This is a genomic window from Pseudomonas sp. URIL14HWK12:I5, assembly GCF_900176445.1.
Lineage (GTDB): Bacteria > Pseudomonadota > Gammaproteobacteria > Pseudomonadales > Pseudomonadaceae > Aquipseudomonas > Aquipseudomonas monteilii.
On the sequence record NZ_FWXQ01000004.1, the window covers coordinates 113,765 to 170,834 of the forward strand.

Below are 57,070 nucleotides of genomic sequence, written 5' to 3' on the forward strand. Positions count from 1 at the left end.
CTGGTAAAGCGGGGCCAGCTGTTCGCGCCACACCGTGGCATCGACAATGCCCACGTGTTTGTAGCGAATGATGCCTTTGGCGTCGATCAGGAAGGTTTCCGGCGCGCCGTACACGCCCAGGTCCACGCCCAGGCTGCCCTGCTCGTCGCGGATATCCAGCTGATAAGGGTTGTGGAACTCAGCCAGCCATTTTTGCGCGGCGGCATTGTCGTCCTTGTAGTTGACCCCGTGAATCACCACGCCCTGCTGTGCCAGCTGGTTAAGGTAGGGGTGCTCGACCTTGCACGACGGGCACCAGGTGGCCCACACGTTGACCAGCGCCGGGCGGCCCTGCAAGTCGGCCTGGGTCAGGGTACGGTCGCCCTGGGTCGAGGCCAGCGAAAACGCCGGGAACGGTTTGCCGATCATTGCCGAGGGCAGCTCGTCGGGCTTGAGGAACAGCCCTTTGTAGAGGAACACCGCCACCAGCAGGAACACTGCCAGGGGGACTACCATGATCCAACGCTTCATGCAGCTGCTCCAGACACGCCCAGGGCATCACGCACCCGGGTCTTGACCTTGACGCGGTAACGCCGGTCGAGGGCCGCCAGCAACCCACCCAGGCCAGTCAGCAGACCGCCCAGCCAGATCCAGCGAACGTAAGGTTTGATATGTACGCGCACGGCCCACGCGCCGTTCTCCAGCGGCTCGCCCAGGGCGACGTACAGGTCGCGGGTAAAGCCTGCATCGATGCCGGCTTCGGTCATCATCGATTGCTGCACGGTGTACAGGCGCTTCTCCGGGTGCAGGGTGGTGATTTCACGGCCATCACGGCTGACCACCACGGTGCCCTTGTCAGAGATGAAGTTCGGCCCTTCGAAGTGCTTGGCGCCCTGGAACAGGAAGTGGTAACCGCCCAGCTCGACGCTTTCGCCCGGGGCCATGCGCAGGTCGCGTTCGGCGCTGTTGTTGCTCGACAGCACCACGCCCAACGCACACACCGCCAGGCCCAGGTGGGCCAGCTGCATGCCCCAGTAGCTGCGGCCCAGGCCGGGCAGGCCCTTGAGCAGGCCTTTGTGGCGGGTCTTGTCGAGAATGTCGCGCAGCCCGCCGAGCACTACCCAGGCGGCCAGGGCAAAGGCGGTCAGGGTCGGCCAGTCGAAGTCGTCGACGATAAAGCCGGCCACCGGGGCCAGGATGGCGCTGCCGATCAGCACCGGGGTCATCATGCTGGCCAGCCATTTGCCGGGGGTGTCCTTCCAGCGCACCACCACGCCCACGCTCAGCACCACCATCAACAGCGCCATCAGCGGCAGGAACAAGGCATCGAAGTACGGCGGGCCGACCGACAGCTTGGCCCCGGTCAGGGCATCGAGCACCAGCGGGTACAAGGTGCCCAGCAGAATCATCGACGCGGCCACCACCAGCACCAGGTTGTTGGCCAGCAGCAGCGTTTCGCGCGACCACAGGGCGAAGCCGACCTGGCTCTTGACCACCGGGGCACGCAGGGCGAACAGGGTGAGCGAACCACCGACCACGAACAGCAGGAAGATCAGGATGAAAATGCCCCGCGACGGGTCGGCGGCAAAGGCGTGCACCGAAGTCAGCACACCGGAACGCACCAGGAAGGTCCCCAACAGGCTCAGCGAGAACGCGGCAATGGCCAGCAGCACGGTCCAGCTCTTGAATACACCGCGTTTTTCGGTCACTGCCAGCGAGTGGATCAGCGCGGTGCCTACCAGCCAGGGCATGAACGAGGCGTTTTCCACCGGGTCCCAGAACCACCAGCCACCCCAGCCCAGCTCATAGTAGGCCCACCACGAGCCCAGGGTGATGCCCACGCCAAGGAAGGCCCAGGCAACGATGGTCCAAGGCCGTGACCAGCGCGCCCAGGCAGCGTCCAGGCGGCCGCCGAGCAAGGCAGCGATGGCGAAGGCGAAAGCCACCGAGAAGCCCACGTAACCCATGTACAGCATCGGCGGGTGAACGATCAGGCCAAAGTCCTGCAGCAGCGGGTTGAGATCACGGCCATCGGTCGGCACCTGCGGCAGCAGGCGCTGGAACGGGTTGGACGTAATGATCAGGAAGCTCAGAAAGCCCACGCTGATCATGCCCATCACCGCCAGCACGCGGGCCAGCATTACCTGCGGCAACTGGCGCGAGAACACCGAAACGGCAAAGGTCCAGCCGCCGAGAATCAGCGCCCACAGCAGCAAGGAACCTTCGTGGGCGCCCCATACAGCGCTGAACTTGTAGTACCAGGGCAAGGCGCTGTTGGAGTTGCTGGCTACGTAGGCAACCGAGAAATTGTCGGTCATGAAGGCATGGGTCAAACACGCGAAGGCAAACGCCAGGAAGGCGAACTGCCCCCACGCCGCCGGCCGCGCCAGGCTCATCCACAGGCTGTCGCCACGCCAGGCGCCGAGCAGCGGCACACTGGCCTGTACGGCGGCAAAGCAGGTGGCCAGGATCATCGCCAGCTGGCCCAGTTCGGGGATTACCAGCGCCGCGTTCATGGCTTGGCCTCCCCGCCCGTGGCGGCTTGGCCGCTTTCCTTCAGGGCCTTGGTGACCTCGGGCGGCATGTACTTCTCATCGTGCTTGGCCAGCACTTCGTCGGCCACCACCACACCGTCGGCGTTGAGCTTGCCCAGGGCGACAATGCCCTGCCCTTCGCGGAACAGGTCGGGCAGGATGCCACGGTAGGTGATCGGTACCGACTTGTTGAAGTCGGTGACCACGAAGCGCACATCCAGCGAGTCGGACGAACGCTGCACCGAGCCTTTCTCGACCATGCCGCCTGCGCGGATGCGGGTGTCCAGCGGTGCTTCGCCATTGGCGATCTGGGTGGGGGTGTAGAACAGGTTGATGTTCTGCTGCAGTGCGCTCAAGGCAAAGCCGACGGCAACCCCGACGCCGACCAGCAGGCCGACGATGAGCAACAGGCGTTTCTTGCGCTGCGGATTCACTGGTTGTTCTCCCGGCGCAAACGGCGCGCCTCTTCTTGCAGGTAGCGACGGCGGGCCAGCAGCGGCGCAGCAACGTTCAGCGCCAGCACGGCCAGGCAGATGCCATAGGCCGACCACACGTACAGGCCATGGTGGCCCATGGCGAGAAAGTCACCAAAGGTGGCAAAGCTCATTGTGCGGCCCTCCGCCCCAGGCTGTTCAACACTTCGTCCTTGACCCAACTGGCGCGCGCCTCGCGCTTTAGCACTTCAAGGCGCATGCGCAACAGCAGCACGGCACCGAAGAAGCAGTAGAAACCCAGCGCCGTGCACAGCAACGGCAGCCACATTTCGGCGGGCATCGCCGGTTTTTCGGTAAGGGTGAAGGTGGCGCCTTGGTGCAGGGTGTTCCACCACTCCACCGAATACTTGATGATCGGGATGTTAACCACGCCGACAATCGCCAGCACCGCGCAGGCCTTGGCCGCACTGTCACGATTACTGATCGCCTGGCCCAACGCAATAATGCCGAAGTACAGGAACAGCAGGATAAGCATGGACGTAAGGCGGGCATCCCACACCCACCAGCTGCCCCAGGTCGGCTTGCCCCAGATGGCGCCAGTGACCAGCGCCACGGCAGTCATCCAGGCGCCGATCGGCGCGGCGCATTGCAAGGCGACATCGGCGATTTTCATTTTCCACACCAGCCCCACCACCCCGGCCACCGCCAGCAGCACGTAGCAGGACTGGGCCAGCATTGCCGCCGGCACATGGATGTAGATGATGCGGAAGCTGTTGCCCTGCTGGTAGTCCTGTGGGGCGAAGGCCAGGCCCCAGGTGATGCCGAGCAGCAGCAGGAGCACGGCAGCACCGGCCAGCCATGGCAGCATGCGGCCGCTGATGGCATAGAACCATTTGGGGGAGCCCAGCTTGTGGAACCACGTCCAGCTTATTTTCATCAGGTACATCCAGGGTATTGGCCGGGCTTGAAAGCCCGGGACTCGTTATTCGCCAACGCTGATCTTCAGGCCGGCCGCTATCGCAAAGGGTGCCAGGGTCACGGCCAGGGCCGTGAGGCTGGCAAGCCAGAGCAGGTGGCCGGTTGCCGGCATATTTTGCAACGCCGCTTGCAACGCACCACTGCCCAGGATCAATACAGGGATATACAACGGCAGAATCAGCAACGCCAGTAACAAACCACCGCGCTTGAGGCCAACCGTCAGCGCCGCGCCCACCGCACCCAGCAGGCTCAGTACCGGCGTACCCAGCAGCAGCGAGCCAAGCAGCACCGGCAGGCAATGGCTCGGCAGCCCCAGCATCAGCGCCAGCAGCGGCGCCAACAATACCAGCGCCAGCCCGGAAAAGATCCAGTGCGCCAGCACCTTGGCCAGCACCAGCAGCGCCAGTGGGTGCGGCGACAACACCCATTGCTCCAGCGAGCCGTCCTCGAAATCACTGCGGAACAGGCCGTCCAGCGACAACAGCACCGCCAGCAATGCCGCCACCCAGACCAGCCCAGGCGACAAGGTTTGCAACAATTGGCTTTCCGGGCCGACCGCCAACGGGAACAACGCCACGACGATGGCGAAGAACACCAGCGGGTTGGCCAGCTCGGCCGGACGGCGGAACAGCAGGCGCGCTTCGCGGCGCAACAACAAGACGAATACGCTCATGCCGCCCATTGCCCCAGGTTCAGCTCACGGTAACCGGAGGGTTTGCGTTCCAGCGTGTGGTGGGTGGTCAGCACCACCGTACCGCCCTGTTCGCAATGGGCCGCCAGGTGTGCTTCCAGCTGTGCCACGCCTTGCTTGTCCAGGGCCGTGAACGGCTCGTCAAGAATCCATAACGGCGGGCAGGCCAGGTGCAACCGGGCCAAGGCCACGCGCCGCTGCTGGCCGGCTGACAGGGTATGGCAGGGTACGTCTTCGAAACCCCGCAGGCCGACGGCCTCCAACGCTGCCCAGATCGCCTCGCGGCTGGCCGGCTGGTGCAAGGCGCACAGCCAGGTGAGGTTCTCTTCAGCGGTGAGCAGGTCCTTGATGCCGGCAGCGTGGCCGATCCACAACAGGATGCTGGCCAAGGCATGGCGCTGCTCGGCCAATGGCTTACCGCCCAGCAGGATCTGCCCGGCCGTCGGCTGCATCAGCCCGGCCAGCAGACGCAGCAAGCTGGTCTTGCCGCTACCGTTGGGGCCGCTGATCTGCAGCATGTCGCCGGCACCCAGCTCGAAATCGAGCTGCTCGAACAGCAGGCGCCAGTCGCGCTCGCAGGCCAGGCCTGCGGCTTGGAGGTGAAGGGTCACGGTTTCGCCTTATCTTTGTAGGGCTTCAGTGCGGCGTCGCCTGAAGCCCTGTGTCTCAAGTCGCCCCCAGCGCTGCCGTTATAATGGCAACCACGGGCGCTCGGCATTATTACATGCGCCGCCGCGCTGCCAAGAGGCCGGGTTCGACAGGTTGTATACAATCATGACTGAAATCAATAGTCTCGCTGCACAAACCGCAGTCAATACCCAAGCCATGAAGGCGGGCATGACCGGCGAACTGCTGCGCCTGACGCAACCGCAGCCTGGCTTGATGGCCCCTGGCGAGACCGCACAGGCAGAAGTGGTTGCGATGCGGCAGGTGGGCAGCGACTTTCAGCTGGTGCTTCGGCTGATGCAGGCCAACGGCCTTCAGACCCAACTGCAAGCCAGCACCAGCCAGCCCCTGCCCCAAGGCAGCCAGGTCACCGTCAGCCAGACCGAAAGCAATCATCTGGCGATCATGCTGCAGCAGGCCAGCGCCAGCCAGCTCGCCACCCTCACCCGCCTGGACACCAGCAAGGTCCCCGTCGGCACCCTGCTGCAAGGCAAGGTCATGACCAACCAGCTACTGCCCCAGGCCGCTGGCCAGCCTGCGGCCTACCGGGCACTGATCAGCCTGCTCAACAGCGCCCAGGCCGGCGCCACGCTGACGGTGGACAGCCCCCGCCCACTGGCTATCGGCAGCCTGCTCAGTGCGCTGGTGCAGGGTGACCAGTCACTGCGTTTCGTGCCACTTAGCGGCAGGCAGGACCAACTCAACATCGCCCAGCAGTTGCTAACCCAGCAGAACCGCCAAGCGTCGTTGCCTGGCCTGCTCAACGCCCTGCAACAGATGACCCGGGACCCTGGCATCGATGGCGACCTGCGCGCCAGCGCCGAACGCCTGTTGGTCAGCCTGCCAGATGCCCGCCAGCTGGGCGATGCGAAAGCGGTTGCCCAGGCCTTGAACAACAGTGGCGCTTTCCTTGAAGCGAAACTGCTGGGTGGCTTTCCTGCCAGCGTCGCCACCGATCTGAAGGCGCATTTGCTGCGGCTGGTCGCCCAGGCCTCGATCTCACCGGCCGGCGCTGCCAACCTTGCGCCGGCCAGCCTGGCCGTGACCATGCCGGCGCTGGCCCGCAGTGCACTGGGCATGCTCGAACGGGTCAGCCCCAGGCCGCAGCCGGGCGCGTTCCCGCTGCCTTCGCGCCTGCTCAAGGCCCTGGAAGACGAAGGCGACGTGCAACAACTGCTGCGCCTTGCCGCTGCGGCAATTTCCCGCCTGCAAAGCCATGCAATGAGCAGCCTGCAACAGACCGGAACGCTGGAAAACGGCAACCTGCAGACCACCTGGCAAACCGAAGTGCCGATCCGCCACGGCCAGGAATTTATCCCGTTGCAGGTCAAACTGCAGCGCGAAGAAACCCCGCAGCAGCAAGCCGATCGCCAGCATGAAGCACAAGACCCGCTGCAAGCCCTGTGGCGCATCGAGCTGGCCTTCGACCTGTCTCCACTCGGCCCACTACAGGTACAGGCGCAACTGAGCCAAGGCCGCCTGAGCGGGCAGCTGTGGGCAGAGCGTGAGCAAACCGCCAGGCTGATCGACACCCAGCTCGGCGCCCTGCGCGAGCGCCTGCTGGCACGTGGCCTGGACGTCGGCGACCTGGAGTGCCACCCTGGCACACCGCCACAAGGCCCGCGCACGCGGGTAGAACAACGTTGGGTGGATGAAAACGCATGAGCCAGAAGCACACACGCCAGGCCATTGCCCTGAGCTACGACGGCCAGCAGGCCCCCACCCTCAGTGCCAAGGGCGACGATGCGCTGGCCGAAGCCATCCTGGCCCTGGCCCGTGAACACGAGGTGCCAATCTACGAGAATGCCGAGCTGGTGCGCCTGCTGGCGCGCCTGGAGCTGGGCGAGCAGATCCCGGAGGCTTTGTACCTGACCATCGCCGAAATCATCGCGTTCGCCTGGCAACTGCGCGGTAAAGTCCCGTACGGCTTCGATGATTCACCGACAGACGAACGTGACGTGACAGAGGTGCTTGCGCGCCTGACTGGCCCGCCAGGCTGAGCCTCAGGGCCAGCACTATTTACCACTCCCCTGCCGAGCAGTCGGTCAATGCTGTGGTTTTCCCACCCCACGGAGACCCACATGCCCACCACGCACATCAATGCTGCTGGCGTGCAATTCGTACGCAACCACCTCGCCACCCTTCCCCGACCCGACCGCGAGGCCAAGCGGGCAATTGCTGCCTGGCTTGCCACCCAAGGGGTACACCAGGACCCAGACCTGATCGATGTCGTCACGCTGCATGTTCACCCTGAAGGCATCGCCAGTTACCAGGCCAAAGTCGTACAGCGCGTCAGCCTCACCCAAGCAGTGCTGATGAACTGGCAAGGCCAATCCAGCAACGACTTCTTCGGCGGGCTGTTCAGGCAACCCTGGGCCGGCACGTTGCCGGGCGATGGCCCGATCACGCTGGTCGACCACTTTCCCCCACAGCCCATTTACGACAACGGCGCCTGGTACGAGGTGTTCAATGGCCTGTTCAGGCGTACCACACCCGCCCGCTACGATCACTCCACGCTGCTCGACATCCGAGCCGAAACCTTGCAACACCATATCGAGGCAATAGACTTCCACACAGAATACAGGGCTTCACTCGACACCTACTGGCACGAACACCTGTCAACCTATCGACAGTGCTGCAAGCTCAACTTCATCGCGGCCTGCAACAAACAGGTCGCGCAAGGCAGGCTGAGCGACGCCGCACGCAAGCTGGCCTGGCGGGCAGCCGAGCTGATCCCGCGCGGCGAAGGTTTACGCCTGAGCACGCTGAGCATCTACGGCTATACCGCCACCGACCTGCTGTACATCAACGACACCAAGACCGACCTGACCCTGCTCTACGCGCCGGGCAACAGTTCGCCACTGCTGGAGTTCGCCAGCGAAAACCTGCTGAAAGACTGGGTTGGCAAAACGTGCAAGGACGCCGCCGGGCGCCAGGCACTCAAGCAACACTTCCGCTTGGCCGACGGCCCACAGGGAATAGACTTCAGTGGCCTGGATACAGCACTGGAAGGCTTGGGCGTTTACCCGCGCAGCCATCGCCTGCCACCGGAGCATGGCTTTTTCAACGACGACGGTACATGGCCGCCACGCAAGTACGTCAACTATCGCCCAGGCAAGTACAACCCACGTATTACCGGCGATCTGTTCCAGGCCATGGCCGAGCGTCAGCGCCAACGCTGTTACGACGATGCCGATTTCCTCATTACCAGCAATGCGCAAATAACAAAATCCAGATGGGCCAGCTACCTGAACAGCACCCTCACCCTTGTGGCGCCGCTAACATTCGTGGTGCCGGGCCTGGCCCCGCTGCTTGCGCTGGGCGGTATAGCGCAGCTTGCGCTTGGCCTTGACCAGGCCATCAACGGGAAAACCCTGAGCGAAAAACAGCAAGGGCTGGGCGATATCGCTTATGGCCTTTTGAATGCAACCCCCTTGGCCGCTGAGGCCATGATCAAAAGCACTGCGCTGTTTCGCTATCAGGAAGACGGCTTCGTTCTCCCGCGCAAAATCAATGATCAATGGGGATACCCCCTGAGTCCCGTAAGTCCGCCCCATTTGCCGGAGGTGGAAGTAGCCCCCTATTTTCACCGCCCGGCGCGCATAGCGCCCCTGGCGGACGCTGATGCCGTCGTGGCCAACTCGGTAAGGCGCTTTCCTCGGTACAACGGCGATGTGGACCAACTGATCGGCTACTACGAAGCAGTGCCCGACTATGCAGAAGTGCTCGACCTGGTCTACGACATGGAAGCCGATCTGTTCATCACCGAGGAAGGTGCCAATGAGGTAGAACCGGTTTACTACGAAGCCGAGCCCGGAACCGGTAACTTGCGCATCGTCAACCCTGAAGGGCGCCACGTAACAGACCAGATGCGCATGTCGTCCCTGCGAGCGCTGGGTATCGATGTGCAGCTTCCCGTACATTTACCAGTGTCCGTCCCGCCAGGTGCTCACCCGATCCCCAAGCTGATTTCATCGCTTTGGGTCGGCAATAAAACGCTCAGCGACGAGCTGCTTGGCACACTGGCTGCCAACGCACTAAAACTACGCGACAGTGCGTATCGATATCGGCTATTCCTGTCAAAAGCAAACCCCGAGGTCTTTGCGCAAAACCTGCGCATGCTAGAGGCAAGAGTGCCCGGTATGCAGGTATTAACACTGGAAGACCAGCCTTTCTTCACCGCTTTCGAACAAAGCCAGTACTTTGCCCAGTACCAAGCAGCAATCGATGGCAATGGCGGTGTAGCCACCAACTTCTCCTCAGCATCGGATGTATTGCGCTACCCGATGCTGCATGCTGAAGGCGGGTTGTATATGGATGTCGATGACCAACTGCTGGGTGCGGCTGCGAGTGCCGCTCATCACACTGCGGCTATCGATACCGTAGAATTGGTCGCCACCGATGACGGGCTGCTGTTACACCCACCCATGCAAAACGAGAAGCTGGGCATGAACACGCAGTTCAACACCAGCATGATCGGCAGCCACGCCGGCAACCCGACACTGCTGGCCATTTCCGAAGAAATGCATGCCCGCTATCTGGCCAATGCGGATTTCTACCAGGTACGTCCCACGCTGGCAGATGACCCTGCTGGCTTCTATCGCTACGCCAACCGGCTCAGCGAGCTGACCGGCCCGGGAATGTTCAATGCCGTGGTAGACCGGGTGCTGCCAGACCTCTACTGCCTGCGGCAGGTTCACAACCTGTACATGATGCCGCGCATCAACAGCTTCCTCTACGTTGACCTGGACGCTTTCAAGACGCTACAGCACCAGCGCCTGCCACTGTCCCGCGTGGCCAGAGTGGGTGGCATGCATTCCTGGGCAACTACCTGAAGCAGCACCTGAAAGAAAGGCGACATCATGGTCGCCTTTGTGCTTTCACCCGCTGCGGTGCAGTTTGCTCATCAGCTCCGCCTCGGCCTGGGTCAGGCCGCAGCTCTCGGTCAACTCCGCCACGCTTGCCCCCATGCCCACCAGCTTGGCGGCCTGAGAGAAGGTGACGTTGTTGGGGTCACGCTGTTCCAGCTGCTGAATCTTGTCGGGCAGTGGCGCCATCGCCACGCTCAGCTCGTGCAACGCCTCGCCCATGCGCACGGTACCGTTCTGGTAGTCGTCCAGGCGTTTGGCCAGGTCCTTGATGCGCTGGTCACGCAGCGCATCGCCTTCGGCCTGCTGCGAAGCCAGCTCGCGCTGGCGCTTGCTGTAGTTAAGGAAGAACCACAGGCTCAGCGCCCACAACAGCGCCAGGAAGATGACAGCACCCTGTAGGATCAACTCAGATATTCTCCAGCTCGGACCACTCTTCCTCGGTCATCATCTTGTCCAGCTCGACCAGAATCAGCAATTCGCCATTCTTGTTGCAGACGCCCTGAATGAACTTGGCCGACTCTTCGTTACCCACGTTTGGCGCGGTCTCGATTTCGGACTGGCGCAGGTACACCACCTCCGCCACGCTGTCGACCAGAATGCCGACCACTTGCTTGTCGGCCTCGATGATGACGATGCGGGTATTGTCAGTGACTTCGGTCGGCATCAGGCCAAAACGCTGGCGGGTGTCGATCACCGTCACCACGTTGCCGCGCAGGTTGATGATGCCCAGCACGTAGCTTGGCGCACCCGGCACCGGGGCGATCTCGGTGTAGCGCAACACTTCCTGTACCTGCATCACGTTGATGCCGTAGGACTCGTTGTCCAGACGGAAGGTAACCCACTGCAGGATCGGATCTTCGGAACCTTGTGCAGACGACTTTTTCATTCCCCTAGCCCTCAAAATCCGCCATTGGCGGTGTGTTCGGTCATTTTTGTTTAGCGTGCATCTGCTTGACCGCGCCGCTGGCGATCAGCTCGGCCAACGCGGCGACATCAAGCAGTGCACACATGTGTTCGATTACGGTGCCGGCCAGCCACGGGCGCTGGCCGCGCTGGCTGCGCCATTTGATTTCGGACGGGTCCAAACGCAACGAGCGGCTAACCTGGTGCACGGCCAACCCCCATTCGTAGCCCTGCACGGAAATCACGTAATTCAGGCCTTGGCGAAAATCATCGCGATAACGGTCGGGCATCACCCAACGCGCAGTGTCCAGCACCTTCAGGTTACCCGCCTGGCAGGTCAGGATGCCGAGAAACCAGTCGGGCTGGCCGAACAGCGGCGTCAACTCCTGGCCGGCCAGGTTGTAGATCGAGCCCAGGCACACCAACGGCACCGCCAGGGTCAGGCCAGCCACGTCGAACAGCAGGCATTCGAACGGCTCGGCGGCCCACACCGGACGGCCGTCGACGCTGGCTGGCGGCACCGGCAGGTCCGGTGCCGGCAAGTGCACATCCACCAGCGGAACCGCCAGCTCCACGGTCTGCTCTTCAACCAGTACCGGAATACTGGCCTCGGCGACTACCGCTTGTTCGACCACCGTCACCACAGGCGCTTCCACCGGCATGACGGCAGGCAGCACCGCCAGCTTTGGCTCGGCAAAAGGCCGCGGCGGGAAGCTTGCGGCAGTTTCGGCCGGCGCCGGCACGGTCGGTTGCCGGGCATCACGCGCCTGTTCCTCACGCACCGCTTCGGCGAAATCGTCCGTTACAACCGGCGGCTCGAACAGGCCTTCGGCCTCGGTAGCCTCCTGAAGCAGGCCATCGAGGTACGACTGCAAGGCCAACTGCGGGCGGGTGCCGGTTTTCTGTATCTGGGTCATCAGGCCACCTGCGCCGCAGTCTTGTAGGTCAACAGGTGTTTGAGCAGCGCCCGGTAGGCAACCAGCCCACGGCTCTTGCTGTCGAACTGCGAGGGCGTGACACCCTTGCGGCTGGCGTCACGCAGGCGCGTATCCACCGGGATGTAGCCTTGCCACACCTGCTGGCCGTAACTGTCACGCAACTGCTTGAGCGTGCCCAGCGAGGCCTGGGTACGGCGGTCGAACAGGGTTGGCACGATCTGATACGGCAGCGCCTGCTTGCGCGAGCGGTTGACCATGGCCAAGGTGCCGACCATGCGTTCCAGGCCCTTGACCGCGAGAAACTCGGTTTGCACCGGGATCACCAGCTGCTGGCTGGCGGCCAGGGCATTGACCATCAGCACGCCGAGCAAGGGTGGGCTGTCGATCAGGGCAAAGTCGAAATCCTGCCATAGCTGCGCCAGACTCTTGGCGATTACCAGACCCAGGCCGTTCTGCCCCGGCGACTGGCGCTCCAGCACGGCCAGCGCGGTGCTCGACGGCAACAGCGAGATGCGCTCGTCACTGGTGGGCAGCAGCAATTGCCCAGGCAAGCCCTCGGGTACCGCACCCTTGTGCAGGAACAGGTCGTAGCAGCTGTGCTCCAGAGCATCGGGGTTGTGCCCGAAATAGCTGGTCATCGAACCGTGCGGGTCGAGGTCGACGACGACCACGCGCTTGCCGGCCTCTGCCAGCAGGCCGGCCAGGGCGATGGTCGTGGTGGTCTTGCCGACGCCACCTTTTTGATTGGCTACTGCCCAGACTCTCATCGTGCGTTGCTTCCTCCCGGTATGGCCGCCTGCCCTGCCGGGAACGGTGTGAAATTCAGTGACGGAGAATTGACGAGTTACTGCCCCGCCACCGTTGCTGGCGTTGCAGGTGCACTTTGTGTGCCAGCGCGCCGTAGTGCAGCATCCGGCGTGGCATTGGCACTGCCCGAGCCAGTCAGGCTACGGCGCACTTCAAGGTTGCGCGATATCACCAGCACCACACGGCGGTTGCGCGCGCGGCCGTCGGCGGTGTCGTTGCTGGCCACCGGCTGGTACTCGCCATAGCCCACCGACGCCATGCGCGCCGGATTCACCCCTTCCATCGCCAGCAGGCGCACGATGCTCGCCGCCCGTGCCGACGACAGCTCCCAGTTGGTCGGGTACTGCGCGGTGCGGATTGGCAGGTTGTCGGTAAAGCCCTCGACGTGCACCGGGTTGGCGAACGGCTTGAGAATGTTGGCCACCTTTTCGATGATGGCAAACGCCTTGTCACTGGGCATGGCATCGCCGCTGCCGAACAGCAGCGACGAGTTCAGCTCGATCTCGATCCACAGCTCGTTGCCGCGCACGGTCATCTGATTGCTGTTGATCAGGTCGCCAAAGGCATCCCGTACATCCTCGCTGATGGTTTTCAGCGGGTCGACGTTGGTTGCCGCCAGGCCCGCCTCGGTCTGCTCGCTGTCCTTCACCAGCGGCTCTGCCGGGCGCACGCTCAACGGCTGCTCATCGCCGATGGGGATCGGCTTCATGCTGCGCTCAGGGTCATTGAAGACCCCGAGCAAAGCCTGGGAAATGACCTTGTACTTGCCCTCGTTGATCGAGGAAATCGAGTACATCACCACGAAAAAGGCGAACAGCAAGGTGATGAAGTCGGCATACGACACCAGCCAGCGTTCGTGGTTTTCGTGTTCCTCGGTATGACGGCGGCGACGCATGAGTTACTCCATGAAGCCTTGCAGCTTCAGCTCGATCGAGCGCGGGTTCTCACCCTCGGCAATCGACAGCAGACCTTCGAGCAGCATTTCGCGGTAGCGCGACTGGCGCATGACAATGGCCTTGAGCTTGTTGGCGACCGGCAGCAAGATCAGGTTGGCACTGGCCACACCGTAGATCGTGGCGACAAAGGCCACGGCAATACCATTGCCCAACTGCGACGGGTCGGCCAGGTTGCCCATGACGTGGATCAGGCCCATTACCGCACCAATGATGCCGATGGTCGGCGCATAGCCGCCCATGCTTTCGAACACCTTGGCGGCCTGGATATCACGGCTTTCCTGGGTCAAAAAGTCGACTTCAAGGATGCTGCGGATGGCTTCCGGCTCGGCGCCGTCCACCAGCAGTTGCAGGCCCTTGCGCGCATACGGGTCGGGCTCGCTGTCGGCCACCCCTTCCAGGCCCAGCAGGCCTTCCTTGCGTGCGGTCAGGCTCCAGTTCACCACGCGGTCAATGCCACCCGCCAGGTCGACCCGTGGCGGGAACAGGATCCAGCGCAAAATCTGCAAGGCACGCTTGAACGATGAAAGCGGCGACTGCAACAAAGCGGCCGCCAGGGTACCACCCAGCACAATCAGCCCCGCCGGGCCATTGATCAGGGCACCGACATGGCCGCCTTCGAGGAAGTTGCCACCGACGATGGCGACAAAGGCGAGGATCAGGCCGATCAGGCTGAGGACGTCCATCAGACGCAGGCCTCCACCAAGTGTTTGCCGATTTCGTCCAGGCTGTACACCGCGTCGGCCAGGTTGGCCTTGACGATGGCCATGGGCATGCCATAGATCACGCAGCTGGCTTCATCCTGGGCCCACACCGTGCTGCCGCCCTGCTTGAGCAGGCGTGCACCTTCACGGCCATCGGCGCCCATGCCGGTGAGCACCACCGACAGCACTTTGTCGCCATACGACTTGGCCGCCGAACCGAAGGTGATGTCCACGCATGGCTTGTAGTTCAAGCGCTCGTCACCAGGCAGGATCTTCACCGTACCACGGCCATCGATCATCATCTGCTTGCCACCAGGGGCCAGCAGGGCCAGGCCCGGACGCAGCATGTCGCCGTCCTCGGCCTCCTTGACGCTGATGCGGCACAGTTTGTCGAGGCGTTCGGCAAAGGCCTTGGTGAACGCCGCCGGCATGTGCTGGATCAGCACGATCGGCGCCGGGAAATTGGCCGGCAACTGGGTCAGCACCCGCTGCAGGGCCACCGGGCCACCCGTGGAGGTGCCGATGGCGACCAGTTTGTATGGCTTGCGCTTGGGGGCAGGCGAATGCGATGCCGCCGGGCCAGGGGCCGGGGCCGCCGCTCGGGCAGGCGCCGCAGCGCGGGCTGGCGTCGGGCTGGCAAAGCTGCTTGTCGGCACAGGGCTGCTGGCCGGCGTAGGCACAGCGACCGGCGCGGTGCGGGCATAGCTGCCCAGGCGACGGTTGCTGCGCGAGATGGTGTGCACCTTCTCGCACAGCATCTGCTTGACCTTTTCGGGGTTACGCGAGATGTCTTCGAAGTTTTTCGGCAGGTAATCCACCGCCCCGGCATCCAGGGCATCGAGGGTGACGCGGGCGCCTTCGTGGGTCAGCGAGGAGAACATCAACACTGGCGTCGGGCAGCGCTGCATGATGTGCCGCACTGCGGTAATGCCATCCATCATGGGCATTTCGTAGTCCATGGTGATGACATCGGGCTTGAGCGCCAGCGCCTGGTCGATTGCTTCCTTGCCGTTGGTCGCGGTACCCACTACCTGGATCGTCGGATCCGCCGAGAGGATTTCCGAGACGCGGCGGCGGAAGAAACCGGAATCATCCACCACCAGGACCTTGACTGCCATAAACACTCCATTAGGCGGCGCAGCCCGCCAGGGTGCGCCACCGAAATCAAATACGCCGCGCGGCGTAACGCTTGAGCATGCTCGGGACGTCGAGAATCAACGCAATGCGCCCGTCACCGGTGATGGTGGCCCCGGACATGCCCGGGGTGCCCTGCAGCATCTTGCCCAGCGGCTTGATGACCACTTCTTCCTGGCCAACCAGTTGATCGACGACAAACCCGATGCGCTGGGTGCCGACCGACAGGATCACCACATGGCCCTCGTGCTGCTCTTCGTGCACCTGGCCCTGGACCAGCCAGCGCTTGAGGTAGAACAGCGGCAGCGCCTTGTCACGCACAATCACCACTTCCTGGCCGTCGACCACATTGGTGCGCGACAGGTCGAGGTGGAAGATCTCGTTGACGTTGACCAGCGGGAAGGCGAACGCCTGGTTGCCCAGCATCACCATCAGGGTGGGCATGATCGCCAGGGTCAGTGGTACCTTGATGACGATCTTCGAGCCCTGGCCCTTGGCCGAGTAGATGTTGATCGAACCGTTGAGCTGGGAGATCTTGGTCTTCACCACGTCCATGCCCACGCCACGCCCGGACACGTCGGAAATCTCGGTCTTGGTCGAGAACCCTGGCGCGAAGATCAGGTTGTAGCAGTCCGACTCGCTCAAGCGCTCGGCGGCATCCTTGTCCATCAGGCCCTTTTCCACGGCCTTGGCACGCAGGATGTTAGGGTCCATGCCCTTGCCGTCGTCAGAAATCGACAGCAGGATGTGGTCGCCTTCCTGCTCGGCAGACAGCACCACGCGGCCCGTACGCGCCTTGCCAGACGCTTCACGCTCATCAGGCATCTCGACACCATGGTCGACAGCGTTGCGCACCAGGTGCACCAACGGGTCGGCCAGGGCCTCAACCAGGTTCTTGTCCAGGTCGGTCTCTTCGCCGACCAGCTCCAGGTTGATCTCTTTTTTCAGCTGGCGGGCCAGGTCGCGCACCAGCCGCGGGAAGCGGCCAAACACTTTCTTGATCGGCTGCATGCGGGTTTTCATCACCGCCGTCTGCAGGTCGGCAGTGACCACATCGAGGTTGGACACGGCCTTTGACATGGCCTCGTCGCCGCTGTTCAGGCCCAGGCGCACCAGGCGGTTACGCACCAGCACCAGTTCGCCGACCATGTTCATGATCTCGTCCAGGCGCGCAGTGTCCACACGCACGGTGGTTTCCGCTTCGCTGACAGCATGCTTGTCGGCGGCCGGGGCCGGCGCACGGGGTGCCGCTGCTGGCTTGCTGGCCGGCGCTGCAGCGGCAGGCTTGGCAACCGGCTGGCTGTCGGCCTTGGCTGCGGCAGGTGCTTGCACCTTGGCTGCAGCAGGCGCTTCGACTGCGGCAACTTCACCGCCGAACTTGCCCTTGCCATGCAGCTGGTCCAGCAACGCCTCGAACTCATGTTCGCTGATTTCGTCGCTGGTCGCTGCGGGGTTGCCCTCCACGGCGGGCGCCTTGGCGGCTGGCAATGCATCAGCCTGGAAGGTGCCCTTGCCATGCAACTGGTCGAGCAGCGATTCAAACTCGGCGTCGGTGATTTCATCACTGAGCGGTTCGGCAGACGCGGCTACCGGCGCGGCTGCCACCTCGGTGCTGAATTGGCCTTTGCCGTGCAACTGATCAAGCAGCGACTCGAACTCGGCATCGGTGATTTCGTCACCCTCGCCGCTGATGGTCTCGCCCTGCATCTGCTCGTCGGCCGCCGCTTGCGCCTTGACCGCATCGAGCGAGTCGAGCAACTGTTCAAACTCGCTGTCGGTGATGTCCTGGTCCTCGACCGGGGCTGCGGCGGGCGCCTCGGCAACCGGCTCGGGCACAGCAGCAGACGGCGCAGCCACTTCGGTGCCACCGGGCTCGGCCAGGCGTGACAACGCCGCCAGCAGCTCGGGGGTGGCCGGGGTCACTTCGGCGCGCTCGCGCACCTGGCCAAACATGCTGTTGACCGTATCCAGTGCCTCGAGCACCACGTCCATCAGTTCCGCATCGACCCGGCGCTCACCCTTGCGCAGGACGTCGAACACGTTCTCGGCAATATGGCAGCACTCCACCAGCTCGTTCAGCTGAAGGAAGCCGGCGCCCCCTTTAACAGTGTGGAAACCGCGAAAGATCGCATTGAGCAGGTCGGCATCGTCGGGCCGGCTTTCCAGCTCGACCAGTTGCTCGGACAGTTGCTCAAGAATTTCGCCGGCTTCTACCAGGAAATCCTGGAGGATTTCTTCATCGGCGCCGAAGCTCATCAAACGTGCTCCTTAAAAACCCAGGCTGGACAGCAGATCATCGACATCGTCCTGACCGGACACGACGTCTTCACGCTTATCGGCATGAATCTGCGGACCTTCACCCCGAGTCGGATGTTTTTCTGCATCTTTTTCTGCGCGCAGTTGATCGTGGTCATGTTTTATGCCGGCAAACCGGTCGACCTGGCTGGCCATCAACACCAGCTTGAGCAAGTTGCTTTCGACTTCGGTCACCAATGTGGTGACGCGTTTGATCACCTGACCGGTCAGGTCCTGATAGTCCTGAGCCAGCAGAATGTCATTGAGGTGGCCGGCGACCTTGCGGTTACCTTCGGCGCTGTGCGTCAGGAAACTGTCGACGCGCTTGACCAGATCACGGAATTCCGGCGCAGCCACTTCGCGGCGCATGAAGCGCTGCCAGTCGGTGCTCAGGGCCTTGGCCTCGCTGGCCAGGTCGTTGAGCACCGGGGTGCTTTCCTCGACCAGGTCCATGGTGCGGTTGGCCGCGCCCTCGGTCAGCTTGACCACGTACGACAGGCGCTCGGTGGCGTCGGTAATCTGCGACACCTCCTCGGCTTGCGGCATGGTCGGGTCGATCTGGAAGCTGACGATGGCGCTGTGCAGCTCGCGGGTCAGCTTGCCGACTTCCTGGTACAGGCCACGATCGCGGGTCTGGTTCAGCTCGTGAATCAGCTGCACCGCCTCGCCGAAGCGGCCGCGCTCCAGGCTTTCGACCAACTCCTGGGCATGTTTCTTCAGGGTCGATTCGAACTCGCCCAAAGAGGTTTGTGATGAATCCATGGCGCGCCCCCTGACGTGACTCAGCCGTTGACGCGTTCGAAGATCTTCTCGATCTTTTCTTTGAGCACCTGGGCGGTGAACGGCTTGACCACGTAACCATTGACGCCGGCCTGAGCCGCTTCGATGATCTGGTCGCGCTTGGCTTCAGCGGTCACCATCAGTACCGGCATGCTTTTCAGCTTGTCGCTGGCGCGCACTTTACGCAGCAGGTCGATGCCGGACATACCCGGCATGTTCCAGTCGGTCACCAGGAAGTCATAGTGGCCGTTTTCCAGCATCGGCAGCGCCGTGGTGCCGTCATCGGCTTCGTCGGTGTTGGTGAAGCCCAGGTCACGCAACAGGTTCTTGATGATCCGCCGCATCGTCGAAAAGTCGTCAACGATGAGGATTTTCATGTCTTTGTTCAAGTAGACCTCCAAGCAGTCTCAAACGCGCTCGGCCCCGAGCGCGCATTCAATCAATTCGGTGCAACATGGAAAACGCATGTGGAAAACGGCTGCAACGACAGCGGGCTCAACGTGCCCGCCATTCCCCCAGGCGGCTGCGCAGACGTGCGGCACACTGGCTGTGCAACTGGCTGACCCGCGATTCGCTGACACCCAGCACCTCACCGATTTCCTTGAGGTTCAGCTCTTCGTCGTAGTACAGCGCCAGCACCAGGCGCTCGCGCTCCGGCAGGTTGGCAATGGCTTCGGTCAGGGCAGCCTGGAAGCGCTCGTCCTCCAGGCCACGCGCAGGTTCGATATGGCCACTGGCACCATCCTCGTGAAGCCCTTCGTGCTCGCCGTCCTGCAACAGGTCGTCAAAGCTGAACAGTCGGCTGCCCAGGGTGTCGTTCAAGATCCCGTAGTAATCATCGAGACTCAACTGGAGTTCGGCAGCAACTTCATGATCTTTAGCGTCCCGGCCCGTTCTGGCCTCTACGGCACGCATCGCGTCACTGACCATACGGGTGTTGCGGTGCACCGAACGCGGTGCCCAGTCGCCTTTGCGAACCTCATCCAGCATGGCCCCGCGAATGCGGATGCCGGCGTAGGTTTCAAAGCTGGCACCCTTGCTGGCGTCATACTTGCTGGCCACTTCCAGCAGGCCGATCATGCCGGCCTGGATCAGATCCTCGACCTGCACATTGGCTGGCAACCGCGCCAGCAAGTGGTAGGCAATGCGCTTGACCAGCGGCGCATAACGCTCGATCAGCTCGCACTGGGCGTCTTTGGCCGCCCGGCTGTACATCTTGAAGCCGCTGGCGTTCATAGCACAGGTCCCGCGCTGGTGGGCTGCACCAGGCGCTCGACGAAAAACTCCAGATGGCCGCGCGGGTTGGCCGGCAGCGGCCAGCTGTCGACCTTCTGGGCAATCGCCTTGAAGGCCAGCGCGCACTTGGAGCGAGGGAAGGCTTCGTAGACGGCACGCTGCTTTTGCACCGCCTTGCGCACGCACTCGTCGTACGGCACGGCGCCTACGTACTGCAGGGCAACGTCAAGGAAGCGGTCGGTGACCTTGGTCAGCTTGGCGAACAGGTTGCGCCCTTCCTGCGGGCTCTGTGCCATGTTGGCCAGCACGCGGAAACGGTTCATGCCGTAATCGCGGTTCAGCAGTTTGATCAGGGCGTAAGCGTCGGTGATCGAGGTGGGTTCGTCGCACACCACCAGCAGCACTTCCTGGGCAGCGCGAACGAAGCTGACCACCGAGTCACCGATACCCGCAGCCGTGTCGATCACCAGCACGTCGAGATTGTCGCCGATTTCGCTGAACGCCTGGATCAGGCCCGCATGCTGGGCCGGGGCCAGGTGCACCATGCTCTGGGTGCCCGAGGCCGCCGGCACGATGCGCACACCGCCAGGGCCTTGCAGCATCACGTCACGCAGCTCGCAGCGCCCTTCGATGACATCGGCCAGGGTACGTTTGGGGGTAAGGCCCAGCAACACGTCGACGTTGGCCAGGCCCAGGTCGGCGTCAAGCAGCATGACCCTGCGGCCAAGCTCGGCCAGCGCCAGGGACAAGTTCACTGAAACGTTAGTCTTGCCGACGCCACCTTTGCCACCGGTCACGGCGATCACCTGTACGGGATGCATGCTACCCATGTCTGTTCTTTACCTTGTCTCGCTGGGACTCAGGCCACACGTGGGGCAATTCTGCGTACCCCTTGGCATAGCTACTTTGCACACGCTTCATGGTCAACCCGCTCGCCGTGGGTTGTGGTAGAGATCAGCGAACATGTCGGCCATGGCCTCTTCGCTGGGCTCGTCCTGCTGCTGCACATTGACTGCGCGGGAGACCAGTTGGTGACCACGCGGCAGGTGCAGGTCGTCAGGAATGCGCGGGCCATCGGTGAGGTAGGCCACGGGCAGTTCATGACTGATGGCAAGGCTCAACACGTCGCCAAGGCTTGCCGTTTCATCGAGCTTGGTCAGGATGCAGCCGGCCAGGCCACAGCGCTTGTAGCTGTGGTAGGCGGCGGTCAGCACCTGCTTCTGGCTGGTGGTGGCCAGCACCAGGTAGTTCTTCGCAGCAATGCCACGCCCGGCCAGGGTTTCCAGCTGCATGCGCAGCGCCGGGTCGCTGGCCTGCAGGCCGGCGGTATCGATCAGCACCACGCGCTTGCGCAGCAGTGGCTCCAGCGCCGCAGCCAGCGACTGGCCCGGGTCGACGTAGGTCACTGGCACGTTGAGGATGCGGCCCAGGGTCTTGAGCTGCTCCTGGGCGCCGATGCGGAAGCTGTCCATGCTCACCAGCGCCAGGTTCTGCGCGCCGTACTTGAGCACGTAGCGGGCGGCAAGCTTGGCCAGGGTGGTGGTCTTGCCCATGCCGGCCGGGCCAACCATGGCGATCACCCCGCCCTCTTCGATCGGCTCGATTTCCGGGATTTCGATCATGCGCGCCAGGTGCGCCAGCAGCATGCGCCAGGCCTGGCGTGGCTCTTCGATCTCGGTGGTGAGGTCCAGCAGTTCGCGGGCAATCGGGCCGGACAGGCCGATGCGCTGCAGGCGCCGCCACAGGTTGGCCTGCTGCGGCTTGCTGCCCTGCAACTGGGTCCAGGCCAGCGACCCGAGCTGCACTTCCAGCAACTCGCGCAGGCCCGACAGCTCGGAGCGCATGGCATCGAACAGGCGCGGGTCTACTGGCGCAGCGGCCGGGGCAGCAGTCGCCGCCTCGGGGGCATCGACGTGCGGCTCGATCAACGGCTCGGCGGCGGTCAGCGACTGCCCGGCGAACAATTGGCGGTTGTTGTCACTGCTGTCCTGGCGGTGGTCCAGCTCGGCCTGAGCCGTGGCGATGCGCGTGTGCGTCTTGCGCAGCTCTTCTTCCAGCTCGGCGTTGGGCACGCGTGGGGCCAGGGCGGACAGCTTGTAGTCCAGCGCGGCCGTCAGTTCGACACCACCGGCAATACGGCGGTTGCCAATGATCGCGGCATCGGCGCCCAGCTCATCACGGACCAGTTTCATGGCCTGACGCATATCGGCGGCGAAAAATCGCTTAACTTGCATTATCCACTACCTCAGCCGTTAGGGCCCACGGTGGCAACGATGGTGACTTGCTTGTTGTCAGGTATTTCCTGATACGCCAGAACATGCAAATTCGGTACAGCCAGGCGACCGAAACGCGACAGCATGGCGCGGATCGGGCCGGCGACCAGAAGAATGGCCGGCTGGCCCTGCATTTCCTGGCGCTGGGCCGCTTCGATCAGCGAACGTTGCAGCTTCTCGGCCATGCTAGGCTCCAGAAGAACACCCTCTTCCTGACCCTGCCCGGCCCTTTGCAGACTATTGAGCAAAATCTGTTCCAACCTTGGCTCCAGGGTAATCACTGGCAGCTCCGACTCAACGCCGACAATGCTTTGCACGATGGCGCGACACAATCCGACGCGCACTGCCGCTACCAGCGCGGCGGTATCTTGACTCTTGCCAGCGTTGTTCGCGATGGCTTCGGCAATACTGCGAATATCGCGCACCGGCACCTGTTCCGACAACAGCGCTTGCAGCACCTTCAGCAGGCCCGACAAGGAAATGACACCCGGCACCAGCTCTTCTGCAAGTTTAGGCGATGCCTTGGACAGCACCTGCAGCAGTTGCTGAACCTCTTCGTGGCCAATCAGCTCGTGGCAGTGCTTCTGCAGGATCTGGTTGAGGTGGGTGGCAACCACGGTACTTGCGTCAACCACGGTGTAGCCCAGCGACTGTGCCTGGGAACGCTGGCCGACGTCGATCCACACCGCCTCCAGACCAAACGCCGGGTCGCGCGCGGCAATGCCGTTCAGGGTGCCGAACACTTGCCCGGGGTTGATCGCCAGCTCCCGGTCCGGATAGATCTCCGCTTCGGCCAGGATCACCCCCATCAGGGTCAGGCGATAGGCGCTGGGCTGCAGGTCGAGGTTGTCACGAATGTGCACGGTGGGCATGAGGAAACCCAGGTCCTGCGACAGCTTCTTGCGTACACCCTTGATCCGTGCCAGCAACTGGCCGCCCTGGTTGCGGTCGACCAGCGGAATCAGCCGGTAGCCGACTTCCAGGCCGATCATGTCGATCGGCGTGACGTCATCCCAGCCCAGCTCCTTGGTCTCCAGCGCACGCTGAGGCGAGGGCAGCAGGTCCTGCTGGCGTTGCGCTTCCTGCTGCGCCTGCAACTTGGTCTTCTGTTGTTTCTTCCACACCAGGTAGGCGCCACCACCGGCCAACAAGCCGAGGCTGAGGAATGCCACGTGGGGCATGCCCGGCACCAGGCCCATGACGATCATCAGCGCGCCAGACACGGCCAGCGCCTTGGGCGAATCGAACATCTGCCGGTTGATCAGCTTGCCCATGTCCTCGGAGCCCGAGGCACGGGTGACCATGATCGCGGCGGCGGTGGACAACAGCAGTGATGGCAATTGCGCCACCAAACCGTCACCGATCGTCAACAGGGCGTACACCTTGCCGGCGTCACCGAAGCTCATGCCGTGCTGCAGCATGCCGATGAGCATGCCGCCGATCAGGTTGATGAACAGGATCAGCAAGCCGGCGATGGCGTCCCCACGGACGAATTTGCTGGCACCGTCCATCGAGCCGTAGAACTCGGCCTCTTGCGCCACCTCGGCACGGCGGTGTTTGGCCTGGGCCTGGTCGATCAGGCCGGCGTTGAGGTCGGCATCGATGGCCATCTGCTTGCCGGGCATGGCGTCGAGGGTGAAACGCGCACTCACTTCCGAGATACGCCCGGCACCCTTGGTCACCACCACGAAGTTGATGATCATGAGGATGGCGAACACCACGGCACCGACCACGTAGTTGCCGCCGATTACCACCTCACCGAAAGCCTGAATCACTTTACCGGCGGCGCCGTGACCCTCCTGGCCGTGCAACATGACCACACGCGTGGAGGCCACGTTCAGGGCCAGGCGCAACAGCGTGGCCACCAGCAGGATGGTCGGGAATGCGGCGAAGTCGAGCGGGCGCAGGGCGTACACGCACACCAGCAGCACGACGATCGACAACGCGATGTTGAAGGTGAAGAACACGTCTAGCAGGAACGGCGGAATCGGCAACATCATCATTGCCAACATCACCAGCAGCAACAGCGGCACACCCAGGTTGCCCCGGCCGAGCCCGGCCAGGTTGTTACGGGCGTTGCTGATTAACTGAGTGCGATCCACCGCGAGTCCTCTTGATGCAAAACTTTGACGCACAGGGGGCGCCTGGGCGTGGCTTTGCAAGAAGCCTTCCAACTTTGTATGCCTTGAGGGATTTAGCGCCTGTCAGACCGAGCGCCGCGCGGGCGGCGCTCGGTCTCATAGGCGCAGAAAGTGTCGAGGCGAACAGATCAACTATCACGCCGCAGGTCTGGCGGGATCGGCAGGTCGTCTTTCAGCGGCTCTGGCCGTTTGCCCTTGCCCGCACGGTACTGGCGGATCTGGAACACATAGGCCAGCACCTGCGCTACCGCCAGGTAAAGGCCTGCGGGGATTTCCTGCTCAATTTCGGTCGAGTAATAGATCGCCCGCGCCAGTGCTGGCGACTCGAGGATCTGTACCTTGTGCTCCACGCCGATCTCGCGGATTTTCAAGGCAATGAAATCGGTACCCTTGGCCAGCAACAGGGGCGCCACTCCGCCCTTCTCCGGGTCGTATTGCAGGGCCACCGCGTAGTGCGTCGGGTTGGTGATGATCACGTCCGCATCCGGCACCGCCGCCATCATGCGCCGTTGCGAAGCCTCGCGCTGCAACTGGCGAATACGCTGTTTGACCTCGGGCTTGCCTTCGGTGTCCTTGTACTCGTCGCGCACCTCCTGCTTGGTCATCTTCAGCTTGTTGTGCGCCTGCCATAACTGGAACGGCACATCCGCCGCCGCAATCAGCAACAACCCGGCCGCCATCCACAGCGCGCTCCAGCCGACCACCTGAACACTGTGAATGATCGCTTGCTCCAAAGGCTCGTTGGCAATGGAGAGCAACGCCTGGCGGTCGTTGACCAACACCACTATCGCCACCACCAGAATCACGAAAAACTTTGCAAGCGCCTTCAACAGTTCGGTCAGGGCATTCACCGAGAACATGCGCTTGATCCCCGACAACGGGTTCATGCGGCTGAACTTCGGTTGTAACAGGCTGCCGGAAAACAGAAAACCACCCAAGGCGATGGGTGCGACAAAGGCGATCACGAACAACAGGATCAGTATCGGCTGTACCGCCCAGATGGCCATCTTGCCCGAGGCCAGAAGAAAGGCGCCCATGGCGCGCTCGTCGACGATGATGTCGCGGGTCAGGCTGAAGTTCATGTGCATCATGGCCAGCAAGGTCTCGGCCAGATGCCCACCAAACGCCAGCAAGCCACCTGCGCCAGCCAAGGTCACCGCCACGGTGTTCAACTCTTTGGAGCGCGCGATCTCGCCCTTCTCGCGGGCTGTGCGCTTGCGCTTTTCAGTGGGTTCTTCTGTCTTGTCCTGACCGCTCTCGCTTTCCGCCATGCTCAGCGCGCCCTCGCCAATTCACGCAGCCATTGCAGCGCTTCGCTGGCCAATGCCTGGTAGTGGGAGAGGATATCGGCCAGGCCGACCCAGAAAATGGCCATGCCCATGACCAAGGTCAACGGAAAGCCGATCGAGAAGATATTCAACTGCGGCGCCGCGCGGGTCATCACGCCAAAGGCGATGTTCACCACCAGCAGCGCAGCGATCACCGGCAGGATCAACAACAGACCGGCACCGAACACCCAGCCCATGCGCCCGGCCAGCTCCCAGAAGTGGTTGACCACCAGCGCACTCCCCACCGGCAAGGTGGTAAAGCTCTCGGTCAGCACCTCGAACACCACCAGGTGCCCGTTCATCAACAGGAACAGCACGCTCACCAGCATGGTCATGAACTGGCTGATTACCGTGACGTTGACGCCGTTGGCAGGGTCGACCATCGAGGCGAAGGCCATACCCATCTGCACCGCAACAATCTGCCCGGCAATCACGAAGGCCTGGAACAGCAGTTGCAAGGCCATGCCAAACAGCGCACCAACGATGATCTGCTCGAAGCACAGCAGCAAACCACGCAGGCTAAGCGGGTCGAATTCGGGCAGCGGCGGCAATGCCGGCACGATCACCACGGTAATCGCCACCGCCACGTACAGGCGCACCCGCGCCGGCAACATGCGGGTGCCGAAAATCGGCATGGTCATCAGCACCGCAGTTACCCTGAATAGCGGCAGGATGAAGGTGGCGACCCAGGTGCCGATCTGCGTATCGGTCAGTTCCAGCATCGCTGCGTCAACCAATCAGCTGCGGGATGCTGGTGTAGAGACTGGTGATGTACTCCATGAACTTCTGCACCAGCCACGGCCCGGCAATGATCAGCGTGATCAGCATTACCAGCAGGCGTGGCAGAAAGCTCAGGGTCTGCTCGTTGATCTGCGTGGCGGCCTGGAACATCGCCACCATCAGGCCCACCAACAGGCTCGGCACAACCAGCACCGCGACCAGTAAAGTGGTCAGCCACAGAGCATCACGGAACAGGTCGACAGCAACTTCAGGTGTCATCGGCGTCTCTCCTTGACGGCGTCAGACGCCGCCGAAACTGCTGGCCAGGGTGCCCATGATCAGCGCCCAGCCATCCACCAGCACGAACAGCATGATCTTGAACGGCAGCGAGATGATCAGCGGCGACAGCATCATCATACCCATGGCCATCAGCACACTGGCCACCACCATGTCGATGATCAGGAACGGGATGAAGATCATGAAGCCGATCTGAAACGCGGTCTTCAACTCGGAGGTGACGAACGCCGGCACCAGAATGGTCAGTGGCACCTGATCGGGGCCGGCGATGTCGGTGCGCTTGGACAGGCGCATGAACAGGTCGAGGTCGCTTTGCCGGGTTTGCGCCAACATGAAGTCCTTGAGCGGCCCCTGGGCTTTTTCGATGGCCTGCTGGGCGGTCATCTGCTCCTTCAGGTACGGCTGCAGGGCATCCGTGTTCACCCGGTCGAACACCGGCGCCATGATGAACAGGGTCAGGAACAGCGCCATGCCGTTGAGCAACTGGTTCGAGGGCGTCTGCTGCAGGCCCAGGGCCTGGCGCAGGATCGAGAACACGATGATGATGCGGGTGAAGCTGGTCATCAGGATGACGAACGCCGGGATGAAGCTCAGCGCAGTCATGATCAGCAGGATTTGCAGGCTGACCGAATACTCCTGCTGCCCGTCCGGGGTATTGGACAGGGTAATGGCCGGGATCGACAGCGGGTCGGCAGCCAGGGCCAGCGGCGCAGCCAGCAGCAGCGCCAGAGTCAACAACGTACGCAGCGCGCCGCTCATCACTTGTTGTCCTTAGGGTTTTTGCCCATCAGCTCCATCAGCCGCTGAGCAAACTCCGGCGTCGCCTGACGAGCGCCATCCGGCACATCCACGGGTTCGGCCATAACATGCAGGGCCTCGATGCTGCCCGGGGTATGGCCGATCAGGATCTGCTCCTTCCCCACCTGCACCAGCAACAGGCGGTCACGCGGGCCAATGGCCCGGCTGCCGACAATCTCGATCACCTGCCCGCCCTTCACTGCCGTGCTCTGCAGGCGCCGCAGCATCCAGGCCAGGAAGAAGATCAGGCCCACCACCAGCAACAGGCCGAAAACCATCTGCGCCAGCTGCCCGCCGAGGCTGCCAGGCGGTGTCGCCGGGGTAGCTGCCGGCGTGGCCGCGGCCAGGCACGCGCTACTGGCCAGCAGCACCGCCAACGCCGCAAGGGCGCGCATTGTGCCCTTCACTCAGCGCAGCTTCTTGATACGTTCGCTGGGGCTGATCACGTCGGTCAGGCGGATGCCGAACTTCTCGTTGACCACCACCACTTCGCCATGGGCGATCAGCGTACCGTTCACCAGCACGTCGAGCGGCTCGCCGGCCAGGCGATCGAGTTCGATCACCGAACCCTGGTTCAACTGCAACAGGTTACGGATATTGATCTCGGTGCTGCCCACTTCCATGGAAATGTTAACCGGGATGTCCAGGATCACGTCCAGGTTCGGGCCTTCGAGGCTGACGTTTTCGTTCGGCTTCGGCGAGCTGGCGAACTCTTCCATCGGCAGGCGGCCCGGGCCGCTGGTGCTGCCAGTGTCACCGCCCAGCAGTGCATCGATATCGGCCTGGCCGGCCGCGCCGGTTTCTTCCAGGGCCGCAGCCCACTCGTCGGCCAGCGCCTGGTCCTCTGGGGAGGTGATCTCGTTTTCGTTAGCCATGGTTTCCTCGACAGGCATTCAATTCGTTATGAGCGACCGGCACGCCGTCAGCGGCGCTCGATCGGGTCGATGATCTGCAGGGCCAGGTTGCCCTTGTGCGAACCCAGCCGCGCCTTGAACGCCGGCACGCCATTGGCGCGCAACACCAGGTGCTCGGGCAGCTCCACCGGGATCACGTCGCCAGGCTGCATGTGCAGAATGTCGCGCAGCTTCAACTGGCGCCGGGCGACCGTGGCGGTCATGGGCACCGCCACGTCCAGCACGTCTTCGCGCAGGGCCTTGACCCAGCGCTCGTCCTGGTCGTCCAGGTCGGACTGGAAACCGGCGTCGAGCATTTCGCGCACCGGCTCGATCATCGAGTACGGCATGGTTACGTGCAGGTCGCCGCCGCCGCCGTCCAGCTCGATGTGGAAAGTGGACACCACCACCGCCTCGCTGGGGCCGACAATGTTGGCCATGGCCGGGTTGACCTCGGAGTTCATGTACTCGAAGGTGACCGGCATGATGGCCTGCCAGGCTTCCTTGAGGTCGACGAAGCACTGGTCCAGCACCATGCGCACCACGCGCAGCTCGGTCGGCGTGAATTCACGGCCTTCGATCTTGGCGTGGCGGCCATCGCCGCCGAAGAAGTTGTCCACCAGCTTGAACACCAGCTTGGCGTCGAGGATGAACAGCGAGGTGCCGCGCAGCGGCTTGATCTTGACCAGGTTGAGGCTGGTGGGTACGTACAGCGAGTGCACGTATTCGCCGAACTTCATCACCTGCACACCGCCCACGGCCACGTCGGCAGAACGGCGCAGCAGGTTGAACATGCTGATACGGGTGTAACGGGCGAAGCGCTCGTTGATCATTTCAAGGGTCGGCATGCGACCCCGTACGATACGGTCCTGACTGGTCAGGTCGTAGCTTTTGATACTGCCAGGCTCGGATGCACTCTCGGTCTGCACCAGCCCGTCGTCGACGCCGTGCAACAGGGCATCGATTTCATCCTGGGACAGCAGGTCCTGTACGGCCATTGCGGACTCCTACTGCAATACGAAATTGGTGAACAGCAACTGGTCAATGACCGGCTTGCCGACTTCCTTCTGGGCCACTTCCTGCACCACCGCAGTGGCCTTCTGACGCAGCATCTCCTGCCCGACCGGGCTGCTGGCCAGGGTGTCGAAGCCTTGTCCGGAGAACATCATCACCAGGTTGTTGCGAATCACCGGCATGTGCACCTTCAGCGCATCCAGGTCGGCCTGGTTGCGCGCCTGCAGGGTGATGCTCAACTGCATGTAGCGCTGGCGGCCGTTCTGGTTGAAATTGACCACGAAGGCCGGGGTCAGCGCCTCGTAGATGGCCGCAGGCTTGACGTTGCTGGCCGCAGGCTCGGCGGCCGGGGCCGACTCGCTCTTGTGCATGATGAACCAGGTAGCGCCCACCGAAAGGCCGATCGCCAGCAACAGGCCGACGACAGCCAGCAGGATCAGCTTGAGTTTGCCTTTAGTGGCGGGGTCTTTGACTGCTTCGCTCTTCGCCATGCCAATAATCCGTCGTCCATCGGGGGTTCAAGGGAGGATGGCTTGGCTTGAGCAAGTGTTATGCCAGATTTTGCAAAGGATGGGTTTCAACAGGATTTGCGGTGTTGGCGTCTTCGCGGGCAAGCCCGCTCCCACAGGTACTGCAGAGGATCCGGAATCTATGGAGATCTTGTGGGAGCGGGCTGACCCGCGAAGAGGCCAGTGCAGCCAATCGAGATCTACGCGTAGTAATCGACCGCACTGTCACCAATAACGACCTGTTGCTCCACAGGACGGGCGCTGTCTACAACCTCACCCCCACCCTGCTCCGCCCGCCGCGCGGCCACGCCGGACAGGTTACTGCCCTGCGCCTGCCCCTGCTGCTGTTGCTGCCCGCGCGACTGGTCGGCGACGTTGACATCCGGCTGGGCCAGCCCCTGCTGGGCAAACAGCTCGCGCAGGCGGTGTACCTGGCTGTCGAGGGCGTCACGCACACCGGCGTGGCCACTGATGAAGGTGACCTGGGTCGACTGGTCCGCCGCAACATTGACGCGAATGTCCAAGCGGCCCAGCTCTGCGGGCTCCAGCTGGATGTCTGCAGATTTCAGGTTCTGGCTGGACAGGTACATGACCCGGTTGACCAAACCTTCCGCCCACGCACCCTGGTTCATCGGCAACGGCTGGTGCAACGGGCTGGCGCTGGCCGGCACGGCGCTGGCGGTCTTGGCCGTGGCAGCCTGGGTCAGGCTGGCCAGGCGGTTGGCGAAGTCATCGACACGGGTGTCGCTGCTGGCGCTCTTGGTGTCCTTCAGGCCATCCTCCAGCAAGGCACCAAAGGCCTTGTCGCCAGACTCTCCCGCCTCACCCTCGGCACTCTCGATCAGATTCGCCAAGGTATTGACGGCTACCCGACCCTCCTCCCCCTGCGCCTGGGAAGGGTCAAGGGCATGCGCCGATGTAGCCCCCTTGGCTTGAGCACTCTGCTCCAGCGCCAGGCGCAAGGTTGGCAGGTTGGCCAGAGGGTCTGCATCCGGGTCGAAAGCCTCTTCGGCGGAAGGCTCCTCGGGCAGCGCGCCAACCTGCGCCGTGGCGGCCTGCAGCACCGGCGCTACCGCCTCGGCCTGGGCCTGGATCAGTTGCGCACCGGGCTGGGCGTCAGTGACCTGGCCGGCCACCAGGTTGGCATCACGCACCCCGGTATCGGCCTGGGACGCATCGTCTGCTGGCAATTTGTTGCCGTCATCGGCAACAGCCGTTTTGTCAGCCGGGTCTTTCTTGCCGTGCGCTGGCGCCTCAGGTTTGTCCTTGGGCTTTGCCTGGGCGACTTTGTCGTCCTGCGAGGCTGCCTTGTCACGCCCCTGCCGTGCCATCACCTGGCCAAAGCCGTCGCCCTTGTCGCCCAGCGCCTGCAGCGGTTTGTCCGCCTGTGCGGTGGCAGAGCGCGAGGCACTGGCAATGGCGTTGGCTTGCAACAAAGGGTTGGGTGCGACAGGCATCGAGCGGTCTCCGCGCCAGAAACAAAAGAATAATCCGCCCAGAAACAGGCAAGACTCGCGCCAAGTTGTGTATCAGCCTGCTGAAATACGTTGCTGCTCACCACGGTAGAAGCGCTGCACCTCGACGAACTCCTGGTCGATACGGCTGATCAAGTCTTCGATACCGTACAGCGGGGGGCGCCGTGCACGCTCTTCCAGCTGCTGACACAGGCCGGCCAGGGCAATAGCCCCCATGTTGCTGCTGCTACCCTTGAAGCTGTGGGCGGCCGCACCCAGCTCTTCGGCGCTTTTGGCCGCGTGTAACTGGCCCAGCCGCCGCTCGGAATCGTCGAGAAACGTCTGCACCAACTGCAGGTAGCCATCCTCCATGACCTCACGCAGGTCACTGAGTACCTTGTGGTCAATATGCATGTCAGTCACTTGCTCACTCCTTGATCAAGCCAGATTATGCCCGAGCCAGCCAGTGGCTCACCATACGAACGCCACATGCGCGCAACGCCCGCCTTCACTCCAGCGCGCATCGCTGGCCAACCGCCGCACCAGGTTCAGGCCACGCCCGCTCAGCCCCTGGTCCAGCGAAGGCCGCGACAGTACCCGCTGCACATCGAAACCCGCACCGCTGTCGCGGACCTCGATACTCAGACGCCCGCCATCGGCAAGCGGTTCAACCTTGAAATCGATGCGCACAAAGCCGTCTGTCAGCACGCCCAGGCGCCGGGCGCGCTCCTGATAATAGTCGGCAAAACCCTGCACATCGCGCTTGAGCTGCGAGTCCAGCCCTAGCACACCATGCTCCAGAGCATTGGAATACAACTCGCTGAGGACGCTGTGCAAGCTGCCGGTACGCGCACGAAGCCCATGAATCTCCTGCAACAACTGCACCAGGTAAGGAATCGGGTTAAAGCACTTCAGGCTCTCGCCCCGCACTTCGAAGCCCAGCGACCAGTCCTGCGGGCTGAAGCGACCGCTATCAGCGTAGATCATCGGTGCCGGCACCCGCTCTTCGGCGCCGAACATGCGGATGTCACACAAACTGATGTCGTCGCGCGGGTGCCCGCCAAAGCGCGCCAGGGCCTGCATCACTTCGTCGAACAACCGCACCGGGTCGCGGTTGTCGGCCAGCACCGCCAGCAGGCGCTGCACACCGAACAGGCGCTCCTGATCGTCCGCCGTGTCGAGCACGCCGTCCGACAGCAGCAACAGGCGCTCACCCGGCGCCAAGGGAAGCACCTCGGTGCTGTCATCAAAACGCTCGGCAGCCAGAATACCCAGCGGCAGATGCCGCGAGCTCAGCGCTGACAGCACCTGGCCATCCACCGACAGCCGATAGCCATCGGGCATACCGCCATTCCACACCTCCACCGAGCCGCGCTGCACATTGAGGTTGAGCAGCATCGCGCAACAGAACATGTCCACCGGCAGGATGCGTTTGAGCTTGGCGTTCATCTCGCGCAGGATCGGCGCCATGCCGTAACCCTTGGCGGTCATGCCGTAGAACACCTCGGCCAGCGGCATGGCGCCAACCGCCGCTGGCAGGCCATGGCCGGTAAAGTCGCCCAGCAGCACGCGCATGTCACCGCCCGGGGTGAACGCAGCCAGCATCAGGTCACCGTTGAACAGCGCATACGGCGACTGCAGGTAGCGGATGTTGGGCGCAGAAAGGCAACCGGAGTGGGCCACCTTGTCGAAAACAGCCTTGGCCACCCGCTGCTCGTTGAGCAGATGATGATGGTGCCGGGTGATCTGGTCACGCTGCTCAAGCACAGTGGCTTGCAACCGGCGCAACCGGTCCATGGCGCGGATCTTGGCAGCGAGGATCACCGCGCTGTAGGGCTTGGCCATGAAGTCATCGCCACCCGCCTCCAGGCAGCGCACCAAGCCTTCCTCTTCGTTCAGCGACGTCAGGAAAATGATCGGCACCAGCGCCTCGCCGGCCAGGGCCTTGATCTGCCGCGCCGCCTCGAAGCCGTCCATTACCGGCATCAGGGCGTCCAGCAACACCAGCTGTGGGCTGCGCTCCTGAAACAGCGCCACTGCCTGCTCGCCGTTTTCCGCGGTGAATACCTGGTGGCCCTGGCGACGGACAATCTGCGCCAGCAGCAGGCGGTCGGCGGCACCGTCCTCGGCGACCAGCACGGTCAACGGCTGTTCGGCCGGCATGTCGGCGCTCAACTGATATCGAAGAGTTTTTCGAAATTGGAGATGGCGAGTATCTTGCGCACGTCGGAGCTGGCATGCACCACCCGCACATCCGACTCATCGCCACCCGCATGGTCGCGCAGCAACAGCAGCATGCCGAGCGCGGAGCTGTCGAGGTAGGTGGTGTCTTTCAGGTCGACGATCACCGAATCGGGGCGATCGGGCTGGCGTTCGTAGGCGTCTCGAAATTCCTGATGCTTGCCGAAATCGAAGCGCCCCTTGATCTTGATCGTCAGCTTTTTCCCATCCTGCGAAAAATCAGTCTCGACTGCCATGCTAGCGATTCCTTCGATGATGGCGGATGCAACTCCATTAAGGTTTAGCAGGCGATGCCAGGGGTGGCAAGAATGCTGTTTCCACAAGGCCGCTCCTACAGGGGGCAGCGCAAGGCTTTGGCTAAAGGTTTTGTCGGGGCAAACGCTGCGACAGCTCATCCAGCAACCGCTGCTCACGCTTGTCTTCGGCTCGCCGGGCCTCATCCCTGTAGCGCTGCACCAGCTTGCGCAATCCCTCCACCCGGGCATAGGCCTGCTGCCAGGTACCACGGGCGTTGTTGAGGTTGTTCTGGTGCCACACCAGGCTCTGACGCTGCTGGGTCATGGCCGTTTCCAGCTGCCCCAGAAAACGCTGGTAGTTGACCAGCCAGCTGCCATTCACGCCTTGCCCGCCACGGTTGATCCACTGCAGCTGGTAGTCCTCGCGAAAACGCTCCAGCTCGGCCAACTTGGCCTGAGCCGTGGCCACCTGCTGCTGAAAGTGCCCAACGCGCTGAGCGGCCTTGCGCTCGGCCTCCTCGGCCATGTCCACCACTGGCGCCAAGCGCGCTGCGCGTCCGGGCAGCGCCATGGCCTATCAGCCTGCCGGGGGCGTGAAAATCGCCCCCAGCTGTTCGCGGCTCTGTGCCATGCCCACGTTTTCACTCAGCCCTTGGCGCAAGAATTCCACCAGCTTTGATTGCAAGGCAATGGCCAGGTCGGTTTCCGGATCGCCGCCGGCCACATAGGCACCCACGCTAATCAGGTCGCGGCTTTGCGACAGGCGCGACCACAGCTGCTTGAACTTCTGCGCCTGGCGCAAGTGGTCGGCATCGACAACCTGGGGCATCACCCGGCTGATGGACGCTTCGATGTCGATGGCCGGGTAATGGCCTTCCTCGGCCAACCGGCGCGACAGCACAAAGTGACCGTCGAGCACGCCACGGGCCGAGTCGGCGATCGGGTCCTGCTGGTCGTCGCCCTCTGACAGCACGGTATAGAACGCCGTGATCGATCCACCGCCCGGCTCGCCATTGCCCGCCCGCTCCACCAGCTTGGGCAGCTTGGCGAACACCGATGGCGGGTAACCGCGAGTGGCCGGCGGTTCGCCGATGGCCAGGGCGATTTCCCGCTGGGCCTGGGCGAAACGGGTCAAGGAGTCCATCAACAACAGCACATTCTTGCCCTTGTCGCGGAAGTACTCGGCGATGCGCGTGCAGTACATGGCCGCGCGCAGACGCATCAGCGGCGCATCGTCTGCCGGCGACGCCACCACCACCGAGCGCTTGAGGCCCTCTTCACCGAGGATATGCTCGATGAACTCCTTCACTTCGCGGCCCCGCTCACCGATCAGCCCGACCACGATGATTTCGGCTTCGGTGAAGCGGGTCATCATGCCCAGCAACACCGATTTACCCACGCCGGTACCGGCAAACAGGCCCAGCCGCTGGCCACGGCCAACGGTAAGCAGACCATTGATACTGCGAATACCCACGTCCAGCGGCTTGCTGATCGGGTCGCGGTTGAGCGGGTTGATCACCGGGCCGTCCATCGGCACCCAGTCCTCGGCCTTCATCCCGCCCTTGCCATCCAGCGCGCGACCGGCACCGTCGAGCACGCGGCCGAGCATGCTCATGCCCATGGGCAGACGTCCGCCGTCGTCCAGCGGCACCACCCGCGCCCCCGGCGCAATACCGACGATGCTGCCCACCGGCATAAGGAACACCTTGGGCCCGGCAAAGCCCATGACTTCGGCCTCGACCTGCACCGGGTGGTAACTGTCGTCGTTGATCACCAGGCAGCGGCTGCCCACCGCGGCACGCAGGCCTTCGGCCTCCAGGGTGAGCCCGACCATGCGCAGCAGGCGGCCTTCGACGACGGGCTGGGCCGGCAGCGCGATGGCCTCGGCATAACTGCCCAGGCGCTTGCCGAAGCTGGTGCGTTCAAGGCGCATCAGGGGTATCCACCGGGCTGGCCAGATCTACCGCCATATCTGGCGCTGCCGGGTGCAGTGCATGGTCGTGCAACTGGTCGAACAGTTGTGCCACGGCTTTTTCGATGCGTGTTTCCATGGTTGCATCGATACGGCTGTGAAGCGTCTCGATACGGCAACCACCTGGCAGCAGTGCACTGTCTTCCAGCAGCCGCCAGCTTTCCTCATGGCGTTCGCGCAAGGCCTTGGCCAGCTCGAAATCCTGCGGGTTGAGGTGGATGCGGATATTGTCCGCCCCCATGGGCAGCAGCTTGAGCGCTTCGCGCAACACTTGGGTGATCTGACTGGAATCGCTGCGCAGCTCGCGGCCGATCACCTGGCGAGTCATGTGGGCCACCAGATGCACCAGTGTTTTCTCGATCTGCGTGTCCTGCTCGGCGATCGGCTCCATCAGGTTGGCCATCAGCCGCTCAAGGCTGTCCAGCTTGGTCTTCAAGGCCTCTTCGGCCTCCTGGCGGACTTTGAGCTGGGTGCTGTGAAAACCTTCACGCTCACCGGTGGCAAAACCCTCGTTGTAGGCCTCTTGCCGGATCGCTTCGAGTTCTTCCAGGGTCAGCGGCTGGACTTCTTCCAGCGGCACTTCCTCGACTTCCTCAATGACCTCGGGTTCAGGCTCAGGCTCCGGTTCGGGCTCCGGTTCCGGGTCGAAGCTGGGCAGCGCCCACACGTCCACGCCCTCAAGGTCGCGGGCGCGGATCAGGTCGCTGGGGTGATGTTCTTTGGTGGACATGTTTTCAGGTACTCAAAACCCTATTCAATAGGGAGACGGGTTTGACCCCTGTGGGAGCGGGCTTGTCCCGCGAAGCAGGCGCCGCGGTGTATGGCACCGGCGTTGCCGGTGTTCGCGGGGCAAGCCCGCTCCCACAAGGCCCCTCAAGGCCCGCAAGCGACTTAGATCATTTCCTCGGCGCCTTTGCCGCCGAGCACGATCTCGCCAGCCTCGGCCATACGCCGGGCAATGGTAAGGATTTCCTTCTGTGCCGTTTCCACGTCGCTAACCCGTACCGGCCCCTTGGCCTCCAGGTCGTCGCGCAGCAGCTCCGAAGCACGTTTGGACATGTTCTTGAAGATCTTGTCCTTGACCCGCTCGTCGGCGCCCTTGAGCGACACCACCAGCACGTCGGACGACACTTCACGCAACAGCGCCTGGATACCGCGATCGTCGACGTCGGCCAGGTTGTTGAAGACGAACATCAAGTCCTCGATCTGCTCCGACAGGTCGCTGTCGATTTCGCGGATCGCGTCCATCAGTGCACCTTCCACGGAGCTATCGAGGAAGTTCATGATGTCGGCAGCACGCTTGATGCCGCCCAGGGTGGTGCGTGCTGCGTTGGAGTTGCCCGAGAACTGCTTCTCGAGGATTTGGTTCAGCTCCTTCAACGCCGCAGGCTGCACGGTGTTCAGCGACGACACGCGCAGGACGATGTCCAGGCGCACCTTGTGGTCGAAGTTGCTCAGCACTTCACCGGCCTGGTCCGGATCGAGGTAGGCCACCACGATGGCCTGGATCTGCGGGTGCTCGTAGCGGATCACGTCGGCGACAGCACGCGGCTCCATCCACTTCAGGCTGTCCAGGCCGCTGGTGTTGCCACCGAGCAGGATGCGGTCGACCAGGCCATTGGCCTTGTCCTCGCCCAATGCCTGGTTGAGCATCTTGCGGATGTAGGCATCGGACCCCACGCCCAGACTGGTCTGGTCGCCGACGATGTCGACGAACTCGCTCATCACCTGCTCCACCTGGTCACGGTGCACATTGCCCATCTGCGCCATGGCCACACCCACCCGCTGCACCTCCTTGGGCCCCATGTGCCGCAGCACCTGGGCCGCATCGGTCTCGCCCAGCGAGAGCAGAAGGATCGCCGCCTTGTCGACGCGGCTCAGCTTGGCGGTAACGGCTCGGTTATCACTCATCGGCGTTGATCCACTCTTTCACGACCTGGGCAACGCGGCCCGGGTCTTCGGCCACCAGGCCTTTGATTGCGTTGAGCTGTGCCTCGTAACCCTCGCTCGGGCTAGGCAGCAGAATGCTTGTCGGGCCACCCAGACTGACGCGGTCGTTGGCCAGTTCGCCATCCAGACCCATCATGCCGCCCAGCTCCATGTCGCTGTCCGGGGCAGCCTGCTTGCCGCCCCCTGTAATGTTGTTCAACACAGGCCGCAGCACACCGAACACCAGCACCAGGATGAACACTACGCCCAACACCTGCTTGACGATGTCCCAGAACCACGGCTGCTGATAGAAGGCGATATCGGCAATTTCTTCGCCACGGTCGGCGGCGAACGGTACGTTGATCACCGTCACGCTGTCGCCACGGCTGGCATCGAAGCCGACCGCATCCTGCACCAGGCGGGTAAAGCGCGCCAGGTCCTCGGCACCCCACGGCGCGCGCGTGCTGTCGCCAGTGGCCGGGTCGATCTTGACCTGATCGTCTACCACCACGGCCACCGACAGGCGGGTCATGCGCCCTTGTTGCTGGCGGGTGTGGCTGATGGAACGGTCCAGTTCGAAGTTTTTGGTGCTTTGCTGACGTTTGTCCGACGGGTACGGCGCGAGCATCGGCTGACCGGTGGCCGGGTCCATGATCTGCTGGCCGTTGGCATCCACCAGCGGCTGGCCAGGCTGGATGGCCGCAGCCGGGGTGGCAGCGCCACCGGTGGTTTGCGGGGCCGAGGCCGCGCCAGGTGGCTGGTTGCTCAGTGCGCCGGGCACACCTTGCGGACCTTGGCTGCTGGCGCGCTGCTCGTCGACGGATTGCTCGCTGCGCAGCGCTGGCTGGTCTGGGTTGAACTGCTCGGAGGTGGACTCCACCGCACTGAAGTCCAGGTCCGCCGACACTTCGGCCTTGTAGCGGTCGTTGCCCAGCACTGGCTGCAGGATGTTGTGCACACGCTGGGTGAGCATGCTTTCCACCCGGCGGCTGTAGTCGAACTGCTTGCCGGCCTGGGTGAGCGCGGAGTCCTGGATCTGTTCGGACAGCAGGTTGCCCTTCTGGTCGACCACGGTGACCTGCGACTTGTCCAGCTCTGGCACGCTGGTGGCGACCAGGTTGACGATGGCCATCACCTGCCCGGCTTCCAGGGCACGGCCCGGGTACAGCTCGACCAGTACCGAGGCACTGGGCTTGCGTTCGTCACGCACGAACACCGAACTTTTCGGGATAGCCAGGTGCACGCGCGCACCCTTGACATTGTTCAGGCTGGAAACGGTACGCGCCAGCTCACCTTCCAGGCTGCGGCGGTAGCGGGTGGCCTCCATGAACTGGCTGGTACCCAGGCCCTGCTCCTTGTCGAGCAGCTCGAAACCCACGTTGCCGTCGCTCGGCGCCACCCCGGCGGCGGCCAGCTTCAGGCGCGCACGGGAGAGATCGTCGGCTTTGACCAGCAGAGCACCCGAGTTGGGCTCCACGTTGTAAGGGATGTCAGCAGCGGCCAGGGTGTCCATGACCTGCTTGGTGTCCATGCCCGACAGGCTGCCGTACAACGGACGATAATCGGGTTGTTGCGACCACAGCACCACGGCAAAGCCGATCGCCACGCTGGCCGCCAGGCCGACCATGAGGCCGATCTGCCGCAGCATGGGCATCTGTGCGATGTTTTCCAGGAACGACATACCGGGCAGCGGACGCTTGGCCGCTGGTGCGCCAGTCTTGGCAGGGGGGTTGTCGACGACTGCTTCAGCCATGGTTTACATCCGTCCTCAAACCGGCATCTGCATGATGTCCTGGTACGCCTGGACCAACTTGTTGCGCACCTGGGTCAGGGCCTGCATCGAAACGCTGGCCTTTTGCGACGCGATCATCACGTCCGTCAGGTCGACGCCGCTCTTGCCGATTTCGAAGGCATTGGCCAGCTGGGTCGAGGCCTGCTGCGTCTCATGCACCTTGCCGATGGCCTGGCCGAGCATGTCGGCAAAGGTACTTTGCCCCGGCGCCAGCTCCGGGGCAGCAGTGACCTTCGGCAACGACATGGCATCGGCCTGCATGGCCCGCATGTCCAGCATCAGACGATTGAATTCAACACCTTGGCTCATGACCCTTCTCTCTCCTGCGGCCGCATTTTTTTGACGCTCATGCGGCGAATAGCCTACGTAAAGCAACAAAGGTGCCAGCCTTGGCAACCCAGCCCTTCTGGTTTTTGACAGGGTCGCCGTGGAGGCGGCCCGTCACCCGAACAGGCTGGCCTCTACATCGAACCCGGCATCACGCATCTGTGCCAGCTTGTAGCGCAGGGTGCGCGGGCTGATCCCAAGGCGTTCGGCCGCCTCTTTGCGCCGGCCGCGCTCCGCGCGCAAGGTGTCGATGATCATCTGGTACTCGTGGCGGCGCATGTCATCACCCAGCCCGCCGGCCTCAACAACCACTTCAGGCGAGGGCACGGTGCCGGCCGACAATGGAATGGCGCCTTCCAGACAAAAATCCGCCGCCTCGATCACACCACCCTGCTGCAGGATCAGCGCCCGCTGCAGGGCGTTGTCCAATTCGCGCACGTTACCTGGCCAGGCGTGCGCCTGCAGGCAGGCCCGGGCCGCAGGCGAGAGGCGTACCGGAGCATGCTTCATCTTGGCCACATGCCGCGCCAACAGGCGCTCGGCCAGCTGCAGGATGTCGCCCGGGCGTTCACGCAGCGGGCGCCAGGCCAGCGGGAACACCGACAAGCGGTAATACAGGTCTTCGCGGAAGCGCCCGGCCGCCACCTCGCCTGCCAGGTCACGGTTGGTGGTGGCCAGCACACGAATGTCGAGGCTGATCGGCTTGCGCCCGCCTACCCGCTCCACCTCGCGCTCCTGCAGCACACGCAGCAGCTTGGCCTGTAAAGCCATGGGCATTTCCGAGATTTCGTCAAGCAACAAGGTGCCGCCTTCGGCCTGTTCGAACTTGCCTGCCTGGGCAGCGATAGCGCCGGTGAAGGCGCCCTTCTCGTGACCAAACAGAGTAGCCTCGAGCATATTGTCGGGAATCGCCGCGCAGTTGATCGCGACGAAGGGCTGCGCGGCACGGGGCGACTGCTGGTGAATGTAGCGCGCCAGCACTTCCTTGCCAGTACCGGACTCGCCGGAAATCAGCACGGTCGAGTCACTGCGCGCCACCCGGGCGGCCAACTCCAGCAACTGGCGGCTGGCCGGCTCGCAGGCGACCGGGCCTTCTTCGCCGCTCACGCGCCCGGCGGCATGCCGCTCGACCAGGCTGAGCAACGCCTTGGGCTCGAAGGGTTTGACCAGGTAGTCGGCAGCGCCCTGGCGCATCGCCTCGACCGCACGCTCGACGGCGGCGTGTGCAGTCATCAGCAACACCGGCAACTGCGGTTGCTGGCGGCGCAGCTGGCTGAGCAACTGATGCCCGTCCATGCCGGGCATGTTCACGTCACTGACCACCAGGCTGAAAGCGTCTTCCAGCACAGCCTCCAGCGCTTCTTCGGCACTGCCCACCGCCTGGTAAGCGAAACCGCCGATTTCCAGGGTATCGCCCAGCGCCTGGCGCAATACGCGATCGTCCTCGACCAGCAGCACCTTGATTGCCATCACACCCCCTCCGCCAACTGCCCGTCGATCAAGGGCAGCTCTACCCGCACGCAAGTACCACGGCCCACTTTCGAGCGCAGGCTGATCCTGCCCTGGTGTGCGCGCACCACGGCCTTGACCACGGCCAGGCCCAAACCGGTACCGGTGGCCTTGGTGGTCAGGAACGGCTCACCCAGGCGGCCGAGCAAATCGGCCTCGATACCGCTGCCAGCATCGCTGACGCACAGGTGCAAGGTACGTTCACGGCGGTACAGGTGCACCTTCAGCCTTGCCTGCCCGTCGCCGGCCTGCAGGGCATTCTCGACCAGGTTGAGCATGGCCCCCACCAGGGTGTCGCGGTTGCACAGCAGCTCACCCAGGTGGCTGTCACACTGCCAGCGCACGGCATGCCCCTGCACATGCACCTGGGCCGCCTGCTGCAGTGCCTGGAACAAGGCTTTCGGGGTTACCCGATCAAGCAGCGGCAGCTCGCCACGGGCAAACACCAGCATGTCGCGCACCTGGTGCTCCAGTTCGTGCAAGCGTTCCTTCAGGGTGCCGGCAAAGCGCTGGCGGGTTTCTGCGCTCAGCTGTTGCTCGCTATCGGCCAGATGACTGGCGTACAGCATGGCTGCCGACAGCGGCGTACGGATTTGATGCGCCAGCGAAGCAACCATGCGCCCCAACGACGACAACCGCTCATGGCGCGCCAACTGGTCTTGCAGGCGACGGGTTTCAGTCAGGTCATTGAGCAGCACCAGTTGGCCGGGCTCGGCGTCCAGCGAACGGGTCGCGATCGACAGGCGACGGCCGTCGCGCAACGAGACTTCGTGGCCATCGTCCTTGCGCGGTGCAAAGCTGCGGGCAATCACCTGGCGCCACAGCTGGCCGATCAACGGCTCACCAAGCAACTCGCAGGCAGCCGGGTTGGCTTCACGCACCAGGCCCTGGCCGTCGATCACGATCACCCCGCCGGGCAGCAGGTCCAGCAGGTTTTGCAGGCGGTTGGCCAGACGTTCCTTTTCGCTGAGTTCTTCGATGCGCTGGGCACTGACCACCGCCAGCTCGCCCTTGAGCTCGCTGACCCGGGCTTCGAGCAGGCTATAGGACTGGCTCAACTGGCTGGACACCTGATTGAACAAGGCGAAGGCTTGCTCGACACCCTGGCGGCTTTCCTGCTCCACCGGGGTTTGCCCCTTCTGGTCGGGGGCTAGGGATACGTGGGCGGCCTGGGGCATCGTGCTCTCTCGCGTGGCTGACCGTCATAAAAACGGTATGGTGCCAGCGTTGTAGCAATAGCCGTGCCGGGGATGGGGAATTAGGTTGACTGTGGAGGCCTCTTCGCTGGTTTACCCGCGAAGAGGCCGGACCAGGCGACGTCAGTCCTCTGCCTGATCCTCGCCACCCTGGCGGCTCATACCGTACTTGCGCATTTTCTCGACCAAGGTGGTCCGGCGAATGCGCAAACGTTCAGCCGCGCGCGCAACGATACCGTTGGCATCGTCCAGCGCCTGCTGGATCAGGCCCTGCTCCAGGCTACCGAGGTAGTCTTTCAGGTCGAGCCCTTCGGGCGGCAGCATGGCATGGTTGCTGAAGTTCGGCGTATGGCCATTGATCGCCACGCGCTCTTCCAGGTCGCTGCGCAGGCTGTCGACCATCTGCTCGTCTTCATCGTCGACGTAGCGGAACTTCTTCGGCAACTCGGACACGCCAATCACCCCGTACGGGTGCATGATCGCCATGCGCTCGACCAGGTTGGCCAGCTCACGCACGTTACCCGGCCAGCCGTGACGGCACAGCGACATGATCGAGGCAGAGTTGAAGCGGATGGAACCGCGCTTCTCGTGCTCCATGCGCGAGATCAGCTCGTTCATCAGCAGCGGGATATCTTCCACCCGCTCACGCAGCGGCGCCATTTCGATGGGGAACACGTTCAGGCGGTAATACAGGTCTTCACGGAAGGTGCCGTCCTCGATCATGGTCTCGAGGTTCTTGTGCGTCGCGGCGATGATGCGCACATCGATGCTCTGGGTCTTGTTGCTACCTACACGCTCGAACGTACGCTCCTGCAGCACACGTAGCAGCTTGACCTGCATCGGCAGCGGCATGTCGCCGATTTCGTCAAGGAACAGGGTACCGCCGTTGGCCAGCTCGAAGCGCCCGGCGCGGCTGGTGATCGCCCCGGTAAAGGCGCCCTTCTCGTGGCCGAACAGTTCGCTTTCCAGCAACTCGGCCGGGATCGCGCCACAGTTGACCGGCACGAACGGCGCTTCGCGGCGCTTGGAGTGGTAGTGCAGGTTGCGCGCCACCACCTCCTTGCCCGTGCCCGACTCACCCAGGATCAACACGCTGGCATCGGTGTCGGCCACTTGCTGCATCATCTGCCGCACATGCTGGATGGCACGACTGGTGCCGACCAAGCTGCGGAATAGATTGGGTTCGCGCTGGCGGCCACGCTCGCGCGCCTGGTCGTACATTTCACGGTAGACCTGGGCACGGTGCAGCGAATCCAGCAGCTGGCTGTAGCTTGGCGGCATTTCCAGGTTGGAAAGCACGCGGCGGCGAAGGTCTTCTGGCAGCTCGGCAGAAGAAATTTCACCTAAAAGCAGAACCGGAAGGAACTCATCCCAGACAGCCACTGTCTTAAGTAGCCCAAGGAGATTGCCCGAGGCGTTCACGGTGCCGACAAGCACACACAACACTTCGCGACTTGAAGACAACGGCTCGACGACTTGCTGCCAGTCCAGGCTTGAGCAAGCGAGGTTTTCTTCGCCGAGAAAATTGAGCACCACCGCCAGGTCACGGCGGCGTGCGCTGTCGTCGTCGATCAGCAGAATCTTGGTTTCACGCCACATGCAATAGCAACTTCCCTAGTCATATCGGCGCCCTGCGGGGGCATGCTCGACATCATTCCGACTGAATGGTCAGTGTTCGGACGTCTGAAATTCGAAAACAGCCACTAGTAAAGTCAAAAAACACCGATCAGTCAAATTAATGGCGCTCGGCTTTTTGCAACATCGGTGGTCAGGTGAACAAATGGTATACCTTTGCCGCGTTCTTCGCCTGACGGATTTTCGTCATTTCATCGACCAAGGATTGACGTTCGCCACTTGCAACCTCGATTAGTTGGCGGTATACGGCCAGCAATTGCTCGAGGCTGGCACTGACATCCGCCTCGTTGCCTTTGGCTTCGGACACCATGTCACCAACGCGCAAGCGGCATTCCAGGTCCAGCTCCCCCACCGCTTCCCAGTTGCGTTCGGCCAGCGCCGCCAGCAGCATGTCCCGGGTTTGTTCGATGCGGGCGATTACTTCGCTCATGTCATGCTCCTTTATCAGGAAGCCGACGACTGATCGCCGATTGCGTCCCAACCTTCCTTCACAGTGATCAGCAGGCGCGCGACCTCGTCGATGATGGCCGGGTCGCCCTTGAGATTGGCTTCGGTCAGGCGGCGGCTCATGTAGACATACAGGCTATCCAGCTCAGCCAGGTTGTCAGCATGGTTTTCCAGGTCCAGCCCTTCACGCAGCCCACCGATGATGTCGATGGCCTTGCCGAGCAGAATACCGCGCTGCGCGATGTCATTACGCGCGATGGCACCTTTGGCCTGGGCCATACGATCAAGACCGCCCTGCATGAGCATCTGTACCAGCCGGTGCGGACTGGCTTCGGACGTCTGCGCCACGCCGTTGACTTTCTGGTATTGACGAAGGGCCAACATCGGGTTCATGGATCTACCTCGTTGCAGCGAAAAGGTTGCTTGTACCTCTGTATCGCCTGAGCGTCAAAAAACTTTAGTGTCAACGCAAAAAGCCCGGAGCGACACGAGGCGCTGCCGGGCTTGTGCGTGGCAAAACGCGAGAACGATCAGGAGTTCTTGGCCTGCGCGTTGATAGCGTCGAAAACCGATTTGATCTGGTCGGCCTGGGCATTGAGCTTGGCCACAGCGGTGTCCATTGCCACCCACTTCTTGGTCAGCGACTCGGTCAAAGCCTCGGTCCGGCGATCCAGCGCGGTCTGCTGGTCTGCCAGGTTCTTCGCCACCTTATCCAGGTTGCTTTTGCGCGTGGCCAGGCTGCCGTCCGTGGAGTTGTACGGATCGATGGCCTTGTTCATGCGCTCGATCAACCCATTGGAGCCAGTGAACAACTCCTGAACTTCGGAGCCCAGCTTCTTGTCGTTCATCGCCGCGGTGAACTTGGTCGAGTTGAATTCGAGGGTACCATCTTTCGTGGTGTTGATACCCAGCTGGCTCAGGGTCGTCAACTGGTCGCCCGCCCCCACCTCGGACAGCACCTTGCGAATATCGTTGACCAGCGAACGGGTGGTCGGGTCGTTGCTCAACGGGCCGAGCGACAGGTTGTCATCTTCGTCACGCGTGGAGGTTGTCAGCGCAGTAATGGTTTTCTGCAACGTGTTGTAGGCATCGACGAACGACTGAATCGACTTCTTCAGGCCATCATTGTCCTGCGACACCGAGACGTTGGTTGGCACGCCGTCGGTGCCCGACCTGGCGCTGACGCCCGTCAGCTCCAGCGTGATGCCACTGATGGCATCGGTGATGGTGTTCTTCTTGCTGGTGACCACCAGGCCGTCGATGGTCAGCTCGGCATCCTGCGCCTTGGCGGTAATGAACCCGGCGCCGGTATCCGACATCTGCTGAGTACCGTCGATCTCAAGCTCAGGGACACCACTGACCATCAGGTCGGTATTGGCACCGGTGGTGGTGGAGCTGAACACCAGCCGCGCACCGTCCTTGCCGTTCACGATGTTGGCAGAGATACCCTGGACACCCAGCTCTTTGTTGATCTGGTCGCGCACGGACTGCAACGACGCGCCATCTTCAACTTCAAGCTCATAGATGTTGCCATTCTGCTCAATGGTCAGCGTACCGCCCGTCACCGTTGCAGCCGCACCGCCGGCAATCGGGGCACTGGCCACTTTCGAGCCGGTCGCCAGCTTGTTGACCACAATGTCGTAGCTGCCTGCCACCGCCGTGTTGCCAGCGGTCACCTTGACCACTGACTCATTGGCCGACTTGGCGGCGTATGCATTGAACGCAGGGCTGGTGGAGCTGTTCAACTTCGCCATGGCGTCCTGAAACGCCGTCAGGGCACTGCGAAGCGAGCCCACACCGGAAATCATCGCGGTATTGTTGCTGGTCTGCCGAGTGATCTGCGCCTTCTTGGCTGCAGTGTCGGCATTGACCAACGCCGCGACCATTTCGGTGATATTCAGCCCCGTACCTTGACCGATACTGGAAACCAGGGTGCCCGCCATACAGTTATCCCTCTTTGTTGACCGTCAGCACCTGCTCCTGCAAGCCCGACGTGATTCCTGCCTTAGCACATTCTCCGCCGATCAGACCTTGGCGTCGAACAAAATACTGTTTACATCGCTCAGGTTATGCGCAATCCGCAAAGCCTCTTCAGAAGGCAATTGGCGGATCAGCTCGCCGGTTTCACTGGCGATGACCTTGACGACGATCTTTCCGGATTCTTCGTCCGTGGAGAATTCCAGGTTGCGTCGGGTGGAGCTGAGAAACTTTTCGATTTCCGAAACAGCGTTTTTCACTTTTTCGGCATCATTGCTGTGCTCGGCAGCACTGATGGCATTGGGTACCAGCGTGTCACTGCCGCTACGCGACGCTTGCTCGGTGCGCTCAACCGGTTTTTCGCCAGCCTGTTCAGCGGGGCGGGATGCCGGATAGGACAGATTCAGCTTGACGCTCATGTCCATGTCTACCACCTCATAACGAAAAGGCGGGGAAGCGCCTTAAACTGCGCTCCCCCGCCGATCACCATCAGCGATTACTGAAGCAGCTTCAGTACGGCGGATGGCAGTTGGTTGGCCTGGGCCAGAATCGAAGTGGAAGCTTGCTGCAGGGTCTGCTGCTTGGTCAGCTGGGCAGTTTCAGCGGCGAAGTCGGTGTCCTGTACACGGCCACGGGCGGCTTCGGCGTTTTCGTTGATGTTCTGCAGGTTGTTGATGGTGCTGGTCAGACGGTTCTGAACGGCACCCAGGTCGGCACGGGTGCTGTTGATCGCGTTCAGTGCGTCGTCGATGGCGCTCAGGGCGGCGGTGAAGGTGGCTTCGGCAGCGGCGCTGTCGGCACCGGTGATGCTCATGCCACTCAGGCCGCTCAGCGCGCCAGTGGTGTTCATGGCATCGCTCAGGCTGATGGTGATCTGGTTGTCGCTACCGGTGTTGGAGCCAACCTGGAAGGTCATGTCGCTGGCGGTACCGTCCAGCAGGTTCTTGCCGTTCAGCTGGGTCGAACCGGCGATACGGTCGATCTCTTTGAGCATCGACTGGAATTCTTTATCCAGTGCGTCGCGGTCTGCTTCGCTGTTGTTGTCGTTTCGCGACTGAACAGCCAGTTCACGCATACGCTGCAGGATGTTGGTCTGCTCTTGCATCGCGCCTTCAGCAGTCTGGGCGATGGAGATGGCGTCGTTGGCGTTCTTGATCGCCATGGTCTGGCCACGGATCTGCGAAGTCATGCGGGTAGCGATCTGCAGGCCGGCAGCGTCGTCTTTGGCGCTGTTGATTTTCAGGCCGGAGGACAGACGGGTCATCGAGGTGCCCAGTGCATCGGAAGCCCGGTTCAGGTTCTTCTGAACGCCCAGGGAGGTGGTGTTGGTGTTTACAGTCAAAGCCATGACGAATTCCTCGTTGGATTGGGTACTACGGCTTCCGGCCTTGGCAATTCGCCGGAGGTGGCACAGAGAACCTTCGTAATAGTTATCGTCGTCAGGGCGGCTTGCTTTAGCGGAATTTCAAAAAAAATTGCTGGCATCGTGCCAGTCCAATGAAATCAAGGAGTTGACGCCAATTTACAGGCGTCACAGTAATGCAGGATAGAAAGTAAAACGCCGTCAGATGATGACGGCGTTATTGGAGGCGACGAACGGTCAGTCACAGCGTTCGATTATGGCCGAGCCCCACGACAAGCCCACCCCGAAGCCACTCAGCGCCACGCGCTTGCAGCTGGAGCCAAGTACGTGCTTTTCCAGCAGCAGCGGTATGCTGGACGACACGGTATTGCCCGTCTCGACCATATCCTTGACGAACTTCTGCTTGTGCTCGCCTTCATCGAAGCGCGACGATACGGCATCGACGATCGCCGCGCTGCCCTGGTGCAGGCAATACAGGTCGATATCCTCGGCCTGGAGTGCGCTGGCTTCAAGCAGCTGCTGCAAGTGCGCCGGCACCTTGACCAAGGCAAAGTTGTAGACCTGGCGACCATTCATGAAGAACTTGCCATCGGTGGTACGCAGATGCTCGGCCCCCGCGCCATCGCTGCCGAACAACGATTTGCCCAATTGCCAGGCAGCGTCCTCGCCCATCCAGGTGGCGGTAGCGGCGTCACCGAACAGCATGGTGGTATTGCGATCTTCCGGGTCGACAATCTTCGAGTAAGGGTCTGCAGTGATCAGCAGGCCATTCTTAAGGCCTGCGGCCTCCATGAAACCTTTCATGGCATACAAGCCATACACATAGCCCGAGCAGCCCAGGGAAATGTCAAAGGCCGCGACGGCTGTGGACAGCCCGAGCTTGTGCTGAACGATCGCCGCAGTGTGCGGCAGCCCTTCGGCATCGCCGTTCTGGGTGACCACGATCACGGCATCGATGGCAGCAGGATCCAGCGACGGGTTGGCGGCAAACAATGCTTGGGCTGCCTCGACACAAAGATCGGATGTTTCCTGGTTGGCATCCTTGCGCGGCAAGAAGGTGGAACCGATCTTGCCGAAAATGAACTCTTGATCCTTGCCGAATTTCGCACCTTGGGCGTAGTTGTCTACACCATTCACAGGTACGTAACTGGCGATGCTTTTAATGCCAATCATTGTGGCTTCCCGGTTGACATGGCGGATAGTGCGGGATCGGGCCTGAAATTGGCCTCGTCAGGCCATCGACGTGGCTGCCCGCTGACTTGATAGATTAAAGATGCACGTTTCGACTGCCAAGTCACGGTTATACGACCAAAGCTGCGAATGCCGCAATGCCGGGGCTGCTTTCGCGTGGCGCTCACGCAGCCGGACGACCTCATACCCACACAACCCTACGGTCACGCGCCCTCGAAAGGTGCCTTTTTCACAATCGCCTGCAGCAAGTGTACTGCCGAACCCAGCTTGGCATTGCTGGTAAACGCGGTTGACTGAATATCCACGACGGTGAAACCGCCAAGCGCGAACAGATTGGTAAGCGCCGCCACCGAGAAGAAGTTGATATGCTCATGCCAGTGCCGCTTTTGCTCAGCGCAAACCTGATCGTTGCCAACCATCACCGCCTCGTGGGGTAACTCCACGTACAGCAGCGTATCGTCGTGCATGCAGTCGCGTATCTGCGCAAGTGTGTCCGTTGGATAAGGAACATGCTCCAGCACATGCCGGCACACGATCAGGTCGTAAGTGCGTCCTCGCACTTCGTCCCTGGTCACGCTGCGGGTACCGGGCACGGTGGTTTTTTTGTCGATATCGTAGATATCGGTCGAGTAGCCCTGCCCTTTGAACGGTGTATTGGAGCCATCACCTCCGCCCCAGTCCAGGACCTGCGTGGGCGCAATATGCCGAAGAATGTAAGAACGGGTCAGGCCAAGCAGCTCGCTGGGCGCGCTCAGCGCTTTGTTGCGCTCCCTGAAGCCCGGCTCATAGTGTTCTCGCAAATCTTCATAAGCCTTGCCGTAGTAACCATCATAGAGGCGCTGCATTTCCCGGTCCGAAAACCGGATATCCAGAAACAGGAATTCACACTCCGCGCAATGCAGGGTATTGCACACGCAGTAGGCCGTGCCCTGAGGGATACTGTTCAACCCCCAGCTGGCATCGATGACTGCAGGCGCCCAGCCCAGTGCCCGATGCGACACAAACGGCATCAGCACTGCCGGGGACTGAGACAACTGCGCTGATCCACAGCAAACGCATCGGGTGGCAACGCGTTCGCGTGCACAGGCGGGAAACACATCGTTGATCATGAAGTCAGACCTAGCACGTCCAGGTAAAAATGGGATTATTGCGCCTCGGCCAGCTCAACCGGGCAGCCCTCTAAATTGCCGCATCCCTGATCGACTGCTGCAAACCATGGCGCAGTTGCAACCCGAGTTCCGAGCGCGCCTTGTCGATGCAGGGTACATACCGGTTCCGGAAACTTCCCGGGGTAGCCTGAGCAGCTGCAATGTGCACCGTTTTTTGGGGGGACAGCACGTCACGCACCTGGTGAGCGAGCTCAGCGATTGTCACCGCCTCGTCCGAGCCGACGTTGTAAGCAGTGCCCGCGCGCCCTTGGCGCAGCATCACATCCAGCCAGTGAGCCAGATCACGCTGATCCATGTAGGACCGCACAGGCGTTCCATCCCCGCTGACGCAAATGGCGGGCGACTCAAGGGCATCGCGGATGAAGTTGCCTATCGCGAAGTGCACATCGCGCGGCAGGTCCCTGCCGACAAACGCGAAACAGCGGGCGATGATCACCTCCAGACCAAACTGGTGCTGGTACAGGATGCACAGATGCTCGGCGCAGCGTTTGGCAACGCTGTAGGCATGGGCAGGCTCCAGCGGGTCGGGCAACCCATGGTAATCCTCGGGGATCTGCTCCAGCCCCTGCGGCTGGGGGCCGTACACACCGCCGGAACTGGTCATCAACAAGCGCGGGATACGCTGCCTGACAGAATAATCCAGCACATGACGGGTCCCCTCGACGATCTGGGTATACCGCTGCAATGGGCTGAGCTGAGCCCCGGCTGTCGAGTCGGCTGCCGCATGCAACACATGCGTGAAGCCGCCCGTTTCAGGAAACGACGCAGGCTGCAGAATGTCGCCCTGCTGCAGCCGCAGCCACGCCAGGCCGGAAAACTCAGGATGCCTGGCCAGAAAGGCCTCTGGCGCTCGGCTCAATACCGTGACCAACGGCACCTGCAAACCTGCATTGGCGATGCCCAGCCAGTGGCGTAGCAGCGCCTTGCCAAAAAAGCCGGTACCGCCGGTCAATAGCAGGTTCATCAGTTCGGCACTGCGTACAAGACCGACTCGAACGTGTTCGGGCAGTGTTGCCGGATATGGAACCGGTAATCGGAGCAAAACTCGAACAGCAACTCCGGCAGCTCCCACAAATCCTGAGGGTTGTGGTACAGGGACACAATCAGTACCGGGCGGCAACGCCGAATGATCTGTTCAGCACCACGCAACACCTGGGCCTCAGCGCCCTCGACATCCAGCTTGATCAGGTCGACCGGCGCACTTGGCAGCATCTGGTCCAGCGCAACGGCTGCAATCGATACGCCCCCACCTTGCTGGCTGATAGAGCAAGCCTCACCTTGGCCAGCATTGAACGTAAGAATGCTGTAATGCTCAGCGGCCGCCAATGGCAAACAAATTGCGCGGGTATCTTCAGCCCCAATGCGTTGCACCAAGCGGGTGAAATTTTCAGGGTCAGGCTCAAGCAGAAACGCTCGGCTGCAGGAGATTTCGGGCCAGGCAATCAATTCTTCATAGCTGTCACCGTCATAGGCACCACAGTCCACGTAGGTGATATCGCGCCCCTGCAAGGCCGGCAACGTCAGCGCGTTGATGTAACGCTCCTCCTCCGACAGAAAGCTGGCGTACTCAAGGTCAACCCCGAGCCGGAATGCGCACATCCGATAAAGAACCTGCTTGCTTTCGTTATCAGCCAGCTTGTCTGCCACGCGCCCGATACGTTCCATGGCGTCCAGCAGGTAATTACGGCTACTCAGCCAGAACCGCCACCCCAAGGCCGCAGCGAACTGTTCGTACAACTCCCAAGGCATCAATGGCTTGGCGAAGCCTGCCTCGGCAACGATCGACAACAACTCATCGTAAGGCGCATCGCGGTTGAAAATACCGAGTGCAAGTTGCGCTTCGGGCGCCTGGCGGGCCAGCGCCTGCCAGTTCAATACGGGCAACCCCTGGGCCGTATCGATGCGTGGCGATGTCTCTACAAAGCCGGCAACCGCAATACCTTGCTGCTGTGCGGCGGTGGCCAGGCTACGACCGAAGTTCCCGGCGCCGAAGATCCACAACGGCCGCTGTGGATCAATGCGCGCCGGTACCACGTCAGCTGCCCGGTCACGCAGTGCAATGAAGTCTTGGAAGCGATCTATCTTCTCAGCCATTACATACCCCTTTTATCGGTGTTGGGGACGGCACGCAGCGCTGCAGCTTCTGCACGAATCTGCGCCATGGTTTCCGGCTCCAGGAACGGGTGCATGTCATCGAGCTCCGGGGTGACGAAAGCACCGTTGGCATCGACCCGCGACTTGATACGCGGCACGAACTCCTGCCGAGGGTCGACGTGCAGGTCGATCAGCATCGGGCCATCACTTTCCAGAAGTGCATCGAGACGCGCCAGGTCGCCCTGCGTAGCGATGCTCTCGGCGCGCAGGCCATAAGCGCTGGCCACGGCAGTGAAGTCGGGGAAATCCACGCCCGATTCGGGCGTGGCGCCGATCACCCGGCCAAAGAAGTTTTCGTGTGTTTGCCAGATCGAGAGGTAACCGCGATTGTTGAGCACGATTACGATCACATTGACGCCGATGGTCTTGAGCGTTTGCAGTTCCTGAATGTTCATCTGCAGGCTGCCGTCGCCCGCAAAGCAGATCACGCGGCGTGCACCTTCCGCTTTGGCTGCCGTCGCCGCACCAATGGCCGCAGGCAGGTCATAGCCCATCGACGCGGAGCCCGAGTTGCTGAACAGGCGCTGGCCCTTTTGCAAGGCGCCGATCTGGAATGGCAGGATGCAGGCTGACGCATTGCCACATACCACGATGTCATCCGCACGCATCTGCGCAAAAATGCGCTGCACCATCAGGTACGGGTTCAAAGGCCCATCGGCTTTTTGCGTGTGCTCCGCCGATGCCGGATAGGTACGCCCTATGTGCTGGCACCATTGCACCCACGGCGCAAAACTCTGCAGGGTGGCCTTTGCCAGCTCTTGCTCGAAAACATCGAGGAAGTCTGCCAGGTCGGCGGTAACGCCGAAGTCCGGGCGCACGGTGGGCTTGTTCAGTTCGGCGGCGTCGATATCGACCTGAGCCACCCAAGCGTGCTTGGCGAATGCCTGCCAGTTATAACTGGTTTGTCGCACATTCAGGCGCGACCCCAGCACCAGCACAAAATCAGCCGCCTGCAAGCAGAAATTGCCGGCACGGGTCCCGATAGTGCCAGGGCGACCGGCGAACAGCGGGTGGTCGGACGCGATCAGATCATGGGTCCAGGCGGTCGCCAGGGGGATGCCGTAGCGCTCCACCAGCGCCAGTAGCCGTTGCTCGGTACGTGAAAGGCGTACGCCGGTGCCGCCCAGCACAACTGGGCGGTGCGATTGCAACAGCTTGCCGACGATATCACGGCAGGCGGCGCGCAAATCCTCGGCACGCGGCGGCTGGATCAACGATGGCGCCGGGATATCGAGTGGCACTTGGGATTGCTGGATATCCAGTGGAATATCGAGCCAGACAGGCCCGGGGCGACCGCCCACGGCTTCGGCGAATGCCTTGGGCAGCATGACCTCCACATCCTGCTCCGAACGCACGATCTGCGCGTACTTGCACACCGGGCTGGCCATGGCGATGGTCGGCCCCTCCTGGTCACCCAGTTGGCGCAGGCCAGGCACATCCTGGAAAGACACACAGGTCTCGCGCTTGATCTGGCCGGACAGCACGATCATGGGAATGGAGTCGGTGAACGCCCCATGCACCCCGTTGAGCGCGTTGATAGAGCCCGGGCCGGTCGTCAACATCACCACGGCCGGCTTGCCGGTGATGCGCGCATAACCCTCGGCGGCCATGGCACAAGCCTGCTCATGGTGCATGAACGTGCAGCGCAGTTGCTCATGGCCACCCAAGGCCTGGTTGAGGAACATGGCACCGCCGCCGGTGACGGTGAAAACCTGTTCAACCCCTTGCTGAACCAGCCATTGCGCAATTTGCTGAGATACAGTCGCCATCATCACAGCCCTCGGCCCAGGATCAGTTCTTTCAGTGCCGGAGTTTCACTGTAAGGCCCGTCAATGTGGTCGATGGTCAGGCGTTCGTTTGCCTTGATCGGCTGCAGCAGCGTTTCACCGTTCATCACTTCCCGGCAGGACAGCTGCCCTTTGTGCAGCGGGATGGCAAGGTAGAAGTCCTTTTCAAACTCGTCCCGGTTCAGCACGTAGCCTGGCGACAGGTCCCGACGTGCATAGGCACCGCGCACGAGTGCGTTGAGGTACTCGGTTTCCTTGCGCGAAATGATGCGTCGAGTGCCGCTGACACCCCCGCACATTTCCTTGGCCTTGTGGAACGCCTTGTACCAGGTATCGCACTGTTCAGGGAGCGAGCAGTAGTTGGAAACCGGCACCCCTTGGTACTGGATATCAATGTGCCGTTCCCAGGTACGTACACCTTTGCCGTAGGAAATGAGCATGGAAGAGTGCCAGTCGTGGTACTCATGGGTCGACAAGCCAATGACATGCCCAGGGTAACGGTTGCGCAGGTAGTCGATCTGGTCGAGCTGCAGTTCGTCGTCCTCGCTGGGGTACAGCGAAACGCAATGGTTAATGGCCAGCGGGATATCACGCTTTTCGAAGTAGCGGACGATATCGTCCAGGTCTTTTTCCGATGCACCACCTGTGGAAATGATGGTTGGCCGGCGGGTAGACGCGATTTTCTCGATAAGCGGCCAGTCGTTCATGTCGGAACTGGCGATCTTGATGATCGGCATGTCGAATTCGACGCACAGGTCAACCGAGGCTTCGTCGAACGGCGTCGCCATGGGAATGCAGCTCAGGTTGCGGACTTCTTCCACCATGCGGGCAAACTCCGCCTTGGTCAGGCGGGTGTCCTCGGTCTTCTTCACATAGCGAAGGTCTGCAGTCCCTTTGAAGTCAGGATGGATGAACTCGTCGACATCGCGGAACTGCAGCTTGATGGCAGCCTTGACGTTGTTGTAACGCGCAATCGTGCCGTGGTCGCGGACAATTTTCAGGCCGCGCTCCAGCTTGCCCCAATGATTGTTGGCGAGCTCCAGTACGAACAGGTTTTCAAACAGATCTTTGTCACGCTGACTAATGGTTTTCACCGGATACTCCCCTGGTTGCCGTGGGCCAGGTCGATGTGGCGCCAAGGCATGCTGTGTTCTGTGTATGGCTGATGCCGGCATTGCACGCCGCCTTGGGACGTACCTGGCGGCTATTGGAATAGTTGACTCTCTATCGGTGTCTGGTCTGCCCTCAACCTGGCAGCCAGGCGTCAAGCCATTGGCGTGCATAGCCTTCATCCAGCATGTGCCGTGCCAGCACCTGCTCGCGCAACGCTTGCGCGCCCTTCACACTGGCTGCAGGCTCGGCAAGGTGCGCCTGGATAGCACTGACCCAGTCCCCGGCCGTGTTCCTGACCCTGGTCACGGGCAACCCTTGATAGGGCAATACGTCACTGCACACCACCGGATAACCGCAGGCGGCATATTCCAGAAGCCGCACATTGCTGCGACACGCGTCGAGCCAGCCATCGCCAAGCGGGGCCAACGCCAGATCGAGCCCCAGCGACATGAGTTTCTGCGGGTAGTCATCGTAAGGCACCGGGCCATGTATCTCGCGCAAGTAGGGCCGTAGCGGGGGCGGGCATTCACCCAGGCAGACCCAATCCACATCCGCGTGCAAGGCCTGAACAATCTCCAGCATCAGGCGTTGAACGCTGGTGCCGAACTGATCACCCACCCACCCGATACGTGGGCGGCTACCCGGCTGCCGTTGAGTGGCCAACGCCCCCCAACGCGCCGGGTGCAGACGATCCGGCATGACACGAATATCGGCACAGAAGCCTTGCAGTGCTTCGGCCAAGGCAGGGGTTGGCACCACCAGCCGGTCTACAACGCCGGCAGACCACCGCAGCGCACCTGCAAGATCGTCGTCAGCCAGGCCAGGCGAGTCGGCATTCACTTCGCCCACCTTGAACGCGCGGCTGAACCGGGCATTGCTACGCAACGCGTCAATCTGGGCCTCGCTGGCCGGCCGCCGCATCACCCAGCTGTCGGGCTGCAACCGCTCCAGCTCAGCAGGCAGATACGGCCGCAAAGCCAGCCGGACATCCGCCAGGCCGGCGATACTCATGGACAACGCCGGGTCGACAACCCGACTGCGCGCAGTGCCGGCAAGTTCGCCCGGCATACTCAGCAGCACAGGCAACGGGCGCCAGCTCAAGGGGTTCCACGACAGGCCCGGGTCAGTCTCAAGCTCAAAACCAGCACCCTGCAAAGACAGGTTGCGGTTGTAGGCCGGATCGCGGGCGATGACAGGCAGCCATTTGCCATACAACGCGTCCTGTTCGGCTTCGACCGCTTCGGCAGGCACGAGCTCGCCCTGCCCTTCGCACACCAGCACAGCATGCGGCGTCCACACCGTGAGATAACCGGCCTGGCGCGCCTTGAGGCAAAGATCGAGACTGGCACCGGTGCGCTGCGCCAGGCCTTCGTCCATTCCACCCACCTCCAGGTAAAGCGCCCGGCGAATCAGCAGACAAGCGCCAGACACGGCACTCACGTTCTGGTCCAGCTCAAGCCGGCGCATGTACCCCTCATCGTGCGGCAGCCCGGAAAACGCCGAGTTGCCAGGGCCATTCAAGCCCAGCACCTGCACAGCCTGTTCGACCATGCCATTGGGGTGCATCAACCGCGCGCCGACGATGCCTACTTCCGGGCGTTGCCCGTGATTGAGCAACGCGTCCAGCCAGTCATCGTGCACGATCACGGTATCCTCGTGCAGCAGCACCAGGTACTCGCCCTGCGCATGCCTGGCCGCCAGA

The 57,070-nt window shown here is 62.3% G+C and carries 57 protein-coding genes (2 of these 57 cut by a window edge); 3 read left to right on the forward strand and 54 right to left on the reverse strand.

Going from position 1 to position 57,070, the window contains the following annotated elements:
- The 7 genes in view from B9A31_RS10950 to ccmA are tightly spaced (at most 45 nt apart) and all read right to left on the reverse strand, a layout consistent with a single transcriptional unit that may run on beyond the window.
- On the reverse strand, positions 1 to 510 hold the 5' portion of the coding sequence (locus B9A31_RS10950; RefSeq protein WP_025753823.1) for a DsbE family thiol:disulfide interchange protein. Its footprint begins 27 nt before the window's first position; the window shows 510 of its 537 coding nt (coding positions 1-510); the start codon lies at positions 508 to 510; its stop codon lies beyond the left edge, outside the window.
- A complete protein-coding gene (locus B9A31_RS10955; protein ID WP_084296994.1) occupies positions 507 to 2,495 on the reverse strand; it encodes a heme lyase CcmF/NrfE family subunit in 1,989 nt (662 codons plus the stop codon). Before B9A31_RS10955 ends, B9A31_RS10950 begins: the two co-directional genes overlap by 4 nt.
- A complete protein-coding gene (gene ccmE / locus B9A31_RS10960; protein ID WP_019096399.1) occupies positions 2,492 to 2,947 on the reverse strand; it encodes a cytochrome c maturation protein CcmE in 456 nt (151 codons plus the stop codon). Before ccmE ends, B9A31_RS10955 begins: the two co-directional genes overlap by 4 nt.
- Entirely contained in the window at positions 2,944 to 3,120 is a 177-nt protein-coding gene (ccmD, locus tag B9A31_RS10965; protein WP_012273475.1) for a heme exporter protein CcmD, read from the reverse strand. The genes ccmE and ccmD overlap by 4 nt, the downstream gene beginning before the upstream one ends.
- On the reverse strand, positions 3,117 to 3,884 hold the full coding sequence (locus B9A31_RS10970) for a heme ABC transporter permease (protein ID WP_025753824.1): 768 nt from the start codon (positions 3,882 to 3,884) through the stop codon (positions 3,117 to 3,119). Before B9A31_RS10970 ends, ccmD begins: the two co-directional genes overlap by 4 nt.
- A 45-nt stretch (positions 3,885 to 3,929) precedes the next feature.
- Positions 3,930 to 4,607 (reverse strand): heme exporter protein CcmB, encoded by a 678-nt coding sequence (gene ccmB / locus B9A31_RS10975; protein ID WP_016711760.1) that lies wholly within the window; start codon positions 4,605 to 4,607, stop codon positions 3,930 to 3,932.
- The gene (ccmA, locus tag B9A31_RS10980; protein ID WP_012273478.1) at positions 4,595 to 5,227 is read right to left on the reverse strand and encodes a cytochrome c biogenesis heme-transporting ATPase CcmA; all 633 of its coding nucleotides are present in this window, start codon (positions 5,225 to 5,227) and stop codon (positions 4,595 to 4,597) included. The genes ccmB and ccmA overlap by 13 nt, the downstream gene beginning before the upstream one ends.
- Before the next feature lie 163 nt (positions 5,228 to 5,390).
- Between ccmA and B9A31_RS10985 the strand changes: the two genes are divergently transcribed.
- The 3 genes from B9A31_RS10985 (at position 5,391) to B9A31_RS10995 (ending at position 10,117) form a co-directional block, all read left to right on the forward strand.
- Entirely contained in the window at positions 5,391 to 6,947 is a 1,557-nt protein-coding gene (locus B9A31_RS10985) for a flagellar hook-length control protein FliK (protein ID WP_019096401.1), read from the forward strand.
- Complete coding sequence (locus tag B9A31_RS10990; protein ID WP_019096402.1) at positions 6,944 to 7,282, forward strand: EscU/YscU/HrcU family type III secretion system export apparatus switch protein; 339 nt, start codon at positions 6,944 to 6,946, stop codon at positions 7,280 to 7,282. Before B9A31_RS10985 ends, B9A31_RS10990 begins: the two co-directional genes overlap by 4 nt.
- An 81-nt stretch (positions 7,283 to 7,363) precedes the next feature.
- Entirely contained in the window at positions 7,364 to 10,117 is a 2,754-nt protein-coding gene (locus B9A31_RS10995) for a dermonecrotic toxin domain-containing protein (RefSeq protein WP_019096403.1), read from the forward strand.
- 45 nt (positions 10,118 to 10,162) lie between these two features.
- On the opposite strand, the gene B9A31_RS11000 is transcribed toward B9A31_RS10995, so the two are convergent.
- The 47 genes from B9A31_RS11000 to B9A31_RS11230 form a co-directional block, all read right to left on the reverse strand.
- The gene (locus B9A31_RS11000; protein ID WP_019096404.1) at positions 10,163 to 10,558 is read right to left on the reverse strand and encodes a DUF2802 domain-containing protein; all 396 of its coding nucleotides are present in this window, start codon (positions 10,556 to 10,558) and stop codon (positions 10,163 to 10,165) included.
- A 1-nt stretch (position 10,559) separates the two neighbouring features.
- A complete protein-coding gene (locus tag B9A31_RS11005) occupies positions 10,560 to 11,039 on the reverse strand; it encodes a chemotaxis protein CheW (RefSeq protein WP_003254393.1) in 480 nt (159 codons plus the stop codon).
- Between the two features lie 40 nt (positions 11,040 to 11,079).
- Complete coding sequence (locus tag B9A31_RS11010) at positions 11,080 to 11,973, reverse strand: CheW domain-containing protein (protein WP_016711767.1); 894 nt, start codon at positions 11,971 to 11,973, stop codon at positions 11,080 to 11,082.
- Positions 11,973 to 12,761 (reverse strand): ParA family protein, encoded by a 789-nt coding sequence (locus tag B9A31_RS11015; RefSeq protein WP_016711768.1) that lies wholly within the window; start codon positions 12,759 to 12,761, stop codon positions 11,973 to 11,975. The genes B9A31_RS11010 and B9A31_RS11015 overlap by 1 nt, the downstream gene beginning before the upstream one ends.
- A gap of 77 nt (positions 12,762 to 12,838) precedes the next feature.
- Entirely contained in the window at positions 12,839 to 13,696 is an 858-nt protein-coding gene (gene motD / locus B9A31_RS11020; protein WP_019096405.1) for a flagellar motor protein MotD, read from the reverse strand.
- Positions 13,697 to 13,699: 3 nt separating this feature from the next.
- Positions 13,700 to 14,440: a flagellar motor protein gene (locus tag B9A31_RS11025; protein ID WP_016711770.1), complete on the reverse strand. Its 741-nt coding sequence runs from the start codon at positions 14,438 to 14,440 to the stop codon at positions 13,700 to 13,702.
- Positions 14,440 to 15,576 carry a protein-glutamate methylesterase/protein-glutamine glutaminase gene (locus B9A31_RS11030; RefSeq protein WP_025753827.1) on the reverse strand — a complete coding sequence of 379 codons (1,137 nt, stop codon included), beginning with the start codon at positions 15,574 to 15,576 and terminating at the stop codon, positions 14,440 to 14,442. The genes B9A31_RS11025 and B9A31_RS11030 overlap by 1 nt, the downstream gene beginning before the upstream one ends.
- 46 nt (positions 15,577 to 15,622) lie before the next feature.
- A complete protein-coding gene (locus B9A31_RS11035) occupies positions 15,623 to 17,848 on the reverse strand; it encodes a chemotaxis protein CheA (protein WP_027609442.1) in 2,226 nt (741 codons plus the stop codon).
- Positions 17,849 to 17,860: 12 nt separating this feature from the next.
- The gene (locus tag B9A31_RS11040) at positions 17,861 to 18,649 is read right to left on the reverse strand and encodes a protein phosphatase CheZ (RefSeq protein WP_016711773.1); all 789 of its coding nucleotides are present in this window, start codon (positions 18,647 to 18,649) and stop codon (positions 17,861 to 17,863) included.
- 20 nt (positions 18,650 to 18,669) lie between these two features.
- Entirely contained in the window at positions 18,670 to 19,044 is a 375-nt protein-coding gene (locus tag B9A31_RS11045) for a chemotaxis response regulator CheY (RefSeq protein ID WP_010955070.1), read from the reverse strand.
- Positions 19,045 to 19,162: 118 nt separating this feature from the next.
- Entirely contained in the window at positions 19,163 to 19,903 is a 741-nt protein-coding gene (gene fliA, locus B9A31_RS11050) for an RNA polymerase sigma factor FliA (protein WP_019096544.1), read from the reverse strand.
- Complete coding sequence (gene fleN / locus B9A31_RS11055; protein ID WP_003254408.1) at positions 19,900 to 20,733, reverse strand: flagellar synthesis regulator FleN; 834 nt, start codon at positions 20,731 to 20,733, stop codon at positions 19,900 to 19,902. Before fleN ends, fliA begins: the two co-directional genes overlap by 4 nt.
- A 93-nt stretch (positions 20,734 to 20,826) precedes the next feature.
- Positions 20,827 to 22,137 carry a flagellar biosynthesis protein FlhF gene (gene flhF / locus B9A31_RS11060; protein WP_016711775.1) on the reverse strand — a complete coding sequence of 437 codons (1,311 nt, stop codon included), beginning with the start codon at positions 22,135 to 22,137 and terminating at the stop codon, positions 20,827 to 20,829.
- A gap of 11 nt (positions 22,138 to 22,148) precedes the next feature.
- Positions 22,149 to 24,278 (reverse strand): flagellar biosynthesis protein FlhA, encoded by a 2,130-nt coding sequence (gene flhA / locus B9A31_RS11065; RefSeq protein ID WP_019096543.1) that lies wholly within the window; start codon positions 24,276 to 24,278, stop codon positions 22,149 to 22,151.
- A 167-nt stretch (positions 24,279 to 24,445) separates the two neighbouring features.
- Positions 24,446 to 25,588, reverse strand: coding sequence for a flagellar biosynthesis protein FlhB (gene flhB / locus B9A31_RS11070; protein ID WP_027609441.1), 1,143 nt, complete (start codon positions 25,586 to 25,588; stop codon positions 24,446 to 24,448).
- Positions 25,589 to 25,590: 2 nt separating this feature from the next.
- Positions 25,591 to 26,367 (reverse strand): flagellar biosynthetic protein FliR, encoded by a 777-nt coding sequence (gene fliR / locus B9A31_RS11075; protein ID WP_027609440.1) that lies wholly within the window; start codon positions 26,365 to 26,367, stop codon positions 25,591 to 25,593.
- A 7-nt stretch (positions 26,368 to 26,374) separates the two neighbouring features.
- Entirely contained in the window at positions 26,375 to 26,644 is a 270-nt protein-coding gene (gene fliQ / locus B9A31_RS11080; protein ID WP_016711779.1) for a flagellar biosynthesis protein FliQ, read from the reverse strand.
- Between the two features lie 21 nt (positions 26,645 to 26,665).
- A complete protein-coding gene (gene fliP / locus B9A31_RS11085; RefSeq protein ID WP_019096540.1) occupies positions 26,666 to 27,421 on the reverse strand; it encodes a flagellar type III secretion system pore protein FliP in 756 nt (251 codons plus the stop codon).
- Positions 27,421 to 27,855 (reverse strand): flagellar biosynthetic protein FliO, encoded by a 435-nt coding sequence (gene fliO, locus B9A31_RS11090; protein ID WP_016711781.1) that lies wholly within the window; start codon positions 27,853 to 27,855, stop codon positions 27,421 to 27,423. The genes fliP and fliO overlap by 1 nt, the downstream gene beginning before the upstream one ends.
- Positions 27,856 to 27,867: 12 nt before the next feature.
- The gene (gene fliN, locus B9A31_RS11095; protein WP_025753835.1) at positions 27,868 to 28,335 is read right to left on the reverse strand and encodes a flagellar motor switch protein FliN; all 468 of its coding nucleotides are present in this window, start codon (positions 28,333 to 28,335) and stop codon (positions 27,868 to 27,870) included.
- Positions 28,336 to 28,382: 47 nt separating this feature from the next.
- Positions 28,383 to 29,351 (reverse strand): flagellar motor switch protein FliM, encoded by a 969-nt coding sequence (gene fliM / locus B9A31_RS11100; protein ID WP_012273501.1) that lies wholly within the window; start codon positions 29,349 to 29,351, stop codon positions 28,383 to 28,385.
- Positions 29,352 to 29,360: 9 nt separating this feature from the next.
- Complete coding sequence (gene fliL, locus B9A31_RS11105) at positions 29,361 to 29,858, reverse strand: flagellar basal body-associated protein FliL (protein WP_025753836.1); 498 nt, start codon at positions 29,856 to 29,858, stop codon at positions 29,361 to 29,363.
- Between the two features lie 218 nt (positions 29,859 to 30,076).
- Positions 30,077 to 31,333, reverse strand: a complete 1,257-nt coding sequence (locus B9A31_RS11110; RefSeq protein ID WP_025753837.1) for a flagellar hook-length control protein FliK — start codon at positions 31,331 to 31,333, stop codon at positions 30,077 to 30,079.
- A 72-nt stretch (positions 31,334 to 31,405) separates the two neighbouring features.
- Entirely contained in the window at positions 31,406 to 31,753 is a 348-nt protein-coding gene (locus tag B9A31_RS11115; protein WP_019099663.1) for an Hpt domain-containing protein, read from the reverse strand.
- Between the two features lie 48 nt (positions 31,754 to 31,801).
- The gene (locus B9A31_RS11120) at positions 31,802 to 33,493 is read right to left on the reverse strand and encodes a fused response regulator/phosphatase (protein WP_019099662.1); all 1,692 of its coding nucleotides are present in this window, start codon (positions 33,491 to 33,493) and stop codon (positions 31,802 to 31,804) included.
- A gap of 8 nt (positions 33,494 to 33,501) precedes the next feature.
- On the reverse strand, positions 33,502 to 33,807 hold the full coding sequence (locus B9A31_RS11125; protein WP_016711787.1) for an STAS domain-containing protein: 306 nt from the start codon (positions 33,805 to 33,807) through the stop codon (positions 33,502 to 33,504).
- Positions 33,808 to 33,928: 121 nt separating this feature from the next.
- Positions 33,929 to 34,378 (reverse strand): flagellar export protein FliJ, encoded by a 450-nt coding sequence (gene fliJ / locus B9A31_RS11130; protein WP_019099661.1) that lies wholly within the window; start codon positions 34,376 to 34,378, stop codon positions 33,929 to 33,931.
- A gap of 6 nt (positions 34,379 to 34,384) precedes the next feature.
- On the reverse strand, positions 34,385 to 35,740 hold the full coding sequence (fliI, locus tag B9A31_RS11135; protein ID WP_016711789.1) for a flagellar protein export ATPase FliI: 1,356 nt from the start codon (positions 35,738 to 35,740) through the stop codon (positions 34,385 to 34,387).
- The gene (gene fliH, locus B9A31_RS11140) at positions 35,730 to 36,509 is read right to left on the reverse strand and encodes a flagellar assembly protein FliH (RefSeq protein WP_019099659.1); all 780 of its coding nucleotides are present in this window, start codon (positions 36,507 to 36,509) and stop codon (positions 35,730 to 35,732) included. The genes fliI and fliH overlap by 11 nt, the downstream gene beginning before the upstream one ends.
- 161 nt (positions 36,510 to 36,670) lie before the next feature.
- Positions 36,671 to 37,690, reverse strand: a complete 1,020-nt coding sequence (gene fliG / locus B9A31_RS11145; protein ID WP_003254434.1) for a flagellar motor switch protein FliG — start codon at positions 37,688 to 37,690, stop codon at positions 36,671 to 36,673.
- Entirely contained in the window at positions 37,683 to 39,461 is a 1,779-nt protein-coding gene (gene fliF / locus B9A31_RS11150; RefSeq protein ID WP_019099658.1) for a flagellar basal-body MS-ring/collar protein FliF, read from the reverse strand. Before fliF ends, fliG begins: the two co-directional genes overlap by 8 nt.
- A 15-nt stretch (positions 39,462 to 39,476) precedes the next feature.
- A complete protein-coding gene (gene fliE, locus B9A31_RS11155) occupies positions 39,477 to 39,809 on the reverse strand; it encodes a flagellar hook-basal body complex protein FliE (RefSeq protein WP_019099657.1) in 333 nt (110 codons plus the stop codon).
- 132 nt (positions 39,810 to 39,941) lie between these two features.
- On the reverse strand, positions 39,942 to 41,297 hold the full coding sequence (locus tag B9A31_RS11160) for a sigma-54-dependent transcriptional regulator (RefSeq protein ID WP_025753840.1): 1,356 nt from the start codon (positions 41,295 to 41,297) through the stop codon (positions 39,942 to 39,944).
- Positions 41,297 to 42,514, reverse strand: coding sequence for a sensor histidine kinase (locus tag B9A31_RS11165; RefSeq protein ID WP_027615296.1), 1,218 nt, complete (start codon positions 42,512 to 42,514; stop codon positions 41,297 to 41,299). Before B9A31_RS11165 ends, B9A31_RS11160 begins: the two co-directional genes overlap by 1 nt.
- Positions 42,515 to 42,655: 141 nt before the next feature.
- Positions 42,656 to 44,131 (reverse strand): transcriptional regulator FleQ, encoded by a 1,476-nt coding sequence (gene fleQ, locus B9A31_RS11170; RefSeq protein ID WP_084296995.1) that lies wholly within the window; start codon positions 44,129 to 44,131, stop codon positions 42,656 to 42,658.
- A 169-nt stretch (positions 44,132 to 44,300) separates the two neighbouring features.
- Positions 44,301 to 44,597 (reverse strand): hypothetical protein, encoded by a 297-nt coding sequence (locus tag B9A31_RS11175; protein WP_027609436.1) that lies wholly within the window; start codon positions 44,595 to 44,597, stop codon positions 44,301 to 44,303.
- Positions 44,598 to 44,611: 14 nt separating this feature from the next.
- The gene (gene fliS / locus B9A31_RS11180) at positions 44,612 to 45,007 is read right to left on the reverse strand and encodes a flagellar export chaperone FliS (RefSeq protein WP_016711797.1); all 396 of its coding nucleotides are present in this window, start codon (positions 45,005 to 45,007) and stop codon (positions 44,612 to 44,614) included.
- Positions 45,008 to 45,144: 137 nt separating this feature from the next.
- Positions 45,145 to 46,557 (reverse strand): flagellar filament capping protein FliD, encoded by a 1,413-nt coding sequence (gene fliD / locus B9A31_RS11185; protein WP_027615297.1) that lies wholly within the window; start codon positions 46,555 to 46,557, stop codon positions 45,145 to 45,147.
- Positions 46,558 to 46,638: 81 nt separating this feature from the next.
- A complete protein-coding gene (locus B9A31_RS11190) occupies positions 46,639 to 47,016 on the reverse strand; it encodes a flagellar protein FlaG (RefSeq protein ID WP_027615298.1) in 378 nt (125 codons plus the stop codon).
- Positions 47,017 to 47,087: 71 nt separating this feature from the next.
- Positions 47,088 to 47,939, reverse strand: coding sequence for a flagellin domain-containing protein (locus tag B9A31_RS11195; RefSeq protein WP_027615299.1), 852 nt, complete (start codon positions 47,937 to 47,939; stop codon positions 47,088 to 47,090).
- A gap of 252 nt (positions 47,940 to 48,191) precedes the next feature.
- Entirely contained in the window at positions 48,192 to 49,127 is a 936-nt protein-coding gene (locus tag B9A31_RS11200) for a ketoacyl-ACP synthase III (protein ID WP_016711800.1), read from the reverse strand.
- Positions 49,128 to 49,348: 221 nt separating this feature from the next.
- Positions 49,349 to 50,254: a class I SAM-dependent methyltransferase gene (locus tag B9A31_RS11205; protein ID WP_027615300.1), complete on the reverse strand. Its 906-nt coding sequence runs from the start codon at positions 50,252 to 50,254 to the stop codon at positions 49,349 to 49,351.
- 70 nt (positions 50,255 to 50,324) lie between these two features.
- Positions 50,325 to 51,278 (reverse strand): NAD-dependent epimerase/dehydratase family protein, encoded by a 954-nt coding sequence (locus B9A31_RS11210; protein ID WP_027615301.1) that lies wholly within the window; start codon positions 51,276 to 51,278, stop codon positions 50,325 to 50,327.
- Complete coding sequence (locus tag B9A31_RS11215; RefSeq protein ID WP_016711803.1) at positions 51,278 to 52,408, reverse strand: FkbM family methyltransferase; 1,131 nt, start codon at positions 52,406 to 52,408, stop codon at positions 51,278 to 51,280. Before B9A31_RS11215 ends, B9A31_RS11210 begins: the two co-directional genes overlap by 1 nt.
- Complete coding sequence (locus tag B9A31_RS11220; RefSeq protein ID WP_232238337.1) at positions 52,408 to 54,237, reverse strand: thiamine pyrophosphate-binding protein; 1,830 nt, start codon at positions 54,235 to 54,237, stop codon at positions 52,408 to 52,410. The genes B9A31_RS11215 and B9A31_RS11220 overlap by 1 nt, the downstream gene beginning before the upstream one ends.
- A gap of 2 nt (positions 54,238 to 54,239) precedes the next feature.
- Entirely contained in the window at positions 54,240 to 55,349 is a 1,110-nt protein-coding gene (locus B9A31_RS11225) for an N-acetylneuraminate synthase family protein (RefSeq protein WP_012051613.1), read from the reverse strand.
- A 151-nt stretch (positions 55,350 to 55,500) separates the two neighbouring features.
- Positions 55,501 to 57,070, reverse strand: partial view of a glycosyltransferase gene (locus B9A31_RS11230; RefSeq protein ID WP_027615303.1) — the 3' end only. Its footprint extends 1,919 nt past the window's final position; 1,570 of the gene's 3,489 nt are visible here — the last part of the coding sequence; its start codon lies off the right edge, out of view; its stop codon occupies positions 55,501 to 55,503.

Coding starts and splice junctions, on each gene's coding strand:
- B9A31_RS11125 (WP_016711787.1), bottom strand. CDS start 33,807: ATGGCAGTCGAGACTGATTTTTCGCAGGATGGGAAAAAGCTGACGATC.
- B9A31_RS11195 (WP_027615299.1), bottom strand. CDS start 47,939: ATGGCTTTGACTGTAAACACCAACACCACCTCCCTGGGCGTTCAGAAG.
- fliR (WP_027609440.1), bottom strand. CDS start 26,367: ATGCTGGAACTGACCGATACGCAGATCGGCACCTGGGTCGCCACCTTC.
- B9A31_RS10995 (WP_019096403.1), top strand. CDS start 7,364: ATGCCCACCACGCACATCAATGCTGCTGGCGTGCAATTCGTACGCAAC.
- B9A31_RS11025 (WP_016711770.1), bottom strand. CDS start 14,440: ATGGACGTCCTCAGCCTGATCGGCCTGATCCTCGCCTTTGTCGCCATC.
- ccmB (WP_016711760.1), bottom strand. CDS start 4,607: ATGGGCGGCATGAGCGTATTCGTCTTGTTGTTGCGCCGCGAAGCGCGC.
- fliN (WP_025753835.1), bottom strand. CDS start 28,335: ATGGCTAACGAAAACGAGATCACCTCCCCAGAGGACCAGGCGCTGGCC.
- B9A31_RS11045 (WP_010955070.1), bottom strand. CDS start 19,044: ATGAAAATCCTCATCGTTGACGACTTTTCGACGATGCGGCGGATCATC.
- flhF (WP_016711775.1), bottom strand. CDS start 22,137: ATGCAAGTTAAGCGATTTTTCGCCGCCGATATGCGTCAGGCCATGAAA.
- B9A31_RS11005 (WP_003254393.1), bottom strand. CDS start 11,039: ATGAAAAAGTCGTCTGCACAAGGTTCCGAAGATCCGATCCTGCAGTGG.
- B9A31_RS10990 (WP_019096402.1), top strand. CDS start 6,944: ATGAGCCAGAAGCACACACGCCAGGCCATTGCCCTGAGCTACGACGGC.
- flhB (WP_027609441.1), bottom strand. CDS start 25,588: ATGGCGGAAAGCGAGAGCGGTCAGGACAAGACAGAAGAACCCACTGAA.
- fliJ (WP_019099661.1), bottom strand. CDS start 34,378: ATGGCGCTGCCCGGACGCGCAGCGCGCTTGGCGCCAGTGGTGGACATG.
- fleN (WP_003254408.1), bottom strand. CDS start 20,733: ATGGGTAGCATGCATCCCGTACAGGTGATCGCCGTGACCGGTGGCAAA.
- fliF (WP_019099658.1), bottom strand. CDS start 39,461: ATGGCTGAAGCAGTCGTCGACAACCCCCCTGCCAAGACTGGCGCACCA.
- B9A31_RS11215 (WP_016711803.1), bottom strand. CDS start 52,408: ATGGCTGAGAAGATAGATCGCTTCCAAGACTTCATTGCACTGCGTGAC.
- B9A31_RS11010 (WP_016711767.1), bottom strand. CDS start 11,973: ATGACCCAGATACAGAAAACCGGCACCCGCCCGCAGTTGGCCTTGCAG.
- B9A31_RS11165 (WP_027615296.1), bottom strand. CDS start 42,514: ATGCCCCAGGCCGCCCACGTATCCCTAGCCCCCGACCAGAAGGGGCAA.
- fleQ (WP_084296995.1), bottom strand. CDS start 44,131: ATGTGGCGTGAAACCAAGATTCTGCTGATCGACGACGACAGCGCACGC.
- fliG (WP_003254434.1), bottom strand. CDS start 37,690: ATGAGTGATAACCGAGCCGTTACCGCCAAGCTGAGCCGCGTCGACAAG.
- fliI (WP_016711789.1), bottom strand. CDS start 35,740: ATGCGCCTTGAACGCACCAGCTTCGGCAAGCGCCTGGGCAGTTATGCC.
- B9A31_RS11190 (WP_027615298.1), bottom strand. CDS start 47,016: ATGGACATGAGCGTCAAGCTGAATCTGTCCTATCCGGCATCCCGCCCC.
- fliA (WP_019096544.1), bottom strand. CDS start 19,903: ATGAACGCCAGCGGCTTCAAGATGTACAGCCGGGCGGCCAAAGACGCC.
- ccmD (WP_012273475.1), bottom strand. CDS start 3,120: ATGAGCTTTGCCACCTTTGGTGACTTTCTCGCCATGGGCCACCATGGC.
- B9A31_RS11040 (WP_016711773.1), bottom strand. CDS start 18,649: ATGGATTCATCACAAACCTCTTTGGGCGAGTTCGAATCGACCCTGAAG.
- B9A31_RS11110 (WP_025753837.1), bottom strand. CDS start 31,333: ATGCCTGTCGCACCCAACCCTTTGTTGCAAGCCAACGCCATTGCCAGT.
- fliM (WP_012273501.1), bottom strand. CDS start 29,351: ATGGCCGTACAGGACCTGCTGTCCCAGGATGAAATCGATGCCCTGTTG.
- B9A31_RS11205 (WP_027615300.1), bottom strand. CDS start 50,254: ATGATCAACGATGTGTTTCCCGCCTGTGCACGCGAACGCGTTGCCACC.
- B9A31_RS11015 (WP_016711768.1), bottom strand. CDS start 12,761: ATGAGAGTCTGGGCAGTAGCCAATCAAAAAGGTGGCGTCGGCAAGACC.
- fliP (WP_019096540.1), bottom strand. CDS start 27,421: ATGAGCGGCGCGCTGCGTACGTTGTTGACTCTGGCGCTGCTGCTGGCT.
- fliH (WP_019099659.1), bottom strand. CDS start 36,509: ATGTCCACCAAAGAACATCACCCCAGCGACCTGATCCGCGCCCGCGAC.
- B9A31_RS11120 (WP_019099662.1), bottom strand. CDS start 33,493: ATGCCGGCCGAACAGCCGTTGACCGTGCTGGTCGCCGAGGACGGTGCC.
- B9A31_RS11035 (WP_027609442.1), bottom strand. CDS start 17,848: ATGAGCTTCGGCGCCGATGAAGAAATCCTCCAGGATTTCCTGGTAGAA.
- B9A31_RS11030 (WP_025753827.1), bottom strand. CDS start 15,576: ATGGCAGTCAAGGTCCTGGTGGTGGATGATTCCGGTTTCTTCCGCCGC.
- B9A31_RS11175 (WP_027609436.1), bottom strand. CDS start 44,597: ATGAGCGAAGTAATCGCCCGCATCGAACAAACCCGGGACATGCTGCTG.
- B9A31_RS11200 (WP_016711800.1), bottom strand. CDS start 49,127: ATGATTGGCATTAAAAGCATCGCCAGTTACGTACCTGTGAATGGTGTA.
- B9A31_RS10985 (WP_019096401.1), top strand. CDS start 5,391: ATGACTGAAATCAATAGTCTCGCTGCACAAACCGCAGTCAATACCCAA.
- B9A31_RS10970 (WP_025753824.1), bottom strand. CDS start 3,884: ATGAAAATAAGCTGGACGTGGTTCCACAAGCTGGGCTCCCCCAAATGG.
- fliQ (WP_016711779.1), bottom strand. CDS start 26,644: ATGACACCTGAAGTTGCTGTCGACCTGTTCCGTGATGCTCTGTGGCTG.
- fliS (WP_016711797.1), bottom strand. CDS start 45,007: ATGAACCCGATGTTGGCCCTTCGTCAATACCAGAAAGTCAACGGCGTG.
- B9A31_RS11220 (WP_232238337.1), bottom strand. CDS start 54,237: ATGGCGACTGTATCTCAGCAAATTGCGCAATGGCTGGTTCAGCAAGGG.
- motD (WP_019096405.1), bottom strand. CDS start 13,696: ATGCGTCGCCGCCGTCATACCGAGGAACACGAAAACCACGAACGCTGG.
- fliO (WP_016711781.1), bottom strand. CDS start 27,855: ATGCGCGCCCTTGCGGCGTTGGCGGTGCTGCTGGCCAGTAGCGCGTGC.
- fliL (WP_025753836.1), bottom strand. CDS start 29,858: ATGGCGAAGAGCGAAGCAGTCAAAGACCCCGCCACTAAAGGCAAACTC.
- fliE (WP_019099657.1), bottom strand. CDS start 39,809: ATGAGCCAAGGTGTTGAATTCAATCGTCTGATGCTGGACATGCGGGCC.
- B9A31_RS11210 (WP_027615301.1), bottom strand. CDS start 51,278: ATGAACCTGCTATTGACCGGCGGTACCGGCTTTTTTGGCAAGGCGCTG.
- B9A31_RS10955 (WP_084296994.1), bottom strand. CDS start 2,495: ATGAACGCGGCGCTGGTAATCCCCGAACTGGGCCAGCTGGCGATGATC.
- fliD (WP_027615297.1), bottom strand. CDS start 46,557: ATGGCGGGCACCCTGGTTTCCAGTATCGGTCAAGGTACGGGGCTGAAT.
- B9A31_RS11160 (WP_025753840.1), bottom strand. CDS start 41,297: ATGGCAATCAAGGTGCTGCTGGTCGAGGACGATCGCGTATTGCGCCAG.